The sequence below is a fragment of the Thermus brockianus genome (assembly GCF_021462505.1).
GTDB lineage: Bacteria > Deinococcota > Deinococci > Deinococcales > Thermaceae > Thermus > Thermus hydrothermalis.
Map to the genome: position 1 here is coordinate 1 of NZ_JAKEDV010000007.1, position 53762 is coordinate 53762.

Below are 53762 nucleotides of genomic sequence, written 5' to 3' on the forward strand. Positions count from 1 at the left end.
CCGCCTGGGAAAGGAGGCGTGGAGGGCGCTCCCCACCGCTTCCACCACCCGCCGCCCCACCATGGCCAGGTGGGCACATCGCACCCACTCTTCCCCCTTCGGATCCCCATGGGAATCATCCCCTGGGCTTTCCTGCAGAGGTCCGTGGAGACGGCGCTCGTACCCCTGGTCCAGGTAGCGCTCCGCCCCCTCGGGAGGGTCCAGGGGGAGGAGAAGGAAAGCGGTCAAGCCATGAAGGCTTTCCGGGGTCAGGTTCACCTCGTGGGGGAACTTCCCGTGGTCCACCAGGAGGTAGAGCTTCAGGCCGTGGAAGGGGACCCGCTCCCTGGGGATAAAGATCCGGTGGTCAGGTTTTGGGCGAGGCCCAGGGCTTGGTTGTGCTTGCCTCCCCGTTCCATGGCGGCCAGGGTGGGGTGGCGGATGGAGGCGTCTTGGCTTGGGGGCATCGTCTAGAGTGCAGGAGGCCGGTATGATGCGCGAAGGCATACCGGCTGCTATGGTTTTCAATCCGGGGATAGGTGGCAAATGTGGGTTAATATAGCGGACGGGAGTGGGTAGGGCAAGTATGCGTCTAGTGACCATTGGAATCCCTTTTCGTAATCCAGGTCCGTTCCTTGAGCTGGCAGTACGTTCAGTCTTCGCACAGACTTACGAAAATTGGGAGCTAATCTTGGTAGATGATGGTTCTGACGACGGGAGCTACGAGCGTGCAATGGCAATACGGGACCCGAGGGTAAGGGTATTTAGAGATGGAGTCAACAAAGGTCTGCCTGCTAGGTTGAACCAGATTACTGCGTTGGCGCGAGGGGAATATATTGCACGCATGGATGCCGATGATATTATGCACCCAGAACGTATAGAAAAGCAGGTGCACTACTTGGAGAGCCATCCGGAGGTGGATGGCGTAACGACGGCAGCATACCTAATGGATAGGGATAACCGATTGGTTGCCCTGTTTCCAGGGAATCAACCCTCGGTTCAAGAGGTTCTTTCACGCGGTGGGTACCTGCATGCGTCCTTGATGGCGCGGCGCAGTTGGTTTCTGGCTCACCCTTACTCGTTAGAATTTCCAAGAGCCGAAGATCGGGAGTTGTTTGTGCGAACTTATACTACATCCAAGCTTACGGTGCTGAAGGAACCGCTGTACTTTTACCGGTGGTTTGGGTTACCGCGGAGCCATGCTCTGCGAACGGGCTACCGCAGTGAAAGGAGAATTATGTGGAAGTACGGTCCCAGTTTGGTGGGATGGGGTGCCACTGCTCGGCTAGTCGTTAGATCGTGGGCAAAGGAGGGGATGGTTGTGCTTGCTGAGCTTCTGGGTAAGCAAAAGTTTTTGGAGAGGCGGGCATCTTTTGCGAAGGTTACGCCTGAGGATAGAGTTTATTTTTCCAATCTCATGGCAAGGATTATCGCAACCACTGTTCCAGGATGGGATGGCGGCTAAGCAAGACCTCTTTGGATTAGACTCTTGACGGAAGAGGACAGGGGAAAGTGTTTGGCTGTTGCTGTTGATACCGAGATGAAGCCTTGTGCTCACAAAATTTCTATGTTGGGGGGGCTATAACTAATGGTTGCAACTAGTGGGGTCGTGGTTGAGAGGGGGATGCTTGGTGTGTTTTTCGCTCTGGGGGTTTCTTTGTCTATTGTACGCTGGGAGCCCGCCATTTTTGATTTGGCGTTGCCTTTAGTTGTACTGTTGGGATATAAGTACTTTGTTTGGCGGACTAGCCATGTTGTGCCTTTCGTTTTGCTCGGCTTGTTCGTGCTTAGCCACCTGCCTTCTTTGTTGCTTGCTTTTGGAGGGAAGCATGGGGGACTTGTTCCCGTGGAGCGAGTGGTCTACTATACGCTTGTCACACTTTATCTGGTTTTTACTTCGTTTTTCTTCATGGGGCTAGAAAAGAAGGCTTTCATTTACTTTGGTGCAGGATATTTAGTGGGTTCCTTATCAACTTCTCTTTTGGGCATTCTCGCTTTCATAGGCGTGCCAGGCCTCTAGGGATTGCTCTGGGGAGGATCTAGGTTGGTGGGCTTTTTTAAAGACCCCAATGTGTTTGGAGCTTTTTTGTGTTCGCATATTTGTTGGATGATGGCTTCGCTTCGCGCCTGGGCTTTCAACCCTATGACCAGGATAGGTTTGGTGCTCAAGCGAAGGCGCTTTTAGCTGCTTTGAGCGATCCCTTAGGGAAGGGTCCTGGATCGGCTGAATACCTTTTAGAATACGCTACCCATAATTCTTATGTTCGCTTAGCTTATGAAACCGGGTGGATTGGCCTTTGGCTATGGTTAGCTTTTATAGGCTTCACCATGACTAAAGCGCTTAGGTGTGCGTTGAGGCAAGGTAGTTCGCTGCATGAGATCCTAATTCGCAAGTCTTGCCGACGTTCTTGTAGAGAGCTTCGTCATAGATACGGTCCATTGGCGGCATCAGTGGCTTATGCTTGGTTTAGCATGGTCATGCTATGCGGGTCTTTTATCTGATTACCCGAGCCGAGCCAGGAGGGGCCCAGATGCACCTTCTGGAGCTCCTAAGGGCTTTTCGGGGCAGGGCTGAACTGCACCTGGCCGTGGGGCAGGACCAAGAGGATTTCTTGGTGGAGGCTGCCCGGGAGCTGGGGGTGGAAACCCACCTGCTTGCTCACCTGGTCCAACCGTTAAGGCCCGTATCGGACTGGCGGGGACTTGGGGAAGTAAGGGAGTTAATCCGGAGGGTTCGCCCCCATCTAGTCCATGCCCACTCCTCCAAGGCGGGTTTCCTAGGCCGGCTTGCGGCGAAGAGTCTGGGAATAAAGAGTATCTTTACAGCCCATGGTTGGGCTTTTACTGACGGGGTGAGCCCCGCACGAAGGGCTTTAGCCCTCACCTTGGAGCGCCTGGCGGGCCGGGCTGGAGACCTCGTCCTCGCTGTGTCCGAAAGGGACCGGGAGCTTGCTCTACGTTACCGAGTGGTGCCTCCCGAAAGGATTCGCCTGGTATGGAACGGGGTTCCGGACACCCCTTTGCGGGCGAATCCAAGCCACAATCCCCCCAGGATCGTCATGGTGGGGCGCTTCGCGCCGCAAAAAGACCATGCCCTCTTGCTTAGGGCGCTTGCGGAGCTAAGGGATCTTCCATGGCGCTTAGACCTGGTGGGCCAAGGGCCTCTTTTGCCCGAAGTACAGGCCCTGGCGGAACGCTTAGGCCTGGAGCAGCGGGTCCGTTTTCTTGGGAAGCGGTTGGATGTGGACCGTATCCTGGCCGACGCGCAGGTTTTTGTCCTGGCTTCCAATTGGGAGGGCTTGCCCCTTTCCGTGTTGGAGGCCATGCGGGCAGGGCTTCCCGTGGTGGCGAGCGATGTGGGGGGGGTGCGGGAGGCTGTGCTGGAGGGCAGAACAGGTTTCCTGGTGCCCCGGGGAGATGTGACGCTTTTGCGGGAGCGCCTTGCCCTTTTGCTCCAGGACCCGAGTCTGAGGGTAGCTCTGGGGAGGGAAGGGCGAAAGAGGTATGAAGCCCACTTTACCCTGGAGAGGATGCTTCGCCAGGTTTGGGCCGCCTACGAGGAGCTTTTGGCCGCCCCTTCATCCCCTTTTCAGGGAGTTGTAGGGTAGCATGGAGGGCATGGGCGTGTTGGAGCTAAAGCTGCCCTATCGGCTTATCAAACCAAGGAGTTGGCCCAGTCCCTGGCTTGCCCTGGGTCTGCTCCCTGCGCTCTTAGGGGCCCTTGTCTTCTTTGGTCTGCCCCCTTGGAGGGGGGAGGTGGGCACGCTCGTGTTCCTTACTGTCCTCGCCCATCTCTTGGCTTTTCTCTCCACCGACCGGATGGCCCGCTATCCGGGGAAGGAGGCCTGGGGGCTTGCGGCCTTTAACCTCTTGCTTTTTACCCTCCTTTTGGTGGCGGTTTTGGCTTTGGGGAGGCTTTACTACTCTAGGGGTTATCTCCTGATGGCTACCCTCTTTGCCTTCCCCCTTTTGGTGTTCTACCTGACCCGTATGCCCCCTGTGCGGCTTGCCCTCGTTCCCGGTGGGGTGGCGGATTGGCTTAAGGCGCACTTCAGGGGGGAACTTCCCGTGGTCCGTCTTGATGAGGTGGAGGGGGTGGTGGCGGACCTCCATCACCTGGACCCAAAGGCTTTGCCCTTTCTGGCGGAGGCTTCCCTGAGGGGGATACCCATCCTCCATGCGGCGAGCGTGTACGAAGGGTATACGGGTAGGGTACCCCTAGGCCCCGATTTCAACGAGGGCCTCATGGCCTTGGCGGAGACGGACCGGGGGCTATATCCGTGGTTCAAGCGGGTGTGGGAGGTGGGGCTGGTCCTTGTCCTTTCGCCCTTTCTCCTTGTCTTGGGGCTTCTCGTAGCGCTTTTGGTCTACCTGGACTTAGGCCGGCCTGTGCTTTTTGCTCAGGAGCGTGTGGGCCTGGGTGGGCGCCCTTTTAGGGCCTACAAGTTCCGCACCATGCGGGGCGCTCCGCGGGAAGGGGTGTATGCGGGTGAAGAAGAGGCCAGGATAACCCGCCTTGGCCGCTTCTTGCGGCGCTACCGGTTGGACGAGTTGCCGCAGTTCTGGAATATTTTGAAGGGGGATATGAGCCTTGTAGGCCCGAGACCGGAGCAACGGATCTTGGCGGAGGCTTACGCGAAAGAAATTCCCCTTTATCCCTTGCGCCACAGCGTCCGTCCAGGGCTTACGGGCTGGGCCCAGGTGCAGCAGGGATATGCGGAAGGGGTGGAGGGAACCCTGGTTAAGCTCAGCTACGACCTATACTACATCAAGCATCTCTCCTTTTGGCTTGACCTTCGGATTCTGGTAAAGACCCTTTGGGTTATCGGTACGGGTTTTGGGGCACGTTGAACTTTGGGTATGAACGCAGAAGCAGAGGTGACCTTTTTAGATCTCCTCAAGGCATTGCGACGGAGTTGGTACTGGCTCTTGGGGGGCGGTTTGCTTCTTGGGGTGCTCGTGGGGTGGGGTAGTGTTCTATTGCCACCGCGTTATGTGAGCGAGATGGCGGTGCAAGTAGCCACAAAAAAGCCTCAAGAGGGGGTTTCCTTTTTAGTAGAACCCATGCCTTTGGCGACGGAAGGGGTTTCCTTAGCTCTCCCGCGTCCGAGCCAGCTACCCTGGGGCGATTGGATTGGTGATACTTTAACTGAGGTTTTAAGCGAAAACCAAACGAAAGGGAAGTTTGATGCGGTGTATAGGAGTGGCGTACTGAGCCTGAGGGGTTTTGGTAGTACCCCCGAGGAGGCACAAAGAGAAGCCCACGAGGTCTACGAAGTTATTGAGGGGGAACTGAGGAAACGGGTAGAGGCTTTTTGGCGAAGCTATCTTCGTGGAGAGGAGATGGTGCTTCGTCAGGGGTTAGGGGAGCTAAGGGAAGCGCTTCAAGCGCTTGCGCAGAAAAATCCCGATTCTTCCATCCCCCAGCACTTCCAAGCTACAGCGACCCTTATGGAGGTGCGCATCCGCCAACTTGAAGCCTACCAGGAGGAAACGGCGTTGCATGGGTTGGTGGAGGAAACCTTGGCCTCGAGCCTAAGCCTTCTCCAGGCAGCGCAAATCCCAGAACACCCGCAAGAGCGGTATCCCTGGCGATATGGGGTGCTAGCCACCTTAACCTTTTGGTTATTTGGAAGTCTCTTGGTCTTTACCAGAGAGCTTTTGCGGGCCTGAGGTAGAGGAGGGTGAGATATCCGGGGGGGCTTATTTCTGCCTGGAAGGCTTTTTGGTGCGACACACATGGCCTTGTTTATGGGCAGGATGGGTCGCTTCCGGAAGAGGGGGTTTGACGGCAGGAGGGTTTTGCCCTACAATCCCCCTTGGACGCTGGGGCGTCGTCTAATGGCAGGACAGCGGACTTTGGATCCGCCGGTCGTGGTTCGAGTCCACGCGCCCCAGCCAAATTTTTTTCATAGATTTTTCGCACCTCTCCGGTAAACTGGCCCCGTGGCCACGGAGTACCCGGGACTGCTCCTATTAAGCCGCAACGAGGCGCTGCGCGCCTACGTGGAGCTTGTCCTCTCGGAATCAGGGCTCCCCCTACGTTACTTTGATTCGGCTAAGGAAGGGCTTTTTTGGCTTTTAGACCATACTCCCAAGGCCATCCTTTTAGATGAGGACTTGGACGTGGACCCCTTTGCTGTGGCGGCCCGTATCCGCCACGTTAGACGCCTTAAGGGCGTGCCCTTGGCTGTGCTCATTTCTCCGTCGGATAGGCTTCGTACCACGGCGGAAGTGGTTCGCGTGGCGCCTCTGGAGAAGCCCCTGAGCCGCGAGAAGCTTTTCCAGCTTGTGGGCGGTTCTCCCCAAGAAGGGGAGGTTGGGTAAACTGGTGGGCGTGCGGGTGTTCCGACTTCTTGCCGTGACGTTCTTGGGGCTCTTGGTCGGGGCTGCCCTGGCCTTGGGCTATCTCGCCTATGGGTACACCCGCCATCTGCCCGACCTGTCCCAGTTTGAGCGCCTACGCCTCACCGCCACCTCGGTCCTTTACGCCCGGGATGGCACGCCCATCGCCCAGATCGCCAGCGTGGAGGAGGGACGGGCCATCCACCGGAGCCTGGTGCGCCTCGAGGAAGTTTCCCCGGCGGCGGTGGCGGCCGTCGTTTTTTCCGAGGACCGCCGCTTTTTCCAGCACTACGGGGTGGACTTCGTACGCATGGTGGGCGCCCTTTGGGCCATCCTCCAAGGGGACCTGCAAGGGGGAAGCACCATCACCACCCAGGTCATCAAGAACACCCTCCTCAAGGAGCTGGCCCAGGCCCGTTCCCTGGAGCGCAAGTTCAAGGAGTGGGCCTTGGCCTTGGAGCTGGAGCGGCGCTACACCAAGGAAGAAATCTTGGAAATGTACCTGAACGTGATCCCCTGGGGCGGCAACGCCGTGGGGATCAAGGGGGCGGCGGAGGCCTACTTTGGCAAGGACCCGGCCGCCTTGACCCTGGCGGAGGGGCTTTACCTGGCCTCGCTCATCCCCGCCCCTAACGCCCGCTATGCTGACCTTTCCGGGGTGCGCCAGCGCATGCGCCTTCTCCTGGACCAGATGGTGGCCGAGGGGTGGGTGAGCCCGGAGGTGGCCGAGGCCGCCTGGCGGGAACCCCTGGTGCCCAAGGGGTGGCGGGCCCGGTACGATGGCGAGGGGAACCTGCTGGAGGCCGAGCTCGTGGACCCCGAGGCCCGGCTCGTGCGCCAACTGGACTTCCGCATGGCCCCCCACTTCGTCTTGGAGGTGCGGCGCTTCCTCGAGGCCCGCTTCGGCCGGGAGAAGGTCTATGGGGAAGGGGGGCTTAAGGTCTACACCACCCTGGACCCCGCCATGCAGCGGGCGGCGGAACGGGCGGCTGCGGAGGCCCGCCTGCCCGAGGGGGCGGACCTCGCCATCGTGGGCTTGGACCCGGAAACAGGGGAGGTCCTGGCCCTGGTGGGGGGGGTTAGGCGGGAGGGGGACGAGTACAACCGGGCCACCCGGGCCCTGCGGAACCCGGGAAGCGCCGTCAAGCCCTTCGTCTACGCCACCGCCTTTGAGGAGGGCTTTACCCAGGCCAGCTTGGTGCCCGACCGTCCCCTGGAGTTTCCCGACCCCAGCCAGCCTGGGGGGGTGTGGCGGCCCAAGAACTTCTCGGGGACCTTCCTCAACCGGGAGATCACCGTGCGCTACGCCCTGGACCTCTCCCTCAACCTCCCCGCCATCTACACCGCCAACGCCATCGGCGTGGAGAAGGTGGCGCGGAAGCTTTCCGAGGCGGGGTTTGCCGTGCGCTACCCCACCTTGGCCATCGCCATCGGCGGGGCCTCCATCACCCCCGTGGACCTGGCCGCCGCCTACGCCGCCTTCGCCAACGGGGGCTACCGGGTCACGCCCCTTTACGTCCTGAGGGTGGAGGACGCCCAGGGAAGGCTCCTCTACCAGGCTACCCCTGAGCGCCGGAGGCTCTTTAGCCCTGAGGCCGCCTACCAAGGGTGGGACCTCCTGAAGGGCTACGTGTACGACCTGGGGGAGAAGGGCCTGGCCAAGGGGGCCCGCATCCCGGGCCGGGTGGTGGGGGGTAAGACGGGCACCACCAACGAGGCCCGCGACCTCTGGTTCGCAGGGGTGACCCGGGGGCTTTCCGCCGTGGTCTGGGTGGGCCGGGACGACAACAAGCCCCTGCGCATGGGGGGGCGGGAGCCCTCTAGCTCCGTGGTCAACCCGCCCATCTGGCGGGCCTTCGTGGCGGAGGCCCTAAGGGGCCGCCCGGGGGGCGACTTTCCCCCGCCTTCCGGGCTCGTGGAGGCCCGGGTGGACCTGGTTTCGGGCCTGCCCTCGCCGGAGGGGGTAGCCATGTGGTTTCCCCAGGGCAAGGTGCCCCTTCCCCCGGCAGAACCCCCTTCCGAGACCGCCCCCGTGCTCCCCTCTGAACCCCAGGGCCAGACGCCACCGGAGGCCCCGCCCACCCCACCCTTGGAGGAGTCCCATGGAACCTCGCCCTGACCTGAGCCATATCCGCATCGTCTTGGTGGAGCCGCAGGAGCCCATGAACGTGGGGGCTGTAGCCCGGGCCATGCGCAACTTCGGCCTTTCCCGGCTTTACGTGGTGAACCCCCATCCCCGGGTGGGGCCGCCCTGGGCCCGGGAGGCCTACTGGCTTGCGGTGCACGCCGAGGGGATTTTGGACGGGGCCGTGGTGACGGAAAACCTTTTGGAGGCCCTCGAGGGCACCCACTTCGTGGTGGCCACCACGGGCCGGCCCAGGGAGCTATACCCCGCCCCCGTGGTGCCCGCCTGGGAGGTGCCGCGCCACGCCCTCGCCGTGGAGGGGGAGGTGGCCTTGGTCTTCGGCCGGGAAACCTTCGGCCTCACCAACGAGGAGTTGGACCTGGCCCACCTGATCGGCACCATCCCCACCGCCCCCGAGCAACCCTCCTTGAACCTGGCCCAGGCGGTGGTGGTCTTCGCCTATGAGCTCTACAAGGGGGCGATAGGGTGGGAAGCGGGCGAAAAGGAAACGCTCGCCCCCACGGAGGCCCTGGAGGCCCTCTTCGCCGATCTCGGGCGGTACATCCTGGAGATCGGCTTCACCGACCCCCACCGCCACCCCTACGCCATGCGCCGCCTGCGCCGCATCCTGCATAAGGCCCGGCTTTCCCCGGGGGAGGTGCAGCTCTTAAGGGGGCTACTCCACCAAAGCCGTTACGCCATGGGGAAGAAGGATGGCTAGCCAAAGCCTCTACCGCCTCGTCCGCTTAGCCCAACGCCTCTTGCCGCCCCTCATCGCCTTGGTGGTGGTGGTCTTTGAGCTGGCCCTTTTCCCCTACCGGCACGTGGATGCCCTCCTTTGGCTCCGCCTGGGCTTTTACGGCCTGGTGGGGCCTTTGGTCACCTACGCCGTCTTGGAGTGGATCGCCCAGGAGGTCTTGGAGAAGCTCCGGGCGGAAAGGGCTTTGGAGGAGGCCAACCGCAGGCTTTTGGCGGCGGGGCGGGTCTTCCGGGAGGCCCTGGAGAGCGAGAACCTGGAGGAGGCTGTCCACCGCGTGGCCCGGGCCCTCCAGGAAACCCTGGGCTACCCCCTGGCCCTGGAGGTGGAGGGCGTGCGGGCGGGGGAGGAGTGTGGGGGGGTGAGGGTGGAGCTTCCCGGCCTCAGGGGGTACCTGGAGGCCTGTCCCCCCACCCCGGAGCGGGCCTTCCTGGAGGTGTTGGCCCACGAGGTGGGCGGGGCCTTGCAGGCGGTGGTGGCGCGAAGCCGTGACCTCCTCACCCTCTTTGAGGTGGACCAGGCCCTGAAGGCGGAGGCCAACCTGGACCGGCTTCTGGAGAACCTCTTGGAGCGCATCCAGGACTGGGCGGAGGCGGAGGGGGGCGGGGTGCTTCTTCTGGACGAGGAGGGGTTCTTGCTCCCCCGGGTGGTGCGCAACCTAGCCCTCCCCGCCCATCCCTTCCTCCCCGAGGGGGCTTGGAAGGGGGCCTTGGAGGGTCCGGTGTTCGTGGCCCCCGAGACCCTGGCCCTACCCCTGAAGGCCAGGGAGCCCGTGGGGGTCTTGGTGCTCAAGGGGAAAGGCCTTTCCCGGCGCATCCCCTTCCTTTCCTTCCTGGCCTCCCAGGTGGCCCTGGCGGTGCGGAACGCCCAGGCCTACCTGAGGGCCGAGGAGCTCGCCATCAACGAGGAGCGCACCCGGATCGCCCGGGAGATCCACGACGGCCTGGCGCAAAGCCTGGCCTTCATGGCCCTGAAGCTGGACCTGGCGGAAAGGCTTTTGGACAAGGACCGGGAGGCCGCCCTAAAGGCGCTTTCCGAGGTGAAGGACACCTTGCGGAGCCAGATCCGGGAGGTGCGCCGGAGCATCTTCGCCCTCAGGCCCATTGACCTGGAGCGCTACGGCTTCCTGGAGTCCGTGCGCCGCTACGCCCAGGCCTTCGCCGAGCAGGCGGGGTTCCGGGTAAACCTTTCCTTGCCCGAGGCCGTGGGGCTATCCCAGGCGAGCGAGCTTGTGCTCTTCCGCGTCCTCCAGGAGGCCCTCACCAACGCCGCCAAGCACGCCAGGCCCACCCGGGTGGAGGTGGTCTTGGAGCCCTTGGGGGAAAGGGGGGCGAGGCTTGTCGTGCGGGACAACGGCCAAGGTTTCCAAAACCCCGAGGCCCAGGGCTTGGGAGGCTTTGGCCTCACCCAGATGCGGGAGCGGGTGGAGGCCCGGGGAGGGCGTTTCTGGGTGGCCTCGGCCCCGGGGAAGGGCACGGAGGTGGGGGCGGAGGTGCCCTACTAGGGGCCCTATGATGGAGGGTATGGAGCGCCCCACGCGCGTGCTCTTTGTCTGCTTGGGCAACATCTGCCGAAGCCCATTGGCGGAAGGGGCTTTCCGCAAGCTCCTAAGGGAGCGGGGCCTCGAGGCCCACTTTGAGGTGGACTCCGCCGGCACCGGGGCTTGGCACGCGGGAGAGCCCATGGACCCCAGGGCCCGGCGGGTCTTGGAGGCGGAAGGGGCCTACTTCCCCCACGTGGCCCGGGCCATGACCCGGGAGGACGCCCTCTACTACGACCACATCCTGGTCATGGACCGAGAGAACCTGGCCGAGGTCCTAAGGCGCTTCCCCGAGGCCCGGGGCAAGGTGCGGCTCCTCCTGGACTACCTGGGCGGGGGCGAGGTGAAAGACCCCTACCACGGGGACTACCAGGACTGCCTCGAGGTCTACTGGACGGTGGAGGCCGCCTGTAGGGCCTTCCTGGAGGTCCATGGACCCAAGGGCGCTTCTCCGGCGGGCGGGGCTTGAGGCGGAAGGCCCCCTCCTTCCCCTCCACGGGGGGGATATGGCCCGGGTGTGGCGGGTGGGGCCCTACGTGGTGAAGGTGGCGGAAGACCCCCCGCCGGGCCTTTTCCCCGCCGAGGCCAAAGGACTGGCCGAGCTCGGGAAAAGGGGGGTGAGGGTGCCCCGGGTGCTCCACGTGGCGGAGGAGGGCCTGGTGCTGGCGTACCTGGCCCCGGGGAAGGAGGACTGGGAGGGGCTTGCCGCCATGCTCGCCCGCTTGCACCGGCAGAAGGAGGCGGTGTACTGGGCCGAGCCCGGCTTTCTCGGCACCTTTCCCCTTCCCGGGCGCCGAGGGGGGGAGTGGATGGAGTTCTTCTTCCTGCGGTGCGTGGAGCCCCTTCTAAAGGCCACCTGGGAGCGCCTAGAGGGGCTTGGGCCCAAGGTGGAGGCCCTTTTCCGGGAACCCCTCCCCACGGAGGGCCCGGCTCCCCTCCACGGGGACCTCTGGCACGGGAACGTCCACTTCGCCCAAGGGGGGCCGGCCCTCCTGGACCCCTCCTTCTTCGTGGGGGAGAGGGGGGTGGACCTGGCCATGATGCGGCTTTTCGGGGGCTTCCCTCCCGCCTTCTGGCGGGCCTATGAGGCCCTTTACCCGGTACCCGAGGCGGTGGCCAGAGCCCTGCCCCGGTACCAGGTGTACTACCTCCTCGCCCACGTGCACTTCTTTGGCCGGGGCTACCTGGGGGCACTATGGAAGGCGATTTCCGCCTCTTAGGCCCCATTGACCTCCTGCAACTCCTGGCCCAGGGGGGCAGGACGGGGCTTTTCCAGGTGGAAACCCCGGGCGGGGTGGGGGAGGTCTACCTGGAGCGGGGCCGCCCCGTGCACGCCGCCTTCCTGGGCCGGGTGGGCCGGGAGGCCCTTTTGGAGGTCCTCGCCCTAAAGGAAGGGCGTTTCCGCTTCCACCTGGGGGGCAGGGCCCCCCTCACCACCCTTTCGGGGCCCTTGGAGGCCTACCTCCTCAAGGCCATCCGCACCCTGGACGAAAGGGTGGAGGTGGGTCCCTTTGACCTGGTCCGCCCCTCCACTCGGCTCGGGGCGGTGGGGGCCACCTTGGACCCGGTGGAGCTCGCCCTCCTCGAGGACCTGGGCCAGGGCAAGAGCCCCTTGGACCTCGTGGGGCCCTCTAGGCCCCTGGAGGAGGTGCTGAAGCGCCTCGGCCACCTGGCCCGGCTGCGCCTGGTGGAGGTTTCGCCCCGGGTACCCCGCACCGCCCGGCTCCAGGTAACCCTGGGAAAGCGGGGCGCCCAGGTGGATGCCCTCCTCCTCAAGGCCTGGCGGGCCCACTACGGGGGCTTTACCCGCGTGCGGGTCAAGGGGGCGAAGGAGGCGGTTTTGCCCGTGGAGGGAGCGGAAGGGCTTGGGGTGGAGCTAAGGCTTGCTCCCGAACTCCTCCTCTTCCACGGGCTCAAGGTGGGGGAAGAGGTCCTGGTCTGGCCCGAGGTATAGTGGCCCCATGCGGGAAGCCTTGGTGGCCTTGGAATCTGCCGTTCTCACCCACGGCCTGCCCTATCCCTTGAACCTGGAGGTGGCCTTGGGATTGGAGGAGGCGGTGCGGGAAGAGGGGGCAAGCCCGCGCACCATCGCCCTGCTGGACGGGGCGGTGCGGGTGGGCCTAAGCAGGGATGAGATGGAGCGCCTCGCCCAAGGCGGGGCGGAGAAGGCGAGCCTTTGGAACCTGGCGGCCCTCCTCGCCAAGGGGAAGAGCGCCGGCACCACGGTGGCGGCCACGGTCCACCTGGCCCACCGCCACGGGATAGAGGTCTTCGCCACGGGGGGCATCGGCGGGGTGCACCCCGAGCCCCACGACGAGAGCGCCGACCTCGTGGCCCTGGCCCGCACCCCCATCCTGGTGGTGGCCTCCGGGCCCAAGGCCATCCTGGACCTGAGGGCCACCTTGGAGCGGCTGGAAACCCTGGGGGTGAGCGTGGTGGGCTACCGCACGGACCGCCTGCCCGCCTTCTTCTCGCCCGTTTCCCCCTACCCCGTGCCCGCCCGGGTGGAAAGCCCCCTGGAGGCGGCCCAGGTGTACCGAGAGGCTAAGGAGCTCGGCCTGGGGGCGGTTTTGCTGATGAACCCCGTTTCCGAGGGGATCCCCTATGAGCGGGTGGCGGCGTGGGTGGAGGAGGCGAGCCACCAAGCGGCTAGGGAAGGGGTCTACGGCAAGGCCCTCACCCCCTACCTCCTCCGGCGGCTTTCCGAGCTTTCCCACGGGGAAACGGACCGGGTGAACCGGCGCCTCCTCTTGGAAAACGCCCGCTTGGCGGCCCAGGTGGCCCGGGCCCTTGCGGGGCTAGAATAGGCTTGTGTGCGAGCTGGGGGAAAGGCTTAGGCGGGCGCGGGAGGAGAAGGGCCTAAGCCTAAAGGAGGCGGCCGAGAGGCTTTCCCTAAAGGTGGGGGTGTTGGAGGCCCTCGAGGCCTGCCGCTTTGAGGCGCTTCCCGAACCCGCCTTGGTCCGCGGCTACCTCAGGCGGTACGCCCGGCTTTTGGGCCTGGACCCCGAGCCCCTCCTGGCCCTTTACCCCGTGGTCCCCTCCCCCGAGCCCCCTCCTCCCCGGAAAAGGGGGCGGCCTTGGTCCCTTTGGCTCCTTCTCCTTTTGGTCCTTGGGGCATTGGGCTATGGAGCCTACCTCCTCCTGAGGCCCGCCCCCACCCAGGTGGTGGCCTTACCCGAACCCCCGAAGCCCCCTGAGCCCCTTCGCCACGCCCTCCGGGTGGCGAGCGAGCCCCCCGGGGCCCGGGTGTACCTGGACGGCTTTTACCTGGGCCAGACCCCCCTGGTGACCCCGCCCTTGGAGGAGGGAAGGCGGGTTTTGCGGGTGGAGCTTCCCGGCTACGTCCCGTGGGAGGAGGAGATCCTCCTGGACCGGGACCTTTCCCTGAACCTGCGGCTTTCGCCCCTTCCCCAGGCGCCCGCTCCCGCCCCGGCTCCTTCGGCGCAGGCGGGGAAGCTCGTGCTCAAGCTAGAGGGCAGGAGCTGGCTTCGGGTGACCCAGGGGGAGAAGCGGCTTTACGAGGGCATCCCCGAGGTGGGCACGGAGCTTAGCTTTGACCTCCCCGTGGAGGTGCGGGCGGGGAACCCCGGGGGGGTGCGGGTCTTTTTGGACGGAAAGGACCTGGGGCTTTTGGGGGAGCCGGGAAAGCCCCTGACCCGGAGCTTCCCCTAGGCGGGGGCCTCGGGTTTTCGCTATACTGCAACCTTGTTGGGGCTTGGCCCCAAGGAGCGCTATGGCAAAGATCGGCTTCGTGAGCCTGGGTTGCCCCAAGGCTTTGGTGGATTCCGAGCAGATCCTCTCCCGGCTCAAAGCCTTAGGCTACGAGACGAGCCCAACCTACGAGGAGGCCGAGGTGGTCATCGTGAACACCTGCGGCTTCATCACCCCTGCGGTGGAGGAGAGCCTCGAGGCCATCGGGGAGGCGCTAAAGGAAAACGGTCGGGTCATCGTGACGGGGTGCCTGGGGGCGCGGCCGGAGGTGATCCGCGAGCGCCACCCGGAAGTTTTAGCGGTCACGGGGCCAGGGGAGGTGGAGGAGGTTTTGGAGGCGGTGGAGAAGGTCCTGCCCCCTCCCCGGGACCCCTTCTTGGACCTGGTGCCGCCCCAGGTGAAGCTTACGCCCAAACACTACGCCTACCTGAAGCTTTCCGAGGGGTGCGACCACCGCTGTAGCTTCTGCATCATCCCCAAGCTCCGGGGGAGGCTCCGCTCCCGGGACGCCGCCGAGGTCCTGGCCGAGGCGGCGAGGCTCGTGGCCACGGGCACCAAGGAACTCCTCCTCGTCGCCCAGGACCTTTCCGCCTACGGGGTGGACCTGGGCCACCGGGCGAGCTTCTGGGGTGACCGCCTGGTGCGGGCGGAGCTTAAGGACCTCCTCGCCCACATGGCGGAGCTTGGGGCCTGGATAAGGCTCCACTACGTCTACCCTTACCCCCACGTAAAAGACCTCCTTCCCCTCATGGCCGAGGGAAAGGTCCTCCCTTACTTGGACGTGCCCTTGCAACACGCCTCCGAGCGCATCCTGCGCCGCATGCGCCGGCCAGGGGGGTACCAAAGCCACCTCAAGACCCTTAAGGCCTGGCGGGAGGTGGTGCCGGACCTCGCCCTCCGCTCCACCTTCATCGTGGGCTTTCCCGGGGAGACGGAGGAGGACTTCCAGGTCCTCCTGGACTTCCTGGAGGAGGCGGAGCTGGACCGGGTAGGGGTCTTCACCTACTCCCCGGTGGAGGGGGCGGAGGCCAACGCCCTGGACGGCCACGTGCCCGAGGAGGTAAAGGAGGAGCGGAAGGCGAGGCTTATGGACCTCCAGGCCAAGGTGAGCCTGCGGAAAAACCAGCGCTTCGTGGGGAAGACGCTTGAGGTCCTGGTGGACGAGCTTCCCGAGCCAGGCCTTGCCGTGGGCCGCACCTACCGCGACTCCCCCGGCATTGACGGGGTGATCTACGTGGAAACGGACGGTACGGCGCGGGTGGGGGAGTGGATCCAGGCCAGGGTGACCCGGGCCGACACCTACGACCTTTACGGGGTCCAGGTTTAGCATAGGGGCGGTATGTACATCGTCATCGCTGGGGGCGGGGAGGTGGGCGGGGAGCTTGCCCGTACCCTGGAGAAGGCCCACGAGGTGGTGGTCATTGACCGGAACCCCCAGGCCAAGGAGCGCCTGGCCCACCTGGACGTGAAGGTGGTGGTGGGCGGGGCCACGGACCCCGACACCCTCAGGGAGGCCGGGGTGGACCGGGCGGATCTCTTCATCGCCAGCACGGATTCCGACGAGGTGAACCTCCTCGCCTCCCTCCTAGCCAAGGGCCTTGGGGCCAAGGAAACCCTTTGCTTCGTGGGCAAAGGGGGGTACGTGGAGGTTTTGGCCGATCCCCGCACGGCGGAAATCCTTGGAACCCGCATTGACAAGGTGCTTTGGCCGCAAAGGGCCATGGCCCGGGAGATCGTGGAGGTGATCCTGGTCCCCGGGGCGGTGGACACGGAGTTCCTGGCGGGGGGGAGGCTTCGCTTCGTGGAGTACCGGGTGAAGGAAGGTGGGCCTTACGTCCACCGCCTCCTGACCGAGGAAGCCTGGCCCGAAGGGGTCTTGGTGGTGGGGGTGGTGCGGGACGGGGCCTTCCTTAGCTTCGCTCATCCGGATTTTCCCGAGCTCGTGCTGGAGCCTGGGGACAAGCTCCTCTTCGTCACCACCCTGAGGGCCTTCCCTGAGCTGGAGGCCTGCTTCGCCACGGGCCGGGGCGTGCGTCGGGTCATGATCCTGGGCGGGGGGAACGTGGGGTTTATGGTGGCCCAGGAGCTTTTGCGCAGGCGGCTGGAGGTAGTTATCGTTGAGCCCAACCGGGAGCGGTGCGAGTGGCTTTCCCAAGAGCTTCCCGGGGCGCTCGTCATCCAGGGGGACGGCACGGACCTGGAGCTTTTGGAGGCGGAGGGGATGCAGGAGGCGGACGCCGTGGTGGCGGTTACGGACAACGACGAGAAAAACCTCCTCGCCTCCCTCCTCGCCAAGCAACTAGGGGTGGGCAAGGTCATCACCCGGGTTTCCCGCTCGGAAACCCGCAGGCTCTTTGAACAGGTGGGGATTGACCTCCCCCTCACGCCCCGCCAGGCGGCGGTGCGGGCGGTCTTGGACTTCCTGGGGCCGGAGAACGTGGAGCACGTGTCCACCATGGACGAGAACATAGAGCTACTGGAGGTGGAGCTTCCCGAGGAGTTCCGGCCAAGGCCCCTGAAGGCCCTGGCCGAGCCCCAGGTGGTTCCCGTGGCCTTGGAGCGGGACCACCGGGTGATGCTCTACCGGGAGGACCTTTCGGCCCTCCCCGGGGATCGGCTCTTCTTGGTGGCGGCCCGGGAGGTGGCGGATGAAACCGTGGCTCGCATCGCCCGCTAGGCCGGGCTTCCGCTCAAGCCTTTACCTCCTCGGGCTCACCTACCAGGGGATGGGGGCCCTCCTTTTCCTGTTCGCCCTTCTGGCTTTGCTCTTGGAGGAGGATGCCCGGGGTTTCGCCCTTGGGGCGCTTCTGGGGATGCTTCTGGGTAGAGCCCTTCAGGCCATGGGCCATCCCCAGGCCCAGCCCCGCAGGGCCGAGGTCTTTGCCAGCGTGGCCCTCCTTTGGATCCTGGTGCCCGCCTTGGGGGCTGTGCCTTACTGGGTTTCCGGGGGGCTTGGCTACCTGGACGCCCTCTTTGAGTCGGTTTCCGGCTTCACCACCACCGGGGCCACGGTCCTCGCCGATTTCCGCCAGTTCGGGCAAAGCCTTTTCCTCTGGCGCGCCCTTACCCAGTGGATGGGGGGCATCGGTATCGTGGTGCTTTTCTTGGTGATCTTCCCCCAGCTCCAGGTGGCGGGGCGCCAGGCCTTTTTCGCCGAGAGCACGGGGGTAGAGAAGGACCGCCTGACCCCGAGGCTTCGGCACACGGCCATGGCGGTGCTCAGGGTGTACCTGCTTCTCACGGGGTTTGCCTTCCTCGCCTACCTGGGGGCGGGTATTCCCCTTTACGAGGCCTTGGCCAACGCCCTCACCACCATTCCCGCCGGGGGATTTAGCCCGAACCCCCAAAGCTTCGCCGCCTATACCCCTTTGGCCCAGTGGCTGGGTACCCTTTTCATGTTTTTGGCGGGGGTCAACTTCCTTTTGCAGTACCGGCTTTTCTTTGGCCGGGAAGTGAAGCCTCTTCTTCGGGACGCCGAGTTCCGCGCCTATGTGGGTGTCGTGTTCCTCTTCGGGACCCTTCTCGCCCTATACCTCTACACCCACCACATGTACGGGCTGGAGGCGAGCCTCCGCCACGCTTTTTTCCAGGTGGTATCTATCCTCACCACCACGGGTTTCGCCAGCGTGGACTTCGCTCAGTGGGTGGTTCCCGCCCAGGCTCTCTTGGTCTTCTTGATGTTCATTGGCGGAAGCGCCGGCTCGGGAGCGGGGGGCATCAAGGTGGTGCGCTGGCTCCTCCTTTTTGGGCTTTTGCGCCGGGAGGTTACCCGTACCCTGCACCCAAAAGCGGTCTTGCCCCTCCGCTTGGGCGCGCGGGTAGTGCCGGAGGAGGCCCTTCGGCAGGTGGCCGTTTTCGTTTTCCTCTACACCGTGCTCTTCGGTCTGGGAACCTTGGCTTTGGCCCTTTTGGAAGGCGACTTCGTGGTGGCCTTCACCGCCAGCGCCCAGGCCATCGGCAACATCGGCCCAGGGCTGGGTCCTGTGGGGCCCATGGGTTCGTATGCGGAGCTTTCCCCCTTTTCTAAGCTGGTCCTGGTCTTCCAGATGTGGGCCGGGCGCATAGAGATTTTGCCCGTGGTCCTCCTCTTTAGCCCGGAGCTTTGGCGAAGGCTCCGTTAGTTTGGGTATAATCTCCCCCCGTGAGGACCCTAGGCCATATCACCGCCATGCCCGTGCTCCCGGGGCCCCTACAGGGCTTGCGGGAGCTTGCGTATAACCTTTGGTGGAGCTGGAATCCGGAGGCGGCGGAGCTATTCCAAGAAATAGATCCTTTGCTCTGGAAGCGCTTCCGGGGTAACCCGGTGAAGCTCCTCTTGGAGGTGGACCCGGCCCGCCTCGAGGCCCTCTCCGGCACCAGCTACCCCGCCCGGGTGGAGGCGGTGGTGGGCGCCCTGCGCCGCTACCTGGAGGAAAGGCGGGCCAAACGGGGCCCCAGCGTGGCCTATTTCTCCGCCGAGTACGGCTTCCATAGCTCCTTGCCCATCTACTCCGGGGGGCTTGGGGTCTTGGCCGGGGACCACATCAAGGCGGCCAGCGACCAGGGCCTGGACCTCTTGGGGGTGGGGATCTTCTACCACGAGGGGTACTTTCACCAGCGCCTTTCCCCCGAAGGGGCCCAGGTGGAGGTGTACGAGCCCTTGCACCCCGAAGCCCTTCCCCTCCTTCCCGTGCAGGACCCCGAGGGGCGGCCCCTAAGGGTGGGCCTGGATCTGCCGGGAAGGAGGCTTCTCCTTGGGGCTTACCGGGTCCAGGTGGGGGCGGTGCCCGTCTACCTCCTCACCGCCAACCTGCCGGAAAACGCCCCCGAGGACCGGGCCATCACCGCCAGGCTCTATGCCCCGGGCTTGGAGATGCGCCTTTTGCAGGAGATGGTCCTGGGGATTGGGGGAGTGAGGCTATTGCGCGCCTTGGGCCTTTCGCCCCAGGTCTTCCACATGAACGAGGGCCACTCCGCTTTTCTGGGACTGGAAAGGCTTCGGGAGCTCCTTTCGGAGGGGCATCCTTTCCCCGTGGCCTTGGAGAGGGTCCGGGCCGGGGCCCTTTTCACCACCCATACCCCCGTGCCCGCCGGCCACGACGCCTTTCCCCTGGACCTGGTGGAGCGTTACCTGGGGGGCTTCTTTGCGGGGCTTGGGGTGGGGTGGGAGGCGCTTTTGGCCTTGGGCCTCGAGGAGAAGCCTTGGGGGAAGGTCTTCTCCATGTCCAAGCTGGCCCTTTCCACCAGCGCCCAGGCCAACGGGGTCTCCCGCCTCCATGGGGAGGTTTCCCGCCGGATGTTCCACCACCTCTGGCCCGAGCTCCTGCCCGAGGAGGTGCCCATCGGCCATGTGACCAACGGCGTGCACACCTGGACCTTCCTCCACCCCCGCCTCCGCCGCCACTACGCCGAGGTCTTCGGCCCCGAGTGGCTCAAGCGCCCGGAGGACCCCGCCACCTGGAAGGTGGAGGGGTTGGGGGAGGAGTTTTGGCGCATCCACCAAGAGCTCCGGGGCGACCTGGTGCGGGAGGTGCGTAGGCGGCTTTACGAGCAGCGCCGCCGCAACGGGGAAAGCCCAAGCCGCCTGCGCGAGGCGGAAAGGGCCTTGGACACGGAAGCCCTCACCATTGGCTTCGCCCGCCGCTTCGCCACCTACAAGCGGGCGGTCCTCCTCTTCAAGGACCCAGAAAGGCTTCTTAAGATCGTGCGGGGGCCCTACCCGGTCCAGTTTGTCTTCGCCGGCAAAGCCCACCCCAAGGACGAGCCGGGAAAGGCGTACCTGCAGGAGCTGGTGGCCAAGATCCGGGAGCTCGGCCTCGAGGACCGCATGGTGGTCCTGGAGGACTACGATATGTACCTGGCCCGCGTCCTGGTCCACGGCTCGGACGTCTGGCTCAACACCCCCCGGCGCCCCATGGAGGCCTCCGGGACGAGCGGCATGAAGGCCGCTTTGAACGGGGCCCTTAACCTGAGCGTGCTGGACGGCTGGTGGGCCGAGGCCTATAACGGCAAGAACGGCTTCGCCATCGGGGACGAACGCACCTACGAGAACGAGGAGGCCCAGGACATGGCGGACGCCCAGGCCCTTTACGACGTCCTGGAGTCCGAGGTCCTCCCCCTCTTCTACGCCGTGGGGTCCGAAGGGTACTCCTCTGGCTGGCTTTCCATGGTCCACGAGAGCCTGCGCACCGTGGGACCCCGCTTCAGCGCCGCCCGCATGGTGGCGGAGTACGCAGCGCTTTACCAAACCGGGAAGGCTTGGTCCGAGCGCGCCGCCCTAGAGGCGGAAGCCCTTAAGGCCTTCCACGAAGCCCTCCCCGCCTTCTTCGCCTTGGGCCTCGAGGTGGAGGTGCCGGGGGACCTCACCCTGAACGGCACCCCCATGCGGGTGCGGGCCTGGGTGAAGGGGGAGGTGCCCGAGGCCTTAAGGCCCTTTTTGGGGGTGGAGCTCGTGGTGCGCCGGGGGGATGGGGCCTTCTGGGTGGTGCCCTTGGCGCCGGAGGGGGACGGCTACGGCCTGGCCTACCGTCCTCCCCGTCCCGGGAGCTACGCCTATGGGGTGCGCCTGGCCTTGAGGCACCCCGTCACCGGCCGGGTGGGGTGGGTGCGCTGGGCCTAGGCTTGCTATAATCTTCCGGTGTACGCAAGGAGGTATGCGATGAAGAAGCTTTTTGTGCTTATAGGCCTTTTGGCGCTTTCCCTGGGGTTTGCCCAGGTGCGGAGCTTGGACCAGATCCGGCGCTCGGGGGAGATCCGCATCGGCACGGAAGGGGCTTTCCCCCCGTTCAACTACTTTGACGAGAAGAACCAGCTTACCGGCTTTGAGGTTGAGCTGGGCAACGCCATCGCCAAGAAGCTGGGCCTGAAGCCGGTCTGGATCACCCAGGCCTTTGACAGCCTCCTCATCCAGCTCAACCAGGGCCGCTTTGACTTCGTCATCGCCTCCCACGGCATCACCGAGGAGCGGGCCAAGGCGGTGGACTTCACCAACCCCCACTACTGCACGGGCGGGGTCATCGTGAGCCGGAAGGGAGGCCCTAAGACGGCCAAGGACCTCCAGGGCAAGGTGGTGGGGGTGCAGATCGGCACCACCTACATGGAGGCGGCGCAGAAGATCCCCGGAGTCAAGCAGGTGCGCACCTACCAGAAGGATCCGGACGCCCTCCAAGACCTCCTGGCAGGCCGCTTGGACGCCTGGATTACCGACCGCTTCGTGGCCAAGGAGGCCATCAAGGAGAGGAAGCTGGAGAACACCCTGCAACTGGGGGAGCTGGTTTTCCAGGAGAGGGTGGCCATGGCGGTGGCCAAGGGCAACAAGAGCCTCCTGAACGCCCTCAACAACGCCCTGTCCGAGCTGATGAAGGACGGCACCTACGCGCAGATCTCCAAGAAGTGGTTTGGGGAGGACGTGCGCTGCAAGTAGCCCGTATTTGACCCAAGGGCCGAGCGCCCTTGGGGTTTTCTTCTGCCTATGCCCCTTTGGCTGCGCCTCGTTTTGCTGCTAGCCCTCCTCCTTGGAGGGTACGTCCTCTTCTTCGCCCTTTTGGGGGTAGCCCTGGAGCGCTACTTCCTCCTCACGGGCTTCGGCCCGGAGCGGGCGGCCTCCGCCAGCCAGGCCATGGCCCTGGGGGCGGAGATTACCTTGAAGCTCACCCTGATCTCGGGCCTGGCCGGCCTCGTCATCGGCGTCTTCGCCGGGATGTTCCGGCTTTCCTCCCGGGCTTGGGTGCGGCTTCCCGCCACCTTTTACATCTGGGTCACCCGGGGCACCCCCCTTTTGGTCCAGATCCTCTTCGCCTACAACGCCCTGCCCCTCTTGCTCCAGCCCCTCTGGCCCGAGGCCCAGCAGGCCCTCACCCCTTACTGGGCGGCCTTCATCGCCCTTTCCTTCAACGTGGGGGCCTACAACGCCGAGGTGGTGCGGGCGGGGATCCAGGCCATTCCCAAGGGGCAGTGGGAGGCGGCGTGGTCCTTGGGCCTTTCCCCGGCGGACACCATGCGCTTTGTGGTCCTGCCCCAGGCCTTAAGGATCGTGGTGCCCCCCTTGGTGAACAACGTGGTGGCGCTCCTCAAGGACTCCTCCCTGGCCAGCGCCATCGCCCTAACGGAGCTCGCCCTTTCCGGGCAAAGGATCATCTCCGCCACCTTTCGCCCGGTGGAGGTCTACCTGGCGGTGGCCGCCATCTACCTCCTCCTCACCACGGTGCTCACCGCCTTTACCAACCAGCTGGAGGTGCGCCTAAAGGTGCGCACGCGTTAGGGCTTGCTATGGGGTAGCTACCCCGGGTATACTGCCCTCGGCGCAAAGGAGGTGCATGGATATGCGTATAACGCGTGGGTTGCTTGCGGGAATGGTCCTGCTGGGCCTCGGCCTAGCCCAGGAGTTTATCACCATCGGTTCGGGTTCCACCACGGGGGTTTACTTCCCGGTGGCCACCGGCATGGCCAAGCTGGTGAACGACGCCAACGTGGGGATTAGGGCCAACGCCCGCTCCACCGGGGGAAGCGTGGCCAACATCAACGCTATCGCCGCCGGGGAGTTTGAGATGGCCCTGGCCCAGAACGACATCGCCTACTACGCCTACCAGGGGTGCTGCATCCCTGCCTTTGAGGGCAAGCCGGTGAAGGGGATCCGGGCCCTGGCCGCCCTCTACCCCGAGGTCATCCACATCGTGGCCCGCGCCGATGCCGGGATCCGCACGGTGGCGGACCTCAAGGGCAAGCGGGTGGTGGTGGGGGACGTGGGCTCCGGCACGGAGCAGAACGCCCGGCAGGTCCTCGAGGCCTACGGCCTCCGCTTTGAGGACCTGGGCCAGGCCATCCGGGTGAGCGCCACCCAGGGGATCCAGCTCATGCAGGACAAGCGGGCGGACGCCCTCTTCTACACCGTGGGCCTGGGGGCAAGCGCCATCCAGCAACTCGCCCTCACCACCCCCATCACCCTGGTGGCGGTGGACCTGGCCAAGGTGCAGGCCATCGCCAAGAAGTACCCCTTCTACGTGGGCTTCAACATCCCGGGGGGCACCTACAAGGGCGTGGACGTGACCACCCCCACGGTGGCGGTTCAGGCCATGCTCATCGCCTCGGAGAAGCTTTCCGCCGACACCGTGTACAAGTTCATGAAAGCCGTCTTCGGCAACCAGGAGGCCTTCAAGAAGATCCACCCCAACCTGGAGCGCTTCTTTAGCCTGCAGAAGGCGGTGAGGGGCCTGCCCATTCCCCTGCACCCTGGGGCGGAGCGCTTCTACAAGGAGCTAGGGGTCTTGAAGTAGGCTTAAGGCCGTACCCAGGGGGCCCCGCCCGGGGCCCCCTTTGCCTGGCGGCGAAGGAGGGAGGATGACGGACGCCAACCTTTTGGTGGAGGAAAGCGAGCTTGGGGGAAGGCGCCCTAAGGGGGTGGGCCGCTTTCTCCTCTTGGGCCTAGGGGTGGCCTGGAGCCTTTTCCAGCTTTGGGCCACGGAGGTGGGCACCCTGGACCCCATGCGGCTCAGGGCGGTCCACCTGGCCTTTGCCCTGGCCCTGGCCTTTTTGGCCTACCCGGGAAGGCGGGGGCCCAAGGAGCGCATTCCCCTTCTGGACTGGGCCCTGGCCCTTCTGGGGGTGGCGGGGGCCCTTTACGTGGTGGTGGACTACTACGGCATCACCCAGCTTCGGGGCGGCATCCCGAGCGGAAGGGACGTGGCCTTTGGCACCCTCACCCTCTTGGTCCTCTTCCTCGCCGCCTGGCGGGTGGTGGGGCCCGCCCTGCCCATCATCGCCTCGGTCTTTGTCCTCTACGCCCTCACCGGGCCCAAGGGCCTCCTGCCCTTCACCCTGCCCCCTTGGCTCCAACTCCATGCCGGAAGCCAGTGGGGGCAACTGGTGGGCCAGCTCTACACCACCGCCGAGGGCATCTGGGGGGTGCCCCTAGGGGTTTCCGCCACCTTTGTCTTCCTCTTCGTCCTCTTTGGGGCCCTGCTGGAGAAGGCGGGTGCGGGGCACTTCTTCATCCAGGCGGCCTATGGCCTTTTGGGCCATTTCCGCGGGGGGCCGGCCAAGGCGGCGGTGGTGGCGAGCGCCCTCACGGGGGTGGTTTCCGGAAGCTCGGTGTCCAACGTGGTCACCACCGGGACCTTCACCATTCCCCTCATGAAGCGGGTGGGCTACCCCCCGGAGAAGGCGGGGGCGGTGGAGGTGGCGAGCTCCTCCAACGGCCAGCTCATGCCTCCCGTCATGGGGGCGGCGGCCTTCATCATGGCGGAGTTTTTGAATATTCCCTATAGCCAGCTCATCCTCATCGCCCTCATCCCCGCCCTGCTCGCCTACGCCACCCTGTTCATCACCGTGCACCTCGAGGCCCTCCGCCTCGGCCTCCAGGGGGTGCCCCGCTCCGAGCTTCCCCCCTTGGCCCCCGTGCTCCGCTCGGGGGCGCACTACCTCCTGCCCCTCGCCTACCTCATCTACGCCCTGGTGGGGCTTCGGCTTACCCCGGAGCGGGCCGCCTTGAACACCCTCTTCCTCATGGCCCTCCTCATCCTCCTCCAGGAGGCTTGGCGGGCGTGGCGGGGCGGGGCGGGCCTGGGCTTTGGCCTTGCGCGGGGGGTGAGGCTCCTCGTGGAGGGCCTCGAGGCGGGGGCTCGGGGCATGGTGGGCATCGCCCTGGCCACGGCCAGCGCCGGGGTCATTGTGGGCATCGTCACCATGACCGGGATCGGCTTCGGCCTCACGGACATCGTGGAGAGGCTTTCCGGGGGGAACCTGCTCCTCGTCCTCATCCTGGCGCAGCTCACGAGCCTCCTTTTGGGCATGGGCCTCCCCACCACGGCCAACTACATCGTCATGGCCTCCTTGGTGGTGCCCGTGGTCCTCACCCTGGCGGAAAAGGCGGGCTACCCCGTGCCCCCCGTGGCCGCCCACATGTTCGTCTTCTACTTCGGCATCATGGCCGACTCCACGCCCCCCGTGGCCCTGGCCGCCTACGCGGCGAGCGCCATCGCCAAGAGCGACTTCTGGAAAACGGCGGTCCAGGGCTTCGTGTACGAGCTTCGCACCGCCCTTCTCGCCTACATGTTCTTCTTCAACCCCAAGCTCCTCCTCCTCGGGGTAGAAAGCCCCCTGGAGGGGGCCTGGATCGTCCTCACCGCCCTCCTGGGCATGACCGCCTTTAGCGCAAGCCTCGTGGGCTTCCTGCACAAGAGGACGAACCTCTTGGAGAGGGCCTTGCTCATGGGGGCCGCCTTGACCCTGGTGGTGCCGGGCCTCCTCACGGACCTGGTGGGCTTTGGCCTTTTGGCCTTTACCTATCTCCTCCAGCGGGTGCGAAAATGAGGGCGGTGGCACCCATCATCCGCATTCGGAACCTGCACAAGTGGTTTGGTTCCCTGCACGTGCTCAAGGGGATTGACCTGGAGGTGGCCCCGGGGGAGAAGCTCGTCATCATCGGCCCTTCGGGCTCGGGAAAGAGCACCCTGATCCGCTGCATCAACCGCCTGGAGGACTTCCAGGAGGGGGAGGTGGTGGTGGATGGGCTTAACGTGAAGGACGAGCGCGCCTTAAGGGAGGTGCGGCGGGAGGTGGGGATGGTCTTCCAGCAGTTCAACCTCTTCCCCCACATGACGGTCTTGGAGAACATCACCCTGGCCCCCATCCGGGTGCGGGGCTGGTCCAGGGAGAGGGCGGAGCGGAAGGCCTTGGAGCTCTTGGAGCGGGTGGGGATTCTGGACCAGGCGCGGAAGTATCCGGCGGAGCTTTCCGGGGGGCAGCAGCAACGGGTGGCCATTGCGCGGGCCTTGGCCATGGAGCCCAAGGTGATGCTGTTTGACGAGCCCACGAGCGCCCTGGACCCGGAGATGGTGGGGGAGGTGTTGGACGTGATGCGGGACCTGGCGCGGGGCGGGATGACGATGCTGGTGGTGACGCACGAGATGGGGTTTGCCCGGGAGGTGGCGGACCGGGTGGTGTTCATGGACCGGGGGCAGGTGGTGGAGGAGGGGAGGCCGGAGGAGATCTTCACCAGGCCCAAGGAGGAGAGGACCCGGGCCTTTTTGGATAGGGTCCTGCACCACTAGCCCGTGGAAGCGTGGCTTCGGGCCCTTAAGGCTTTGGCCGACCCCCGGGCCCCTTGGCCCGAGCGCCGGAAGGGGCTATGGCTTTACGCCCTTTCCCTTTTGGCCCTGCAGGGCGCTTTCCTCCTCCTTCTTTCGCCTTTTATGCCTCGGGCGGACCACCCCCTCCTTTGGGGCCTGGCCCTCTTGGGGGGCGGGTGGTTGCTTTGGCTTGGGGAAAGGGCTTGGAAGGACAAGACCCCCCTTTCCCCCCTGGTGGCGGCGGGGTTTGGGGCCTCCTTGGCCTTCTTCCTGGGGGTGATGGGGCTCCTTCTAAGGCCCTTTGGGCTTGGGCTTTGGCTCCTTGGAGGGGTGGGCTTTTACCTCCTCCTTAGGCGGGCCGAGGCGGCCTTGGGGCGAGGAGGTGGGGGAGGTCTTTGAGGCGGGGGCGGGCCAGGGCTTGGATCTCCCGAAGCCTTTCCTGGGCCCGCTGCTTTCCGAGGGTATAGACCAAGGGGAGCTTCTCGTGGTCAAAGGTGTCTATGGGGAAGGGGGGGTCTAGGGAGAGGACGAGGTCCGCCTCCTGGAGGGCCAGCGCCTTAAGCCGCCTGCGGCTCGCTTCCCCGGCCAGGAGGGCGGCCTCGAGGGCCGTCCGGGGGGGCGTTTGGGGCGGCGGGTTGGACACGTCCACCGCCACCACCTTCGGGAAGAGGGCCTTGGCCGCCCGCACGGGCACCTTCTCCGCCACGTCCCCGTCCACGAGGAGCTTTCCCTTCCACTCCACCGGGGGAAAGAGCCCGGGGATGGCGGCGCTGGCCAGGACCGCCTTCCACACCGGGCCTTCCCGCAGGACCACCGCCTCCCCCGTGAGGAGGTCCGCCGTTTGGATGGCGAGGGGGATGGGGCTGTCCTCGAGGCGGGCGTCCCCGAAGAGGCGCTTTAGGCCCTCCGCTACCCGGGAGGTGTCCGTGAGGGCTTGCCGCCTTAGGGCGGAGAAGAGGCGGGCCAGGAGGCGGAGGTTTCCCGCACGCCGCAAATCCGCTATGTTCTCGTCAAAGACCGCCTGGTGCACCTTCCAGGGGTCCTTGTGGCCAAAGGCCCAGGCGCAAGCGGCCAAGGCGCCGGCGGAGCTTCCCGCCAGGCCCCGGATGGGGATGCCCGCCTCCTCCAAGACCGCAAGCACCCCCAGGTGGGCGTACCCCCGCACGCCCCCACCGCCCAAGGCCAAGGCCACGCCCTTCATTCTGTATAGCCAAGGCCCAGTTCCTGCCCCTCGCGGATGAGCTCGTTTAGCAGCTCTTGGCCTTTCTTCCTGGACGCCTCCAGGTAGGCCAAGAGATCCTTGGCCAGGACCCGCCGATGGGTCCCCACCTTGCGGTAGGGGATTTCCCCTTCTTCTAGAAGGCGAACGAGATAGGGCCGGGAAACCCCAAGGAGTTCCGCCGCCTGGCTGGTGGTGAGCTCGGCCTCCAAGGGAACGATCCGCACGGGTTCATTTCGGAGGAGGGCCTCTAAGAGGTCTTTCAGAAGCTGGGCGAGCTCGGGGGTAAGGACCAGGGAAACCTCTTCCAAGTGCAAGACCTTTCCGGGGGTTAACCGCTCCCGGAACCGGCGAAGGTCTTCGTGGGAAGTTTGGGTTGCAAAGAGCACACCGCTCATGGTGTACGCAGCGTACCATATAAACGAAATAAACGCAATAGCGCTAAAGCTCGGAAGCAAACGCGCGCAGGAGCCCAGCGAACTCCGTCAATCCCGCCTTTCTCAGGCTTTCCAGGAACGCAGGCGCATCTAACGGAGGGTTCCGCAGTTGACCTCTCTGATTGCGTAGAATTTTGAGGATTGCCCCTGGTATGGCGTTTTCCCGAATCAAAGCTTCGGCCAGTTCTACCAAGAATGCGTCAGGGTGGAGGGCTACGAGGTCAAAGCGGGCTAAATCTTCTTCTGGAAAGTCATGGAGATTAAAGGTGAGGATGGCTTCTGCCCCTCCCCAATGGGCGGCGGCCACCACGTGGCGGTCGTTCTCGTCGGGAAGGCGCACTTGGGGCACCAGGTGTTCATAGCCCTCCACGAGGGGTTCATAGGGTTTCAATAGCGACTCCATTATGGTCGGTGTGGCCTTAACCCGCTCCACCTGTCCGGGTCCTAAACCGGGCCGCTTTTGTAGGAAGTTTCGGATCCACTCCTCGTGTACCCGTCGGCTCCACTTGAGCCGCACCAGGCCTTCTAGGGCTAGCCCCATGAAGAGATCCCGCGTTTGGGTGGGGTATAGGACGCAAGCGTCTAGGAAAACGATGCGGGGTAGCATGGCCCAATTCTAAAGCTGCTGTACACTATTCCCATGCGGCCTGACCTTTCCCGGGTGCCGGGGGTGCTGGGGGAGATTGCCCGGAAGCGGGCTAAGGAGGTGGCCCCGTACCCCCTGCCCGTTCCTCCGCCCGCACCCTCCTTTAGGGAGGCCCTCCTCCTTCCTGGCCTTTCCCTCATCGCCGAGGTGAAGAAGGAAAGCCCCTCCGAAGGGGCCATCCGGCAGGTGGACCCCGTGGAGGCGGCTAGGGCCTACGCCCGAGGGGGTGCCCGGGCCATCAGCGTCCTCACCGAGCCCCACCATTTTGGGGGGAGCCTTTTGGACCTGGAGCGGGTGCGCCAGGGGGTGGCCCTTCCCCTCCTGCGCAAGGACTTCGTGGTGGACCCCTTCATGCTGGAGGAGGCCCGGGCCTTTGGGGCGAGCGCCGTCCTCCTCATCGTGGCGGTGCTGGGGGAGCTCACGGGGGCTTACCTGGAGCGGGCGAGGGCCTTGGGGCTGGACGCTCTGGTGGAGGTGCACACGGAAAGGGAGCTGGAGGTGGCCCTCGAGGCCGGGGCGGAGATCCTCGGCATCAACAACCGCGACCTCGCCACCTTGCGCATAGACCTGGCCACCGCCCCCCGTCTGGGCCGGCTGGCCCGGGAGCGGGGGTTTGGGGGTGTCCTGGTGGCGGAGTCGGGCTATGGCCGGCGGGAGGAGCTCAAGGCCTTGGAAGGGCTTTTTGATGCGGTCCTCATCGGCACGAGCCTCATGCGCAAACCCGACCTGGAGGGGGCGGTGCGGGAGCTTGTAGGATAGCCCCATGCTGGTCATCCCCGCGGTGGACCTCAAGGGGGGCCGGGCGGTGCGGCTTTACGAGGGCCGCCCGGAGGCGGAAACCGCCTACGGCGACCCGGTGGCGGCGGCCCTTCGTTGGCAGGAAGAGGGGGCGAGGCTTTTGCACCTCGTAGACCTGGACCGGGCCTTGGGCACGGGGGATAACCGCGAGGCCCTTTCCCAAATCGCCCAGGCCCTTGCCGTGCCCTTCCAGGTGGGCGGAGGGATCCGCTCCTTAGAGGCCTTGGAGGAGGTGCTCTCCTTGGGAGCAAGCCGGGCGGTGGTGGGTACCGTGGCGGTGAAAAACCCCCCCCTCCTGGAAAGGATGCTTTCCCTAGCGGGCCCGGAGCGGCTGGCCCTGGCCTTGGATGCCCGGGGGCTTGAGGTGGTGGTTTCGGGCTGGCAGGAGGCCACGCTCCTTTCCGCCCTAGACCTCCTCAGGGACTGGGCGGCCATGGGGGTGCGGACCGTCATCTACACGGACGTGCGCCGGGACGGGACGCTTAGGGGCCTGGACCTCGAGGTGGTGGCCCGGGTGCGGGAGGCCTGGCCCCATGCCCTCATCGCCGGGGGCGGGATTGCGGGGCCCGAGGACCTTTGGGGCCTAAAGCGCCTAGGGGTAGAAGGGGCCTTGGTGGGGAAGGCGCTTTACGAGGGGAGGGTCCGGCTCAGGGACTTCGCCGTATCCTGAGGGGAGTATGAAGCTCGTCCACTGGACCTTTCTCCTGGTAAGCCTCGGCGTGGCCGGGGCGGGGCTTTACCTGTACCTCACCTACCCCTTCCTGGTAGTGCCCACCCCGTGGGGGCCTAGGCCCCTTTACCTCGTCCTCCCCACCGCCTACGCCCTGGGCTTCGTGGTGGGGGGGCTCTACGCCCTGGCCCTCTGGCTTTCCGGCCTGGGGGCCCGGCGGGTCCTCCTGCGGGAGGTGCGGCGGCTCCAGGGGGAGGTGAACGCCCTAAAGCGGGAGCGGATTGAGGAGATCCCCCGCATCCCCGACCGGGAAGAGCCATGAGGGAAAGGGTCCGCTGGCGCCTCCTTCCCCTGCCCCCCGTCCCCGAGTGGCTTGGCCTCATGGAGGCCTTCGGGGTGGGGCCCGAGGCCGCCTTGGCCTACTGGCACCGGGGGGTGAGGCGGCGGGAGGACCTCGTGCCTTCCCTTACCCGGCTTCCCCTCAAGGGCCTCGAGGAGGCGGCCGAGCTTTTAGCGCAGGCGCTAAAGGAAGGCAAGCGCATCCGCATCCACGGGGACTACGACGCCGATGGCCTCACGGGAACGGCCATCCTGGTGCGGGGGCTTCGGGCCCTAGGGGCCAAGGTCCACCCCTTTATCCCCCACCGCCTGGAGGAGGGCTACGGCGTCCTCATGGACCGCATCCCCGAGCACCTGGAGGCGGCGGACGTTTTCGTCACCGTGGATTGCGGCATCGCCAACCACGCCGAGCTCCGGGAGCTTGTGGAAAACGGGGTGGAGGTCCTGGTCACCGACCACCATACCCCCAAGGAAACCCCGCCCCCGGGCCTGGTGGTCCACCCCGCCTACACCCCGGGGCTAGGGGAGCACCCCACGGGGGCGGGGGTGGCCTTTTCCCTCCTCTGGGCGCTCCACGAGCGCCTGGGGCTACCGCCCCCTTTGGCCTACGCCGATTTGGCGGCGGTGGGCACCATCGCCGACGTGGCCCCCCTCTGGGGGTGGAACCGGGCCCTGGTGCGGGAGGGATTAGCCCGGCTTTCCACCTCCAGGTGGGTGGGCTTACGCCTCCTCGCCCAGGCGGTGGGCTACACGGGGAAGGCGGTGGAGGTGGCCTTCCGCATCGGCCCCCGCATCAACGCCGCAAGCCGCCTGGGAGAGGCGGAGAAAGCGCTCAACCTCCTCCTTACGGATAGCGAGGCGGAGGCCCAGGCTTTGGTGGAGGAGCTCAACCGCCTCAACGCCCGCCGCCAGGCCATAGAGGAGGAGATGCTAAAGCGCCTTCTCCCCAAGGCCGACCCTGAGGCCAAGGCCATCGTCCTAAGGGACCCGGAAGGCCACCCCGGGGTGATGGGCATCGTGGCGAGCCGGATCCTCGAGGCCACCTGGCGCCCCGTCTTCTTGGTGGCGCAGGGCAAGGGCACGGTGCGAAGCCTCCCGCCCATCAGCGCCGTGGGGGCCCTTAAGGAGGCGGAAGACCTCCTCGTCCGTTTTGGCGGCCACAGGGAGGCGGCGGGCTTCGCCCTGGACGAGGCCCGCTTCCCCGAGTTCCAAAGGCGGATAGAAGCCTACGCCGCCCGCTTCCCCGACCCCGTGCAGGAGGTGCCCTTGCTTGGGCCTTTGCCCCCGCTTTCCCAGTTGCCCTCCCTTTACCGGGCCCTTTCCGCCCTGGAGCCCTTCGGGGCCGGGAACCCTGAGCCCCTTTTCCTGCTTGCGGGAAGCCCCGAGGAGGTGAGGACCATGGGGGAGGGCAAGCACCTTTCCTTCCGGCTCCAAGGGGTGCGGGTGGTGGCCTGGCGCATGGGGGAGAAGGGGGTGCCGAGCCCCGTGGAGGCGGCGGTGCTCCTCACGGAAAACCGCTTCAATGGCACCGTGAGCTACGAGGCCCAGGCCCAGGACTTCCGGGTGCCGGGGGAGCTTCTTGGCGAGGCCGAGCCCTTCGCCTTCCCCCTTTCCCTGGAGGAGGCCCTGGCCCGGGCCCGGATGGGGGAGGGGGTGTACGTGCCCGAGGAGAACCTGGAGGGGCTGGCCTACGCCAGGCGGCAGGGCTTCCGCCTTCTCCCTCCGGAGGAGGCCTCCCTTTGGCTCGGCCTTCCCCCTTACCCAGTGGCCCAGAAGCGGGTGGAGGTGGCCTTGGGGAGCGAAACCAAGAGGCGGCTGGAAAGGCCCCCCGTTTTGGAAACCCCCGGAGAGGCCCTTAGGGCGCACGTGGCCAAGAGGCTCCTCTTCGCCTACGAGAGGCGGCACCCGGGCCTTTTCAGCGAGGCCCTTTGGGCGTACTGGGAGGTGAGCCGTGTACAAGCAACCGCGGGAAGCCCATGAGGCCTGGATCTATACCCAGGCCTACCGGGTCTACGGGATGATCTACCTGGTGCCGGGCTCGGGCACCGCCGATCTCTTGAACCAGGAAAGGGTCTACCTGCCGGTGACGGGGGCCCTCATCTATACCCCGGGGTACCTCCACCCTCCCGAGGCCAAGGACCTGAAGGCCAGCACGGGCTTTTTGGCCTTGAGAAAGGAGCGGATCCAGTGGGCGGTGGGAGGAAGACTGGCGGAGCCCCGCACGAGCCCCGCCCTTTTGGAGAGGCGGTCTTTGGCCTTCCTTTTTGGGGACTACCTCTTGGCGGGGGAGCTTCTTGTGCCCCGGGGGGTTAGGCTTTCCGACCACCTTTCCCAGGCCAAGCCCTTTCAGACCCTCCTCGAGGCCCGCCTCTACCTCCTCCGCCCCGACCGTCCCATCGTGGACCTGGAGCCGGTGGAACGCTTCCCCTTCGTCACGCTAAACCTGCGCCTGGCCGAGGCGGTGGCCGAGGCGCCCGGGGAGGCCCACGACCCCCGCCTCACCCTATTTGGCTGAGGGCTTCCCGGATCCTTTCCGCCTGCTCCAGGTTTTCCTTAAGCCTAGCCTCCTCCGCCGCCACCACCTCCTTGGGGGCTTTCTCCCGGAACCCGGGGGCGGAGAGCTTCTTTCGGCTCCTTTCCGCCAGCTCTAGGAGTTCTTTGAGCCGCTTCTCCTGCCGGCGCTTCCACTCCTCCACGTCCAGGAGGCCCTCCAGGGGCATCCGGGCCGTGACCTTGGGTAGGGCCTTGACCAAGGCCCTTTCCGGCTTCGCCGTAAGGAGCTCGGCCCGGGCCAGGAAGCGGAAGACCTCCAGGTTTTCCCCCACGGGCGCCGTTTCCCCTTCCAGGTAGACCCCCACCTCCTGCCCCGGGGGAAGCCCCGCCTCGGCCCTTAGGGCCCGCACCGCCGTCACCGCTTGCTTTAGGGCCTCAAAGGCCCTCTCGGCCTCCTCGTCCCTCTCTCCAGGCTCGGGCCAGGCCTCGAGGGCGAGCTCCTCCTTGCCCGTGAGGGCCAGGTAGAGCTCGCTGGTGAGGAAGGGCATCATGGGGTGGAGGAGCTTGAGGAGGGTGGCGAGGGCCTCCTCCAGGGTCTTTAGGGTGTGGGCGTTCCCCCGCTTGAGGGCGGGCTTGCTGGCCTCCAGGTACCAGTCGCAGAACTCGCTCCAGACGAGCTCGTAGACCTCCCGGGCCGCCTGGGCCAGGTCCAGGGCCTCGTAGAGGGCGGTGATCTCCTCCACGCCCCGGCTTAGGCGGCTTCGCATGAAGCGGTCCGCCAGGGTGGGGGCGTCCTCCTTGGCCTGGAAGCCTTCCCGGGAGAGGAGGACAAAGCGGGCGGCGTTATAGAGCTTGTTGGCGAAGTTGCGGGCCATCTCCAGCCAGCGGGGGTCTAGCCTTATGTCCTGTCCCCCCGTGGCCAAATAGAGGAGGGCGAAGCGAAGGGCGTCGGCCCCGTAGCGCGCCACCAGCTCCAGGGGGTCTATCGTGTTCCCCTTGGACTTGGACATCTTCTGGCCCTTTTCGTCCAGGAAAAGGCCGTGGAGGAGCACGGTCTTGAAGGGCCTTTCCCCCATGAAGTGGTAGCCGGAGACCTCCATGCGGGAGACCCAGAGGAAGAGGATGTCGTACCCCGTGACCAGGACGTCCCCGGGGTAGAAGGCCTTGAGGTCCTCCGTTTCCTCGGGCCAGCCCAAAGTGGAGAGGGGCCAAAGGGCCGAGGAGAACCAGGTGTCAAACACGTCCTCGTCCCGCTTGAGCCTGGGGCTTCCGCAGGCCTCGCAGGCCGTGGGGTCTTCCAGGTAGCGCTCGGGGCGGGGGACGTGGATGGCCCCGCATTCCTCGCAGTACCAGGCGGGGATCTGGTGGCCCCACCAAAGCTGGCGGGAGATGTTCCAGTCCTTTACGTTCCTAAGCCAGTCTAGGTTGACCTTTTTCCAGCGCTCGGGCACGAAGGCGATATCCCCCCGCTCCAGGCCCTGGATGACCTTCTCCGCCAGGGGCTTCATGGAAAGCCACCACTGGGGGAAGATGGCGTACTCAATGGGGGTGCCGCAGCGGGAGCAGGTGGCGAGGGCGATGGTGTAGTCCTCCTCCTTCACCAGGTGCCCCGCCTCCCGGAAAAGCTCCACCGCCTTCCTGCGGGCCTCAAAGCGGTCCAGGCCCCTGAGGGCCTCGGGTACCCGCTCGCCTTCCATCTTCCCTTCCAGGTTGATGACGGAAACGGGCTCTAGGCCGTGCCGCTCCCCGATCTCGTAGTCCAGGGGGTCGTGGGCCGGGGTGACCTTGAGGGCCCCGGTGCCGAACTCCTTCTCCACGGCGGGGTCGGCGAGGATGGGGATCCAGATCTCCGTGAGGGGGATCCGGGCCCTTTTGCCGATGAGGTGCCGGTAGCGCTCGTCCTCGGGGTGGACGGCGATGGCCTGGTCGGCGAAGACGGTTTCGGGACGGACGGTGGCGATCTCAATGAAGCCACCCCCCTCCACCTCGTAGCGCAGGGTGTAGAGCTTGCCCGGGGTGGGCTCGGTTTCCACCTCGAGGTCGGAAAGCGTGGTCTCGCACCGGGGGCACCAGTTCACGAGGCGGGGCGCCCGGTAGGCCAGGCCCTCGTGGTAGTAGCGGGAAAAGGCGTAGCGCACCGCCTTGGAGCGCTTCTCGTCCATGGTGAAGGCCTCCCGGCTCCAGTCGGCGCTGGCCCCAAGGCGCTTCAGTTGCTTCAGGATGGTCCCCCCCGACGCCTCCTTCCACTCCCAAACCCGCTTTAGGAAGGCCTCCCGGCCCAGGTCGTGCCGGGTTTTGCCCTCCTTGAGGAGGAGGCGCTCCACCACCACCTGGGTGGCGATCCCGGCGTGGTCGGTGCCGGGGAGCCAGACCGCCTCGTAGCCCCGCATGCGCTTGTAACGGATGAGGGCGTCCTGGAGGGAGTTGTCCAGGGCGTGGCCCATGTGCAGGGAGCCCGTGACGTTGGGGGGCGGCATGAAGATGACGAAGGGGGGTTTGCCGCTTTTGGGGTTGGCCACGAAGGGGTTATTCGCCCACTTCTCCGCCCACTTGGGTTCCACCGCTTTGGGATCGTAGGCCTTGGGTAGGTCCATGCTACCCATCACTTTACCCGGACGGGCTTGGGAAAGGCCACCCGAGGGGGTTAGGGGAGGGCGTAAAGGTAGTAGCGCCCATTTCCCAGGTGGAAAAAGGCCTCCTCAAAGGCCAAGCCCTCAATGGGGGTGTCCTTGGGGATGGCAAGGGTGAACGCCCCCACCCGGATCCCCTCGGGGAGGAGTTCCAGGGTCCCCGTGGCGAGTTCCTGGCTTTCCGCCTCCGGGTCGTTTAGGGGCGTGTAGAGGAGGCGCACGGGTAGGCCCTTAAGGCTAAAGAGCACGTTGCTGGGGTCGTGGAAGGGGGCCCGGTGGAGGAGGCGCTCCTCCACCTCCACCACCTCGCCCAGGAGGGCGTAGCGGTCCAGGGGCAAAAGGGCCTTGCCGCTTTCTAGAAGTACCAGGAACCGGGTGCGGTCCTCCTCGGAGAGGAGCACGGGGGCCTTGTGGGGGCCCACCTTGGGGTCTTGGTCCAGGCGCCCCTTGAGGAGCTCTTTGGCGGCCTTTAGGGCCTCTTCCCGCGTGGGGTAGAGGCTATAGGGGTTCACCTTGAAGAGGAGCTCGTAGCCCTTGGGGCCCTGGATGAGCCAGGCCAGGTGGAGCTCAAAGAAAAGGCGCTTTTGCCAGGCGGGGTGCATAGGGAGGAGTATACGCTTTGTGCCTTCACCCCTTGCCCAAAGCTATCGCCGGGTATACTCTAGGCCCGGTATGGCGCTATCGGAAGAGCGGGTCCTCGAGGCCCTGCGCACGGTGATGGACCCCGAGCTCGGGAAGGACCTGGTGTCCTTGGGCATGGTGGGGGAGGTGCGGCTGGAGGGCAAGCGGCTGGAAGTCCTCGTGAACCTCACCACCCCCGCCTGTCCCCTGAAGGGGCAGATTGAGGCGGACATCCGGAAGGCCCTTCTCCCCCTGGGCCTGGAGGAGGTGCAGGTCCGCTTCGGCGGCGGGGTGAAGGCCCCGGAGCAGTACCCCATCCCCGGGGTGAAGCACGTGGTGGCGGTGGCCTCGGGTAAGGGCGGGGTGGGGAAGAGCACCGTGGCCGCCAACCTGGCCCTGGCCCTAAGCCGGGAAGGGGCGGCGGTGGGCCTGCTGGACGCTGACCTCTACGGGCCGAGCCAGGCCAAGATGTTCGGCCTGGAGGGGCAGAAGCTTAAAGTGGACCAAAACCGAAAAATCCTCCCCTTGGAGGCCTATGGCATCAAGGTCCTCTCCATGGCCAACCTCGTTCCTCCGGGCCAGGCCATGATCTGGCGTGGGCCCATCCTCCACGGCACCCTGAAGCAGTTTTTGGAGGAGGTGAACTGGGGGGAGCTGGACTACCTGGTGGTGGACCTTCCCCCAGGCACCGGGGACGTGCAGCTAAGCCTGACCCAGCTCACCAAGGTTTCGGGGGGAGTAATCGTCACCACCCCTCAGGAGGTGGCCCTCATAGACGCCGAGCGGGCGGCGGACATGTTTAAAAAGGTGCAGGTCCCCATCCTGGGCGTGCTGGAGAACATGAGCGCCTTCCTCTGCCCCCACTGCGGCAAGCCCACCCCCATCTTCGGGGAGGGGGGCGGTAGGCGGCTTGCCGAGAAGCTCAAGGCCCGCTTCCTGGGCGAGATCCCCCTCACCCTTTCCCTGCGGGAAAGCGGGGACCAGGGGGTGCCCGTGGTGGCCAAGGACCCCGAGGGCCTCGAGGCCCAGGCCTTCCGCAAGGCGGCCCAGGAGCTCGCCGCCGCCTTGAGCGTCCAGACCTTCATCGCCCTGCCCATGGCCTGACATGGCCCTTCTCCTGGAAGGCACCAAGGAACGGGTTTTGGACCTCCTAAGGGTCAGGCCCCGCACCGCCAAGGAGGTGGCGGAGGCTTTGGGCATCAGCCAGGTGGCGGCCCGGAAGCACCTGGAGGACCTGGAGGCCCGGGGCCTGGTGCGCTCGGAGGTGCGGCGTTGCCCTGGCCGGGGCCGGCCCTACCGGCTCTACCAAGCCCAGGACGAGGGGGCACCCTACGCCGCCCTTTGCGGGGACGTACTAAAGGGCCTCGAGGGGGCCCTGGGGAAAGAGGGGGTGGTGCGGCTCCTTTTGGAAAGGAACCGGAAGCTCTTCGCCCCCCTAAACCTCCAGGGGCTTCCCCTCAAGGAAAAGCTAGAGCGCCTCGCCGCCTTCCTCCGCACCCAGGGCTACGAGGCGGAGGTGGTGGAGGAGGAGGGGAGGCTCTACCTCTGCCAGCACCGATGTCCCAAGCTCGCCCTTTCCCGCGAGCACGAGGCCCTTTGCCAAAGCGAGCTCCTCGCCTACCAGGAGCTTTTGGGCCTGCCCCTCTTGCGGGAAGAGCGCCTGGCCGAGGGGGGAAGCTGCTGCCGCTACCGCGTAGAATAGCGGGGTGTGGGTATACCGCCTAAAGGGGACGCCTTGGGAACTGGACCCCATCCTCCCCGAGCTCTTTGACCGGGGGGCGAGGGGCTTGGAGGAACGGGAAGGGGAGGTCCTCGCCTACTTCCCTGCCCCCCTGGACCTGCCCTACGGGGGGGTCTGGGAGGAGGTGCCGGACGAGGACTGGCTTTCCGCCTGGCGGCGCGACCTAAAGCCCGCCTTGGCCCCGCCCTTCGTGGTCCTGGCCCCTTGGCACACCTGGGAGGGGCCGGAGATCCCCTTGGTCATTGAGCCCGGCATGGCCTTCGGCACCGGGCACCACGAGACCACCCGCCTGGCCCTCATGGCCCTCGCCCGCCACCTCCGCCCCCGCGAAAAGGTGCTGGACCTGGGCACGGGAAGCGGCATCCTGGCCATCGCCGCCGCCAAGCTCGGGGGAGAGGCCTTGGGGGTGGACATAGACCCTTCCGTCCTCCCCCAGGCGGAGGCCAACGCCCGGCAAAACCGCGTGGCGGTGCGCTTCCTGGAAGGGAGCCTCACGGAGGCCCTGCCCTTTGGGCCCTTTGACCTTGTGGTGGCGAACCTCTTCGCCGAGCTCCACCAGGCCTTTGCCCCCCAGTACCGGGCGGCCCTGGCCCCCGGGGGGCGGCTTCTCGCAACCGGCATCCTCAGGGAAAAGGCCCCCATGGTCCGGGAGGCCCTGGTGGGTGCAGGCTTCGCCCCGTTGGAGGAGGTGGGGGAGGGGGAGTGGGTCCTCCTCGCCTACCGGAGGTAGCCCATGCGCCCCCACCGCGCCTACAGCCCAGGCCTTACCGGGGTGCTTTCCCTAAGGGAAAGCCGCCACCTCCTGGAGGTGCTCAGGGCCCGGGTGGGGGACCGGTTCACCGTGTTTGACGCCGAGCGGGAGGCCTTAGCGGAGGTGGTGGACCTGGGGCCCCCGGTGCGCTACCGCATCCTCGAGGAGCGCCGCCCCGAGCGGGAGGTGGGGGTGGAGGTGGTCCTCTACGTGGCCCTCCTCAAAGGGGACAAGCTGAGCGAGGTGGTCCGGGGGGCCACGGAGCTCGGGGCCACCCGCATCCAGCCCCTCGTCACGCAGCATAGCGTGCCCAAGGAGATGGGGGAGGGGAAGCTTAAGCGCCTCCAGGCCATCGCCGTGGAGGCGGCGAAGCAGTCGGGGAGGCTAAGGGTTCCCGAAATCCTTCCCCCCATTCCCCTCAAGGCGGTCCCCCAGGTGCCCCAGGGCCTCGTGGCCCACGTGGGGGCGGGCCGCCTGGTGCGGGAGGCCTTGGACCCGGAGAAGCCCCTGGCGCTCGCCGTGGGGCCCGAAGGGGGCTTCGCCGAGGAGGAGGTGGAGCTTTTGCAGGAGAGGGGCTTCACCCCCGTCACCTTGGGGCGGAGGATCCTGAGGGCGGAAACCGCCGCCCTCGCCCTCCTCGCCCTTTGCACCAGCGGGGAGGGAAGGTGAGGGCGTTTTTCCTTTTGCTCCTCCTCCTTTCCGCTTGCCGCTACACCTTTTTGCCCCTGGACCCGGGCAAGCCCTCTCCTCCGGAAAGGCCTTTCCTGGTGGCCCGGCTCATCCCGGAGGCGCAGGAGGCGAGGCTTGTCCTAAGGGTGGAGCGCCTGCTCCGTCCCGGCTACCTCCACCTCCTTTGGTACCGGGAGGAAACCCTCCTCCTGGAGAAGGCGCTTTTCCTGGAGAGTCCTGGGGAGTACCAGGTCCGGTTTCCCCTACAAGAGGGGTACCACCGCTTGGTGGGGCTTTTTGAAGGGGTGGCGCTTTTCCAGTTGGACCTGGGCACGCCGGGCCTACCGGACCCCGATGAACCAAAGGACCAGGGGGATGGTGAGGAAGGCCAAGAAGGTGGAAACCACCACGCTTCGCGCCACCCGTAGGGCGTCCCCGCCAAACTCCCGCGTCATGAGGAAGGCGTTCACCGCCACGGGGGTGGCGGACTGGAGGACCAGGACCTGGTGTTCCAGCCTGGGAAGCCCCAGAAGAAGCCCCGCCCCGTAGGCGAGGAGGGGGGCTAGGAGGAGCCTCAAGGCGCTGGCCGTGGCCTCAAAGGGGCCCACCTGGAAGCGGGTCTGGCCCATCTGCATTCCCAGGGTTAGGAGGAGGACGGGGATGGCCGCCTGGCCCATGAGCCGCACCCCCTCGTCCAGGCGGAAGGGGAGGGAGACCCCTAAGGCCTTTAGGAGAAGGCCCAGGAGGAGGGCGTAGAAGAGGGGCAGGCGCAGGGTGAGGCGAAGCCCTTCCCATAGCCCCCCGCCCCGGATGAAGGCCGGCCCCAGGCCGAACATGACCACGCTGGAGAGGACGAAGTAGACCACGGCCCGCCGAAGCCCTTCCTCGCCCAAGGCGAAGTAGGTGAGGGAAAGGCCCATGTTGCCGGAGTTGGGGAAGAGGCTACAGACCACGAGGCCTTTAAGCCCTTCCGGGGAGAGCCCAAGAAGCCTCCCCGTCCCTTGGATGAGGAGGAAGAGGAGGGCGTAGGTGAGGGCGAAGCCAAAGAAGAGCCCCCAAAGCCCTTCCCGGGTGTACTCCGCCCGGTACATGGCGTCAAAGATCAGGGCGGGCACCAGGAGGTAGAGGGTGAGGCGGCTTAGGGTGGTGAGGTCCATGGGCATGCGCCGGCCCAGGAGGTAGCCGGAGAGGACCACCAGGGCCACGGGGACCACGGTGTTGAGGAGGGCCTGCATGTGGGGCATTCTAGGGCTATGCCGAGCTATCGGGAACTGGCGGAGGCCATCCGCAAGGTCCTCCTGGAGGGGGCCGTGGCCCCGAGGAGGCAGGTTTTGTCCCTTCCTTGGGGGCAGTTTTTGGCCATGCCGGCGGCGGACGGGGAGGTGGCGGTGTGCAAGCTGGTGACGGTGGCGCCGGGGAAGGCCCCCATGGTCCAGGCGGAGGTGTGGGCCAAGCGCCTGGCCACGGGGGAGGTCTTCCACCTTCCGGGGGAGGAGCTCACCCAAAGGCGCACCGCCGCCCTTTCCCTCCTTGCCGCCAGCCTCCTTGCGCCTAGGCGGGAAGGGGCCCTCCTGGTGGTGGGGCCGGGGGCCCAAGGGGAGGCCCACCTCGAGGCCTTCGCCGAGGGCTTCCCCCTCACCCGGGTCCTGGTGCGGGGGAGGGGGCGGGAAAGGGTGTTGGCCTTTTTAGCCAAGGCCCAAGAACTGGGGCTAGAGGCTTCCGAGTGGCGGGAGGAGGAGGTCCCCGAGGACGTGGCCTTTATCGTCACCGCCACCCCAAGTCCCACCCCCGTCCTGCCCCCCAGGGTGCCGGATGGGGTCTTCCTGGCGGCGGTGGGGAGCTATCGCCCGGAGATGCGGGAGGTGCCGGAGGCCTTGGTGGCCCAGGCCGCCCTCTACTGCGACACGGAGGACGCCCTTGTGGAGGCGGGGGAGCTTCAGGGGCTAGACCGCCCCGCAATCCCCTTGCGGGAGGCCCTTTTGGGCAGGCGCGCGGAGGGGCGGTTCGTCCTCTTCAAGAGCGTGGGCCACGCCCTCTTTGACCTGGCGGCGGTGCGGGCCTATTTGCGCCTATAGCCGGACCACGATTTTGCCCGTGTGCCCGCGGTCCAAGAGGGCCTGGAAGGCGGCTTCCGCTTCCGCAAAGGGGAAAACCCTGCCCACCACGGGTTTGAGCTCCTTCCCAAGCCGGGGGAGGAGAAAGCCCAAGGCCTCCTCCACGAGGGCCCTTTCCCCCATGAGGGGCGCAAGCCAAAAGCCCAGGACGGCGAGGTTTTTCCGCATGAGCCGCAAGGGGGGGATGGGCACCACCTCCCCCTCCGCCGCCCCGATGTAGACCAAGCGGCCTTGGGGCTTGAGGAGGGCGAGGCTTTCCTCTATGGCCTTGCCCCGCACTTCCAGGACGAGGTCCACCCCGCCCAAGGCCTTCACCCTTTCGGGTAGCTCCTCGTAGGTGGCGGCAAGGTCCGCCCCGAGGCGCTCAGGGAGGGCGAGCTTTTCCGGCCTCGAGGCCGCCGCTACCACCTTTAGGCCCAAGGCCCTTGCCACCTGCACCGCCGCCGTGCCCAAGGCCCCCGCCGCCGCCTGGACCAGGACGCTTTCCCCGGGCTCCACCCCCGCCCGCTTTAGGGCCAGGTAGGCGGTGAGGAAGGAGACGGGGTAGGCTGCGGCCTCCTCTGGGGAAAGCCCATCGGGCACGGGCAAAAGGGCCGCCTCCGGCACCGCCACCCGCTCCGCCAGGCCCCCTTGGCCCACCAAGGCGGCGTAGCGCCCCTTCCCCACCCGCCCCACCACCTCCATCCCCGGGATGAAGGGTGGGTGGAGCCGGGTGAGGTAGGCTCCAAGCCGCAAGAGGTGGTCGGCGAAGTTCAGGCCCACCGCCTCCACCTGGAGGACCACCTCCCCGGGCCCCGGCTTGGGGTCTTCCACCTCCTTAAGGACCAAAGGGGCCCCTAGTTTCTCCTGCACCCAGGCTTGCATGGGGGTAGTTTAACCTGGCTTGGTATTCTTTAGCTGGATGACGGAGAAGAACCTCGCCCGCTTTTACCAAATCGCCCAAGAGATCTGGAGCCAGCTCCCGCCCTCGGCCCGTTTCCGGCCCCTGGAGGACGGGAAGATCCTTTCCCGAAATGCCTCCCTCATGGAGGGCTGGACGGAGGACCTGGTCCAAGGCTTTTACGACACCCTCTTCGGCCACCCCGCCACCCGGAGGGTCTTCCGCGAAGGGGAGAGGCCCGCCCGGGAGAAGACCCTAAGGGACTGGTACCTGCGCACCCTCAGGGGTCCCTTTAATGGCCAGTACTTCGCCTGGCAGGCCTTGGTGGGGCTTGTTCACGTGCGCCGGGGTGTGACCAACGCCATGATGGCCGCCATGTGGAACTGGCTGGTGGAGGAAGTGGGGCGAAGGGCCCGGGAGCACCTCCCCCTGGAGGAGGCCCGGGCCTTGGAGGACGCCTGGCGCCGCTTGGCCTTCACCGTCATGGCCCTCATCGCCGAGGAGTACCTGGAGGCCTACCTCGAGGCCCTGGCCCTCGCCAAGGGCCAAGACCCCCGGGCCTTTATAGAAGAGGCCCAGGAGGCCGCGGCCCGGCTTTTGGAAAGGCTTAAGCCCGCCTAGCCCTTCACCGACCCGGCCAAAAGCCCCCGCAGGAAGTACCGGCCCAGGAAGATGTAGACGAGCAGCGTGGGCAAGGCGGCCAGGATGGCCCCGGCCATGGGCAGGTTCCACTTCACCGCCTCCCCCCCGGCGAGCTGCGCCAGGGCCACGGTGATGGGTTGGCTTTCCGGCCGGGTCAGGGTCACGGCGAAGAGGAACTCGTTCCAGATCTGGGTGAACTGCCAGATGGCCACCACCACGAAGGCAGGGGCGGAAAGGGGCAGGATCACGTGGCGGAACACGCCGAAGAAGCCCGCCCCGTCTATCCGGGCGGCCTCCACCAGCTCATCGGGGATTTCGCTGTAGTAGTTTTTGAAAATCAGGGTGACGATGGGGATGCCGTAAATCACGTGCACCAGGATGAGGCCGAGGAGGGAGCCGTAGAGCCCAATGGCCTTCACGAACTGGAAAAGGGGGATGAGGATGCTCTGGTAGGGGATGAACATGCCGAAGAGCATGAGGGCGAAGAGGAGGTTGGAACCGGGAAAGGGCCACTTGGCGAGCACGTAGCCGTTCAGGGCCCCTACCATGGCGGAAAGCAGGGTGGCGGAGAGGGCCAGGACCAGGGAGTTTTGGAACTTGGGCCGGAAGGCTTCCCAAGCGATGCGGAAGCTCTCCCAGTACACGGGGTCAGGCCACTGCCAGACCGTGTCCAGGGTGATTTTGGCGGGCTCCTTGAGGGCCGTGAGAACCACCAGGTAGACGGGAAGGAGGAAAAACCCCGCCATGAGGAGGAGAAAGGCGTAGAGGAAGATCCGGCCCATCAGCGCCGCACCTCCTTTCTGAGTTGGCTTGCCAGGTAGGGGATGACCACCACGGCCACGAGAAGGAGGAGGAGGATGCCGATGGCCGCCCCTTTGGCGAACTGGTTGCCCCGGAAGGCCAAGAGGTACATGTAGATGGCGGGCACGTCCGTGGGGGCGTAGTCCAGGCCGGCCATGGCGAAGATGAGGTCAAAGATCTTCAAGGCGATGTGGCCCAGGACGATCATGGCGGAAAGGGTGATGGGGGCAAGCAGGGGGAGGATCACGTACCGGTAGGTCTGCCAGGGGCTAGCCCCGTCCACCTTGGCGGCCTCGAGGATCTCCACCGGGATGCCCCGAAGCCCCGCCAGGTAAAGGGCCATGGTGTACCCCGACATCTGCCACACCGCCGCCAAAATCACCCCCACCAAGGCCAGGCTAAAGCCGTGGGGTTCGGGGTAGGGGAGGAGGTGCACCCCCCGTCCCAAGGTGAAGGCCCAAAGGAGGAGCACCCCGCCCGAAAGGAGGGCAAAAAAGCGCCGCTTCCTCTCCCCTTCCCGGTGGGCCCGGTAGGCCACGTAGAGGAGCATGAGCCCCACCGCAAGGGCGGTGTAGAAGGGGAGTTGGTTCCAGTCAAAGACCAGGACCTGCTCCCGGGTGGTGAGCCAGGGGAAGGACAAAGGGGGTAGGCCAAAGAGGGTGGGCAGGACGTTCACCCCGCCTTGGGGTTGGAGGAGCCAGCGCCAGATGGTCCCCGTGACCACGAAGGAGAGGGCCATGGGGAAAAGAAAGACCGTGCGGAAAAAGCCTTCCCCCTTGGGGCTTTGGTCCAGCGCCACCGCCAGGAGAAACCCGAGGCCCAGGCTGCCCGCCATGAAGAAGAGGTTGAAGAAGATGAGGTTCACCACGCTTTGGCGGAAGCGCACGTCCACAAAGCCGGTGAAGAGCTCCTGGTAGTTGGCGAGGCCCACGAAGTGAAGCTCGGGCCTTTGGGCCAAGGCCTGGGCGGGGTTCTTGCCCCAATCGCTCAGGGAGACGTAGAGGTTTTGCCCGATGAAGCCGTAGACGAAGATGCCCACCGCCACCAAGGAGGGAAGGAGGACCAGGAAAGCCGTGATGCGGTCGCGCATGTTTCCTCGGGGAAAACCCCGTGGGGGACCAAGCCCCCACGGGGAGAAGGGCCCTTAGCGGCCCAGGCCCACCTGGTCGGCGATGGCCTGGGCGGCGTTGGCCGCCGCCTGCGGGCTCTTGGTCTGGAGGAAGATCTCCATCACCGTGCCGAACTGGCTCATGAAGCTCTCGGGCGCCACGGCCCCGTGGACCAAGGAGCCCACGATGCGGTTGGACTTCCAGTCCCGCATGGCCGCCTGGCCGTAGGCGTTGTACTTGGCGGGGTCGGAGTCCAGGCGGGCGGCGATGGAGCCCTTGAGGGGGTTGAAGGTGTCCTGCCCCTCCTTGGAGCCCACGAGCCTAAGCCAGTTGAGGGCGTTTTGGCGGTTCTTGGCCCCCTTGGGCAGGCCGAAGGAGTCGGAGAGCATCATGAAGACCCCCTGGGTGCCAGGGGAGGGCGCCCAGGCGAAGTCGGTGCCGGGGCGGAGCTTCAGGGTGGTGGCCATGTAGCCCGCCGCCCAGTCGCCCATGATGTTGAAGGCGGCCTGGCCCTGGACCACCCGGTCCACCGCCTGTTGCCAGGAGAGGCCAGCGGCGTCCTTGTTGGCGCAGTCCAGCACCTTGCCGAAGGTTTCCCAGACCGCCACCGCCTTGGGGTCGGTGAACTTCAGCTTGCCGTTCCAGAGGCTATTCCAGCCGTCCGCCCCCAGCATGGCCAGGGCCACGCTTTCCCACAGGTGCTGCTGCGTCCAGTTCTCGCCCAGGGCCAAGGGGGCTTGGAGGCCTTTGCGCTTAAGGGTTTCGCAGGTGGCGAGGAACTCGGCCCAGGTCCTGGGCGGGTTCACCCCCCACTCCCTTAGCTTCGCCGGGATGTACCACATGACGTTGGAGCGGTGGATGTTCACCGGCACGCTCCAGATGCCCCCCTTGTAGGAGATGAGGTCAATGAGCCCCTTGGGGAAGGCCTGGAGCCAGCCCTCCTGGCGGAAGAGGGAGGTGAGGTCCTCCATGCGGTTCGCCACCACCCAGGTGCCGATGAGCTCCATGCCGGCGTGGACCTGGAAGGTGTCCGGAGGGTCGCCCCCCAGCATCCGGGTCTTCAGAACCGCCTTGGCGTTGACCCCGGCCCCCCCGGTGACCGTGGCGTTGATGACCTCCACGCCCGGGTACTTCTGCTTGTAGAGCCGGATGAGGGCCTCGAGGGCCGGCCCCTCGTCCCCCGCCCACCAAGAGAAGATCTCCAGCTTGCCCGTCTGGGCCAGGGCGCTAAGCCCCAAAGCCATGCCGAGTACCCAAAGCCACTTCCTCATACCTACCTCCATTGCGACGTGGGCTTTCCGCCCACAGGCCGCCCAACTCAAAGAAGCGCGCCAAGAAGAGGCTCGCCCCGCCCACCGCTGCCGCCAGGTGCCCGTAGGAGGAGGGTTGGACGGAAAGGGCGCGGTGGGTTTCCAAGAAGGCGTGTTCCGCCAGCGCGCGGCGCATGGGGGCTTCCAGGAAGGGGAATAGCTCCGCTGCCTTCCCCCCCACCACCACCCGGGAGGGGTCGTAGGCCACGGCCAGGTTGGCGAGGAAGCGCCCCAAAGCCTCTCCCAGGTGGGCTAGGGAACGGAGGGCTAGGGTTTCGCCCCTCTTGGCCTCCGCCAAGAGGGCCTCGAGATCCTCCGCCTCCCCACCCAAGGCCTGGTAATGCCTCAAGAGGGCCCCAAGGCCGAGCTCGGTTTCCAGGCACCCCTTGCGCCCGCAGGCGCAGGGGGCCTCCCCAGGGCCAAGCCAGTGGCCCACCTCCCCCGCAGCCCCGTTGGCCCCTCGGAGGAGGCGGCCTTCCGAAACCACCCCTACCCCGAGGCCGGTGCTAAGGACGAGGTAGGCCAGGTTGGCTTCCCCGTGGAAGAAGACCTCGGAGAGGGCAGAAGCCTTGGCGTCGTTCTCCGCTAGGGCGGGAAGGGGAAAGGAGGCCAGGTAAGGGGTTAGGTCCAGGTCCCGCCAGCCTAGGTTTGGGGCGTAGAGGAGCCTGTTCCCCACCACCACCCCGGGCAGGGTGAAGCCGAGGCCCAAGGCCCCTTCGGCTCGGGGGAAGACCTCTTCCCGAAGCCGGCGGAAGCGTTCCTCGGGCCCCGCCTCCTTGGGCTGGGCCCACTCCTTCGCCCAAAGCACCTCGCCCCGCCAGTCCAAAGCGAGGAGGACCGTGCCCTCCACCCCGATTTCGGCGCCCAGGGCGAAACGCGCCCCCGGGCGGAGGTGCAGGAGGGTGCCCGGGCGGCCCAAGGGGGGGGAGGTGAACGCCCCTTCTTGCAAAAGCCCTTCCTTGAGGAGCTCGTCCACGAGCCGGCTCACGGCGCTTTTGGCCAAACCCGTGAGCCGGGAAAGGTCAGCCCGGGTGAGGGGGCCCCGCCGCAGGTGGCCCAGGATGGCGCGGCGGTTGAGCCTGCGGATTTCCTGCGTGTCCCCTTTGCGCACCCTCACCCCCTTTAGTTCGTTCTCAGGACTAAGTAAACCACCCTCCCCGTTCTTCGTCAAGCCCTTGTCAGCAGGGGCAAAGCGCCATAGCCTAAGGGCATGGCCCGCTAGGGCCTCAAAGCCAGGTCCGTTGCCCTGGTGCCTGGGCGCGTAGTCCAGGCTTAAAGTGGGGAAGTCCGGTGCAAGTCCGGCGCTGTCCCGCAACGGTAACCGGCCAAGCTACGGGGCTTTCTTCGCAGGCCGGAAGCCCGAATACCTGCCAGGGCCGTCCGCCTTTCCCCATGGCGGGCACCTCACGCGGATGGGGGGTTGGGGGCTTCCTGAGCTTTTCCCGCCCCTGCCGCTTTCGGCAGGGGCGTTGCCCTACCTCCCCCGGGCCCGGTGCGCCTGGCCCTAGCGGTCTAAAGGGAGGTGGGTATGAGGAAGCTTGTGGCGTTCTTCTCGGTCCTATTGGCCTTGGCCTTCGCCTTTCCCGTCACCCTCACGGACGACCTGGGCCGCCAGGTCACGCTCAAAGCCCCACCCAAGCGCATCGTTTCCATGTTGCCCTCGGTGACGGAAACGGTGTGCGCCCTCGGGGCTTGCGACCGCCTGGTGGCCACGGACGACTACTCCGACTGGCCGGAGAGCGTGAAGCGCCTGCCCAAGGCTGGGGGGCTTTACAACCCAAACCCCGAGCTCATCGTTTCCCTTAAGCCGGACCTGGTCCTGGTTTCCCGCTACGGGAGGCTTTACGAAACCTTAGAGCGGGCGGGGCTTACCGTGTTCGTGGTGCGGACGGAAACCTACGAGGACATCTTCAAGACCGTGCGCACCCTGGCCCAGCTCTTGGGGCTTCCCTCCCAGGGGGAGAGGCTGGTGGCCCAGATCCAGCGGGAGGTTTATGGGGAGGAGGTCCGGGCGGCCAAGGCCAAGGCCAGGCCCCGGGTTTACTACGAGATTGACCCCACCCCCTACACCGTGGGACCCGAGAGCTTCATCGGGGTCCTCATCCAGAAGGCCCGGGGGGTGAACATCGTCCCCAAGGAGCTTGGGCTTTTCCCCAAGATCGCCCCCGAATTCGTGGTGGAGAAGAACCCCGAGGTCATCGTGGCCACCTACCCGGGTGCCCGGGAAACCATCCAGAGCCGGCCCGGCTGGAACCGGGTGAGGGCGGTCCAGACGGGGAGGATCTGCGTCTTTACCGGGGGCGAGGATAGCCTCCTTTCCCGCCCTGGTCCCCGGGTGGCCCAGGGCCTGAAGCTACTCGTGGACTGCTTCCACGGGCGTTAGGCCATGACCCTCTCCTTGCCCCTTGCCCTCCGGCGAAGCCTCGTCTTCGCCTGGCTCCTCGCCCTTTTGGCCTTGGCCTTGGTCCTGGGGCTCGCCTTGGGGGCGGTGGCGGTGCCCCCAGGGGAGGTGGTGCGGGCCCTTTTGGGCCTCGAGGCCAACCCCATCGTCACCGAGCTCCGCCTTCCCCGGGTCCTCGGGGGGATGCTGGTGGGGGCGGCCTTGGGGGTGGCGGGGGCTGCCTTCCAGGGGCTTTTCCGCAACCCTTTGGCCGACCCCTACCTCATGGGGGCCGCCTCGGGGGCGGCCTTTGGCGTGACCCTCTTGGCCGTCCTCCTTGGGGGGCTTTCCCCCGCCTTCGCCCAGCACGTCGTCTTCCAGGGCCTCCCCCTTTCCGCCACCCTCTTTGGCTTCCTCGGGGCCCTCTTCGCCACCCTCCTCACCCTGGTCCTCGCCGGCGGGGTGGCGAGGACAGGGGAGTTGGTCCTGGCGGGGGTGGTGGTGGGGAGCGTGCTCACGGGGCTTACCACCTACCTCATGCTCCAGGACGCCGACCGGGTGCGGGCAGTCTTCGCCTATACCCTGGGGAACCTGGCCTTCCTGGGGTGGCCCTCGGTGAAGGCGCTGGCCCTTTTCCTCCTCCTTGCCCTGCCCCCCCTTCTCCTCCTGGGCCGGGTGCTGAATGCCTTGCAACTGGGGGAGGAGGTGGCGCAAAGCCTGGGGCTTCCCCTAAGCACCCTAAAGCTCCTCCTCCTCGCCGCAGCGAGCCTCCTCACCGCCGCCAGCGTGGCCCAGGCGGGGATCATCGGCTTCGTGGGGCTTGTCACCCCGCACGCCCTGAGGCGCCTTTTGGGGGAGGACTACCGGGTCCTCCTCCCGGCGAGCGCCCTGGGCGGAGCTGCCCTTCTGGCCCTGGCCGACCTCCTCGCCCGCACCCTCACGCGGCCCGCCGAGCTACCCGTGGGCGTGGTCACCACCCTTTTAGGAGGGCCCTTCTTCCTCTACCTCCTTTGGAGGCGCCGTGGACGGGCTTGAGGCTAGGGGCATCGTGGGGCCTTTTGCCCTGAAGGGGGTGGACCTCCTTTTGCGCCCGGGGGAGTGGGTGGCCCTCCTCGGGCCCAACGGCTCCGGCAAGAGCACCCTGCTTAGGGTAATGGCGGGGCTTCTTAGGCCCAAGCGGGGAGCGGTGTACCTGGAGGGAAAGCCCCTTAGGGCCTACGGGAGCTACGCCCGGGGCCAACGCCTCGCCTACCTGCCCCAAGGGGGGCCATACCCGGAGGGGCTCTTGGTGGAGGAAGTGGTGCGCCTCGGGAGGCTTCCCCACCTTGGATTATGGGGTAGGGAAGGAGAGGAGGACCGGGAGGCGGTGGCCTGGGCCCTGGAGGTGGCGGGGGCGGCCCACCTAAAGGGGCGGCTTCTCGGGACCCTTTCCGGGGGCGAGCGGCAGCGGGTCCTCCTGGCCCGCGCCCTGGCGGCGAGGCCCCGGTACCTCCTCCTGGACGAGCCCACCACCTACCTGGACCTGGCCCACCAGGCCGAGGTGGTGGCCCTCCTTAGGGGCCTGGCGGAGCGGGGGGTGGGGGTGCTCTCGGTCCTACACGACCCCAACCAGGCGGCCTTGGCCCACCGGGTGGCGGTCTTGCGGGATGGGCGCCTCCTTGCGGAGGGGCCGCCCGGGGCCGTGTTGGCAGAACCCCTTCTCCGGGGGCTTTACGGGCCCCGGGTGCGGGTGGCCCTTTTGGAGGGAAGGCCCCATGTCTATCTGGACGGATAGGGCCAGGCTGTACGTGCGGGGCGGGGTCCTCCTCCTAGACCTGGGAAGGGAAGCCCTTTTCTACACGGAAAGCGGCCCCCGATGGGCCCGCTACCTCCTGGTGGGGCGGCTTTACCCGCGGGATTGGCTTCGGCTTTCCCTTCCCCGGCAGGGGGTGCTCCACTACCCCCTTCCCGTGGATCCCTTGGCCTTTGAGTGGGAGGGCGATACCCTCGTCCTGCCGGGCCTCCGGGTCTACCTGGGAGGACCGCCCCCCTTCGTGGAAACCCCCTACTACGCCTGGTGCTTGACGGAGGGGGCGGAAAAGGGGTAGGGTGGCCTTACCGACCGTTCGGTCGTGGGGAGGTGTGCCGTGCGGCTCAAGGACAAGGTGGTTCTCATCACCGGGGCGGCCCACGGGATCGGCCGGGCTACCCTGGAGCTCTTCGCCCGGGAAGGGGCGAGGCTGGTGGCGGCGGACATAGAGGAAGGCCCCCTGGAGGAGGCGGCCTCCGCCACGGGGGCCATGCCCCTCGTCATGGACGTGGCCGACCCCGCCTCCGTGGAGCGGGGCTTCGGGGAGGCCCTGGCCCGGTTTGGCCGCCTGGACGGGGTGGTGCACTACGCCGGCATCACCCGGGACAACTTCCACTGGAAGATGCCCCTGGAGGACTGGGAGCTGGTGCTTAGGGTGAACCTCACGGGGAGCTTCCTGGTGGCCAAAGCGGCCTCGGAGGCCATGCGGGAGCGGAACCCGGGGAGCATCGTGCTCACGGCGAGCCGGGTGTACCTGGGGAACCTGGGGCAGGCGAACTATGCGGCCTCCAAGGCGGGGGTGGTGGGGCTCACGCGCACCTTGGCCCTGGAGCTTGGCCGGTACGGGATCCGGGTGAACGCCTTGGCCCCGGGGTTTATCGAAACGCGGATGACGGCCAAGGTGCCGGAGAAGGTGCGGGAGAAGGCCATCCAGGCCACGCCCTTGGGGCGGGCGGGGAGCCCCATGGAGGTGGCCTATGCGGCGCTTTTCCTGGTTTCCGACGAGTCTAGCTTCATCACCGGCCAGGTGCTCTTCGTGGACGGGGGAAGGACCATCGGGGCGGCGCCCGCCTAGCCTAGGGGTAAGCTTGGGGCATGCGGGCTTTGGGTTGGCTTTTGCTCCTGGTGGGCTTGGTGTTGGCTTGGCTTTTCCTTGGCCCCTTGGTGGCCTTCCTCCTTGCCTTCTTGTTCGTTCCCTTAGCGCTTTTGCTTGTCGCCTTGGCCTTGCCCTTGGCCCTTTTGGCCTTGGGGTTGGGGGTGGCGCTAAGCCTTATGGGGGTTTTCTTCAAGTGGCTTCTGCCCGTGGGCTTTCTCCTCCTAGGCCTTTGGCTGCTTCTAAGTCCCAAAAGGCCCATTCCCGAGGGGTGGTGAGGCATGGATTTTAGCGGACTGGATGGGCTTTTCCGCCGTATGACGGAGGAGGGCTTCCTGCCCGGGGCGGTGGTCCTGGTGGCCCGGGAGGGGGAGGTGGTCTTCCAGGGGACCTACGGCTTTCTGGACCCGGAGAGGGGCCTGCCCATGCGGGAAGACGCCCTTTTCAGGGTCTACTCCATGACCAAGCCCTGGGTTTCCGCCCTGGCCCTCTCCCTGGTGGAGGAGGGCGCTCTAAGCCTTCTGGACCCCGTGGAGAAGTACCTGCCTGGGTTTGGGGCCTTGCGGGTGGGGCGGGAGGTGGGCGGCGAGGTGCGGGAGGAGCCCCTGCGGGCCCCCGTCACCGTCTACGAGCTTTTGCGCCATACCGCCGGCTTCACCTACGGGGTCTTCTTCGCCTCCCCCGTGAAAAGGCTTTACCTCGAGGCCGGCGTGGACCGGTTTGACCTAAGCCGGGAGGCCTTTTTGGAGCGGCTTGCCGCTTTGCCCCTCCGCTTCCAACCGGGGGAGGCTTTTGAGTACGGGCTTTCCACGGACGTGCTGGGCCACCTCCTCGAGGCCGCCACGGGGAAAAGCCTGGCGGACCTGCTTGAGGAGAGGGTCTTTGCGCCTTTGGGCATGCGGGATTCGGGCTTCCAGGCCAAGGACCCCGTTCGCCTCGCCAAGCCCTTCCCCAAGGACCCGGAGACGGGCCGGCGCATCGCCCTCATCCCCGTGGAGGCCCCGCCCCCCCGCTACGCCGGGGGGATGGGCGGGGTGAGCACCGCTTCCGATTACCTGCGCTTCCTGGAGGCCTTGCGCACGGGGAAAGGCCTCCTCCACCCGCGCCTGGCCCGGCTCATGGCCGAGGACCACCTGGGCCCCCTCTACCCCGAGGGCCTGAAGCGGGGCCCCGAGTACCTCCCGGGCCCCGGGTACGGGTTTGGGCTGGGGGTGGCGGTCCGCCTGGGGGCGGGCCTTTCCCCGGGAAGCCCGGGGGAGTTCAACTGGGCGGGGTTTGGCGGCACCTACTTCTTCGTGGACCCCTCCTTGGGCCTAAGCGCCCTCTACATGAGCCAGGCCCCCAACCTGCTTTCCGTTTTGGAGCCCTCGAGGGCCCTCCATTCCCGCCTGGGGGCCAGGCTCCAGCACGCCTTCCGCACCCAGGTCTACCGGGCCCTTTAGGGTGTTGCTCCGCAGGTCAATCATCCCCGCCCGCCTCCACCCCCACGGCGGCGGCGAGGTCGGGGGGTAGGAGAAAGACCTTGTTCCCCAGGGCCACCCGCACGCCGTTTTGGCGCTCCAGGACCCGGAGGCGGGCCCCGGGGGTAAGCCCGAGCCGGGCCAGGAGGTGGAGCGTCCCCGGGTCTTGGACCAGGGCCCGCACCACCCGCGCCTCCCCGAGCGGGGCCTCGGTCAAGGGTGTGGCGGGCGCTTCCGGCAAGGCGAGGTCCTGGGTGGGGATGGGGTCCCCGTGGGGGTCAAAGGGGGGGTGGCCCAAGAGCTCGGCGATGCGGGCCTCAAAGGCCTCGCTGATCACGTGCTCTAGCCGCTCCGCTTCCTCGTGAACCTCCTCCCAGCCGTAGCCCAGGGCCTGGTGGAGGTAGGCCTCGAGGAGCCGGTGGTGGCGCAGGACCTCGAGGGCTACTCTCCGCCCAGCAAGGGTCAGGCTTGCTCCTTGGTAAGGCTGGTGTTCTACCAGACCTAGAAGGGCGAGCTTCTTGAGCATTTCGGTAGCCGATGGGGGGCGAACCCCCATCCGGCTTGCCAAGGCTTGGGTGGAAACCGGGGCTTGGCCTTCGAGCTCCAAGAGAAGGAGGTTCTTTAGGTAATCTTCCTGGGCTTCGGTAAGGGGGGGGCGCTGCATAGGAA

The 53762-nt window shown here is 66.3% G+C and carries 56 protein-coding genes, 1 tRNA gene, 1 pseudogene and 1 riboswitch; of the genes and pseudogenes, 44 read left to right on the top strand and 14 right to left on the bottom strand.

Annotation, left to right across the window (positions count from 1 at the left end; translation table 11 throughout):
- A pseudogene (locus LXN00_RS09195) lies at positions 1-372 on the bottom strand (IS982 family transposase); the annotation flags it as partial.
- A complete protein-coding gene (locus LXN00_RS09200) occupies positions 300-446 on the bottom strand; it encodes a hypothetical protein (protein WP_234507551.1) in 147 nt (48 codons plus the stop codon). The gene LXN00_RS09200 and the pseudogene LXN00_RS09195, both read right to left, overlap by 73 nt.
- A gap of 119 nt (positions 447-565) precedes the next feature.
- Here LXN00_RS09200 and LXN00_RS09205 point away from each other — a divergent pair, with 119 nt between their 5' ends.
- From LXN00_RS09205 to LXN00_RS09325, 25 genes are all read left to right on the top strand, one after another.
- Positions 566-1444, top strand: a complete 879-nt coding sequence (locus tag LXN00_RS09205) for a glycosyltransferase family 2 protein (RefSeq protein ID WP_234507552.1) — start codon at positions 566-568, stop codon at positions 1442-1444.
- 159 nt (positions 1445-1603) lie between these two features.
- Positions 1604-1999, top strand: coding sequence for a hypothetical protein (locus tag LXN00_RS09210; RefSeq protein ID WP_234507553.1), 396 nt, complete (start codon positions 1604-1606; stop codon positions 1997-1999).
- 463 nt (positions 2000-2462) lie between these two features.
- Positions 2463-3587: a glycosyltransferase family 4 protein gene (locus LXN00_RS09215; RefSeq protein WP_326491135.1), complete on the top strand. Its 1125-nt coding sequence runs from the start codon at positions 2463-2465 to the stop codon at positions 3585-3587.
- Positions 3588-3735: 148 nt separating this feature from the next.
- Positions 3736-4830, top strand: coding sequence for a sugar transferase (locus LXN00_RS09220; protein WP_234507557.1), 1095 nt, complete (start codon positions 3736-3738; stop codon positions 4828-4830).
- A gap of 9 nt (positions 4831-4839) precedes the next feature.
- Positions 4840-5652: a hypothetical protein gene (locus tag LXN00_RS09225; protein WP_234507559.1), complete on the top strand. Its 813-nt coding sequence runs from the start codon at positions 4840-4842 to the stop codon at positions 5650-5652.
- Positions 5653-5806: 154 nt separating this feature from the next.
- Positions 5807-5880, top strand: a tRNA-Gln gene (locus LXN00_RS09230).
- Positions 5881-5925: 45 nt separating this feature from the next.
- Entirely contained in the window at positions 5926-6306 is a 381-nt protein-coding gene (locus LXN00_RS09235) for a response regulator (protein ID WP_234507561.1), read from the top strand.
- Positions 6307-6310: 4 nt separating this feature from the next.
- Positions 6311-8443: a transglycosylase domain-containing protein gene (locus LXN00_RS09240; RefSeq protein WP_234507793.1), complete on the top strand. Its 2133-nt coding sequence runs from the start codon at positions 6311-6313 to the stop codon at positions 8441-8443.
- Entirely contained in the window at positions 8427-9170 is a 744-nt protein-coding gene (locus LXN00_RS09245; protein ID WP_234507563.1) for an RNA methyltransferase, read from the top strand. The genes LXN00_RS09240 and LXN00_RS09245 overlap by 17 nt, the downstream gene beginning before the upstream one ends.
- Positions 9163-10710, top strand: coding sequence for a sensor histidine kinase (locus tag LXN00_RS09250; RefSeq protein ID WP_234507565.1), 1548 nt, complete (start codon positions 9163-9165; stop codon positions 10708-10710). Before LXN00_RS09245 ends, LXN00_RS09250 begins: the two co-directional genes overlap by 8 nt.
- Before the next feature lie 19 nt (positions 10711-10729).
- Entirely contained in the window at positions 10730-11215 is a 486-nt protein-coding gene (locus LXN00_RS09255; protein WP_418952991.1) for a low molecular weight protein-tyrosine-phosphatase, read from the top strand.
- On the top strand, positions 11178-11966 hold the full coding sequence (locus tag LXN00_RS09260; RefSeq protein ID WP_234507567.1) for a fructosamine kinase family protein: 789 nt from the start codon (positions 11178-11180) through the stop codon (positions 11964-11966). Before LXN00_RS09255 ends, LXN00_RS09260 begins: the two co-directional genes overlap by 38 nt.
- The gene (locus tag LXN00_RS09265; protein WP_234507569.1) at positions 11942-12700 is read left to right on the top strand and encodes a DUF4388 domain-containing protein; all 759 of its coding nucleotides are present in this window, start codon (positions 11942-11944) and stop codon (positions 12698-12700) included. The genes LXN00_RS09260 and LXN00_RS09265 overlap by 25 nt, the downstream gene beginning before the upstream one ends.
- Positions 12701-12707: 7 nt before the next feature.
- A complete protein-coding gene (locus LXN00_RS09270; RefSeq protein ID WP_234507571.1) occupies positions 12708-13553 on the top strand; it encodes a pseudouridine-5'-phosphate glycosidase in 846 nt (281 codons plus the stop codon).
- Positions 13554-13557: 4 nt separating this feature from the next.
- Positions 13558-14418, top strand: a complete 861-nt coding sequence (locus LXN00_RS09275; RefSeq protein WP_234507573.1) for a RodZ domain-containing protein — start codon at positions 13558-13560, stop codon at positions 14416-14418.
- 61 nt (positions 14419-14479) lie between these two features.
- Positions 14480-15784, top strand: a complete 1305-nt coding sequence (gene rimO / locus LXN00_RS09280) for a 30S ribosomal protein S12 methylthiotransferase RimO (protein WP_234507575.1) — start codon at positions 14480-14482, stop codon at positions 15782-15784.
- Between the two features lie 12 nt (positions 15785-15796).
- On the top strand, positions 15797-17134 hold the full coding sequence (trkA, locus tag LXN00_RS09285; protein WP_234507577.1) for a Trk system potassium transporter TrkA: 1338 nt from the start codon (positions 15797-15799) through the stop codon (positions 17132-17134).
- The gene (locus LXN00_RS09290) at positions 17106-18578 is read left to right on the top strand and encodes a TrkH family potassium uptake protein (RefSeq protein ID WP_234507578.1); all 1473 of its coding nucleotides are present in this window, start codon (positions 17106-17108) and stop codon (positions 18576-18578) included. The genes trkA and LXN00_RS09290 overlap by 29 nt, the downstream gene beginning before the upstream one ends.
- A 20-nt stretch (positions 18579-18598) precedes the next feature.
- The gene (gene glgP / locus LXN00_RS09295; protein ID WP_234507580.1) at positions 18599-21055 is read left to right on the top strand and encodes an alpha-glucan family phosphorylase; all 2457 of its coding nucleotides are present in this window, start codon (positions 18599-18601) and stop codon (positions 21053-21055) included.
- A gap of 39 nt (positions 21056-21094) precedes the next feature.
- Entirely contained in the window at positions 21095-21859 is a 765-nt protein-coding gene (locus tag LXN00_RS09300) for an ABC transporter substrate-binding protein (RefSeq protein ID WP_234507582.1), read from the top strand.
- Between the two features lie 48 nt (positions 21860-21907).
- Complete coding sequence (locus LXN00_RS09305) at positions 21908-22696, top strand: amino acid ABC transporter permease (protein ID WP_234507584.1); 789 nt, start codon at positions 21908-21910, stop codon at positions 22694-22696.
- A 61-nt stretch (positions 22697-22757) separates the two neighbouring features.
- Positions 22758-23708 (top strand): TAXI family TRAP transporter solute-binding subunit, encoded by a 951-nt coding sequence (locus LXN00_RS09310; RefSeq protein ID WP_234507586.1) that lies wholly within the window; start codon positions 22758-22760, stop codon positions 23706-23708.
- Between the two features lie 64 nt (positions 23709-23772).
- Positions 23773-25743 carry a TRAP transporter permease gene (locus tag LXN00_RS09315; protein ID WP_234507588.1) on the top strand — a complete coding sequence of 657 codons (1971 nt, stop codon included), beginning with the start codon at positions 23773-23775 and terminating at the stop codon, positions 25741-25743.
- Positions 25740-26483, top strand: a complete 744-nt coding sequence (locus LXN00_RS09320) for an amino acid ABC transporter ATP-binding protein (protein ID WP_267962774.1) — start codon at positions 25740-25742, stop codon at positions 26481-26483. Before LXN00_RS09315 ends, LXN00_RS09320 begins: the two co-directional genes overlap by 4 nt.
- A gap of 3 nt (positions 26484-26486) precedes the next feature.
- Entirely contained in the window at positions 26487-26900 is a 414-nt protein-coding gene (locus LXN00_RS09325; RefSeq protein ID WP_234507591.1) for a hypothetical protein, read from the top strand.
- On the opposite strand, the gene LXN00_RS09330 is transcribed toward LXN00_RS09325, so the two are convergent.
- From LXN00_RS09330 to LXN00_RS09340, 3 genes are all read right to left on the bottom strand, one after another.
- Positions 26851-27702 (bottom strand): patatin-like phospholipase family protein, encoded by an 852-nt coding sequence (locus tag LXN00_RS09330; RefSeq protein WP_234507593.1) that lies wholly within the window; start codon positions 27700-27702, stop codon positions 26851-26853. The two genes, LXN00_RS09325 and LXN00_RS09330, sit on opposite strands and share 50 nt — an antisense overlap.
- Positions 27699-28031: a helix-turn-helix domain-containing protein gene (locus LXN00_RS09335; protein ID WP_234507595.1), complete on the bottom strand. Its 333-nt coding sequence runs from the start codon at positions 28029-28031 to the stop codon at positions 27699-27701. The genes LXN00_RS09330 and LXN00_RS09335 overlap by 4 nt, the downstream gene beginning before the upstream one ends.
- Before the next feature lie 130 nt (positions 28032-28161).
- A complete protein-coding gene (locus LXN00_RS09340; RefSeq protein WP_234507597.1) occupies positions 28162-28764 on the bottom strand; it encodes a PIN domain-containing protein in 603 nt (200 codons plus the stop codon).
- Between the two features lie 33 nt (positions 28765-28797).
- On the opposite strand from LXN00_RS09340, the gene trpC reads away from it, so the two are divergent.
- Genes trpC through LXN00_RS09365 form a run of 5 tightly spaced genes read left to right on the top strand, consistent with a single transcriptional unit; the run spans position 28798 to position 33125 of the window.
- Complete coding sequence (gene trpC, locus LXN00_RS09345) at positions 28798-29562, top strand: indole-3-glycerol phosphate synthase TrpC (protein ID WP_234507600.1); 765 nt, start codon at positions 28798-28800, stop codon at positions 29560-29562.
- Between the two features lie 4 nt (positions 29563-29566).
- The gene (gene hisA, locus LXN00_RS09350) at positions 29567-30271 is read left to right on the top strand and encodes a 1-(5-phosphoribosyl)-5-[(5-phosphoribosylamino)methylideneamino]imidazole-4-carboxamide isomerase (RefSeq protein ID WP_234507601.1); all 705 of its coding nucleotides are present in this window, start codon (positions 29567-29569) and stop codon (positions 30269-30271) included.
- Positions 30272-30278: 7 nt separating this feature from the next.
- Positions 30279-30593: a hypothetical protein gene (locus tag LXN00_RS09355; protein ID WP_234507603.1), complete on the top strand. Its 315-nt coding sequence runs from the start codon at positions 30279-30281 to the stop codon at positions 30591-30593.
- Positions 30590-32590 carry a single-stranded-DNA-specific exonuclease RecJ gene (locus LXN00_RS09360; protein ID WP_234507605.1) on the top strand — a complete coding sequence of 667 codons (2001 nt, stop codon included), beginning with the start codon at positions 30590-30592 and terminating at the stop codon, positions 32588-32590. Before LXN00_RS09355 ends, LXN00_RS09360 begins: the two co-directional genes overlap by 4 nt.
- Entirely contained in the window at positions 32562-33125 is a 564-nt protein-coding gene (locus LXN00_RS09365) for a hypothetical protein (protein ID WP_234507606.1), read from the top strand. The genes LXN00_RS09360 and LXN00_RS09365 overlap by 29 nt, the downstream gene beginning before the upstream one ends.
- Here the strand turns inward: LXN00_RS09365 and LXN00_RS09370 are convergent.
- Both LXN00_RS09370 and LXN00_RS09375 read right to left on the bottom strand, forming a co-directional pair.
- On the bottom strand, positions 33109-35697 hold the full coding sequence (locus LXN00_RS09370; protein WP_234507608.1) for a valine--tRNA ligase: 2589 nt from the start codon (positions 35695-35697) through the stop codon (positions 33109-33111). The genes LXN00_RS09365 and LXN00_RS09370 overlap by 17 nt on opposite strands.
- A gap of 50 nt (positions 35698-35747) precedes the next feature.
- Positions 35748-36335, bottom strand: a complete 588-nt coding sequence (locus tag LXN00_RS09375; protein ID WP_234507610.1) for a hypothetical protein — start codon at positions 36333-36335, stop codon at positions 35748-35750.
- 70 nt (positions 36336-36405) lie between these two features.
- On the opposite strand from LXN00_RS09375, the gene LXN00_RS09380 reads away from it, so the two are divergent.
- Genes LXN00_RS09380 through LXN00_RS09400 form a run of 5 tightly spaced genes read left to right on the top strand, consistent with a single transcriptional unit; the run spans position 36406 to position 39943 of the window.
- Positions 36406-37458, top strand: coding sequence for an Mrp/NBP35 family ATP-binding protein (locus tag LXN00_RS09380; protein WP_234507611.1), 1053 nt, complete (start codon positions 36406-36408; stop codon positions 37456-37458).
- 1 nt (position 37459) lies between these two features.
- Positions 37460-38056, top strand: coding sequence for a helix-turn-helix transcriptional regulator (locus tag LXN00_RS09385; RefSeq protein ID WP_234507613.1), 597 nt, complete (start codon positions 37460-37462; stop codon positions 38054-38056).
- A gap of 4 nt (positions 38057-38060) precedes the next feature.
- On the top strand, positions 38061-38825 hold the full coding sequence (locus LXN00_RS09390; RefSeq protein ID WP_234507615.1) for a 50S ribosomal protein L11 methyltransferase: 765 nt from the start codon (positions 38061-38063) through the stop codon (positions 38823-38825).
- 3 nt (positions 38826-38828) lie between these two features.
- Positions 38829-39515 (top strand): 16S rRNA (uracil(1498)-N(3))-methyltransferase, encoded by a 687-nt coding sequence (locus LXN00_RS09395; RefSeq protein ID WP_234507617.1) that lies wholly within the window; start codon positions 38829-38831, stop codon positions 39513-39515.
- Positions 39512-39943: a hypothetical protein gene (locus LXN00_RS09400; protein WP_234507620.1), complete on the top strand. Its 432-nt coding sequence runs from the start codon at positions 39512-39514 to the stop codon at positions 39941-39943. Before LXN00_RS09395 ends, LXN00_RS09400 begins: the two co-directional genes overlap by 4 nt.
- On the opposite strand, the gene LXN00_RS09405 is transcribed toward LXN00_RS09400, so the two are convergent.
- Complete coding sequence (locus LXN00_RS09405; protein ID WP_234507622.1) at positions 39857-40759, bottom strand: AEC family transporter; 903 nt, start codon at positions 40757-40759, stop codon at positions 39857-39859. The genes LXN00_RS09400 and LXN00_RS09405 overlap by 87 nt on opposite strands.
- A gap of 9 nt (positions 40760-40768) precedes the next feature.
- On the opposite strand from LXN00_RS09405, the gene LXN00_RS09410 reads away from it, so the two are divergent.
- Positions 40769-41590 carry an ornithine cyclodeaminase gene (locus LXN00_RS09410; RefSeq protein ID WP_234507623.1) on the top strand — a complete coding sequence of 274 codons (822 nt, stop codon included), beginning with the start codon at positions 40769-40771 and terminating at the stop codon, positions 41588-41590.
- Here the strand turns inward: LXN00_RS09410 and LXN00_RS09415 are convergent.
- Positions 41585-42493, bottom strand: a complete 909-nt coding sequence (locus tag LXN00_RS09415) for a zinc-binding dehydrogenase (RefSeq protein WP_234507625.1) — start codon at positions 42491-42493, stop codon at positions 41585-41587. The genes LXN00_RS09410 and LXN00_RS09415 overlap by 6 nt on opposite strands.
- A gap of 37 nt (positions 42494-42530) precedes the next feature.
- Here LXN00_RS09415 and LXN00_RS09420 point away from each other — a divergent pair, with 37 nt between their 5' ends.
- Positions 42531-43130, top strand: a complete 600-nt coding sequence (locus LXN00_RS09420) for a protoglobin domain-containing protein (RefSeq protein ID WP_234507628.1) — start codon at positions 42531-42533, stop codon at positions 43128-43130.
- Here the strand turns inward: LXN00_RS09420 and LXN00_RS09425 are convergent.
- From LXN00_RS09425 to LXN00_RS09440, 4 genes are read right to left on the bottom strand one after another with little or no spacing between them, the layout of a single operon-like run.
- A complete protein-coding gene (locus LXN00_RS09425) occupies positions 43127-43933 on the bottom strand; it encodes a carbohydrate ABC transporter permease (protein ID WP_234507630.1) in 807 nt (268 codons plus the stop codon). The two genes, LXN00_RS09420 and LXN00_RS09425, sit on opposite strands and share 4 nt — an antisense overlap.
- The gene (locus tag LXN00_RS09430) at positions 43933-45042 is read right to left on the bottom strand and encodes a carbohydrate ABC transporter permease (protein WP_234507632.1); all 1110 of its coding nucleotides are present in this window, start codon (positions 45040-45042) and stop codon (positions 43933-43935) included. The genes LXN00_RS09425 and LXN00_RS09430 overlap by 1 nt, the downstream gene beginning before the upstream one ends.
- A 54-nt stretch (positions 45043-45096) precedes the next feature.
- Positions 45097-46332, bottom strand: coding sequence for an ABC transporter substrate-binding protein (locus LXN00_RS09435; RefSeq protein WP_234507634.1), 1236 nt, complete (start codon positions 46330-46332; stop codon positions 45097-45099).
- A complete protein-coding gene (locus LXN00_RS09440; RefSeq protein WP_234507636.1) occupies positions 46289-47482 on the bottom strand; it encodes an ROK family transcriptional regulator in 1194 nt (397 codons plus the stop codon). Before LXN00_RS09440 ends, LXN00_RS09435 begins: the two co-directional genes overlap by 44 nt.
- A gap of 119 nt (positions 47483-47601) precedes the next feature.
- Positions 47602-47761: riboswitch (cobalamin riboswitch) on the top strand.
- A gap of 138 nt (positions 47762-47899) precedes the next feature.
- On the opposite strand from LXN00_RS09440, the gene LXN00_RS09445 reads away from it, so the two are divergent.
- From LXN00_RS09445 to LXN00_RS09475, 7 genes are read left to right on the top strand one after another with little or no spacing between them, the layout of a single operon-like run.
- Positions 47900-48754, top strand: coding sequence for an ABC transporter substrate-binding protein (locus tag LXN00_RS09445; RefSeq protein ID WP_234507638.1), 855 nt, complete (start codon positions 47900-47902; stop codon positions 48752-48754).
- A gap of 3 nt (positions 48755-48757) precedes the next feature.
- Positions 48758-49786, top strand: a complete 1029-nt coding sequence (locus LXN00_RS09450) for a FecCD family ABC transporter permease (RefSeq protein ID WP_234507640.1) — start codon at positions 48758-48760, stop codon at positions 49784-49786.
- Positions 49773-50525, top strand: a complete 753-nt coding sequence (locus tag LXN00_RS09455) for an ABC transporter ATP-binding protein (protein ID WP_234507642.1) — start codon at positions 49773-49775, stop codon at positions 50523-50525. The genes LXN00_RS09450 and LXN00_RS09455 overlap by 14 nt, the downstream gene beginning before the upstream one ends.
- On the top strand, positions 50506-50838 hold the full coding sequence (locus tag LXN00_RS09460; protein ID WP_234507644.1) for a hypothetical protein: 333 nt from the start codon (positions 50506-50508) through the stop codon (positions 50836-50838). Before LXN00_RS09455 ends, LXN00_RS09460 begins: the two co-directional genes overlap by 20 nt.
- Before the next feature lie 39 nt (positions 50839-50877).
- Entirely contained in the window at positions 50878-51615 is a 738-nt protein-coding gene (locus tag LXN00_RS09465) for an SDR family oxidoreductase (RefSeq protein ID WP_234507646.1), read from the top strand.
- 20 nt (positions 51616-51635) lie between these two features.
- Complete coding sequence (locus LXN00_RS09470; RefSeq protein WP_234507648.1) at positions 51636-51911, top strand: hypothetical protein; 276 nt, start codon at positions 51636-51638, stop codon at positions 51909-51911.
- A gap of 3 nt (positions 51912-51914) precedes the next feature.
- Positions 51915-53075, top strand: a complete 1161-nt coding sequence (locus tag LXN00_RS09475; protein ID WP_234507650.1) for a serine hydrolase domain-containing protein — start codon at positions 51915-51917, stop codon at positions 53073-53075.
- Between the two features lie 16 nt (positions 53076-53091).
- On the opposite strand, the gene mntR is transcribed toward LXN00_RS09475, so the two are convergent.
- Entirely contained in the window at positions 53092-53757 is a 666-nt protein-coding gene (mntR, locus tag LXN00_RS09480; protein WP_234507652.1) for a manganese-dependent transcriptional regulator MntR, read from the bottom strand.
- Positions 53758-53762: the final 5 nt, after the last annotated feature.

What these genes read in the sequence shown, in the direction of transcription:
- LXN00_RS09245 (WP_234507563.1), top strand. Translation starts at nt 8,427, where the DNA reads ATGGAACCTCGCCCTGACCTGAGCCATATCCGCATCGTCTTGGTGGAG.
- LXN00_RS09225 (WP_234507559.1), top strand. Translation starts at nt 4,840, where the DNA reads ATGAACGCAGAAGCAGAGGTGACCTTTTTAGATCTCCTCAAGGCATTG.
- LXN00_RS09340 (WP_234507597.1), bottom strand. Translation starts at nt 28,764, where the DNA reads ATGCTACCCCGCATCGTTTTCCTAGACGCTTGCGTCCTATACCCCACC.
- LXN00_RS09405 (WP_234507622.1), bottom strand. Translation starts at nt 40,759, where the DNA reads ATGCCCCACATGCAGGCCCTCCTCAACACCGTGGTCCCCGTGGCCCTG.
- LXN00_RS09260 (WP_234507567.1), top strand. Translation starts at nt 11,178, where the DNA reads ATGGACCCAAGGGCGCTTCTCCGGCGGGCGGGGCTTGAGGCGGAAGGC.
- LXN00_RS09375 (WP_234507610.1), bottom strand. Translation starts at nt 36,335, where the DNA reads ATGCACCCCGCCTGGCAAAAGCGCCTTTTCTTTGAGCTCCACCTGGCC.
- LXN00_RS09385 (WP_234507613.1), top strand. Translation starts at nt 37,460, where the DNA reads ATGGCCCTTCTCCTGGAAGGCACCAAGGAACGGGTTTTGGACCTCCTA.
- LXN00_RS09200 (WP_234507551.1), bottom strand. Translation starts at nt 446, where the DNA reads ATGCCCCCAAGCCAAGACGCCTCCATCCGCCACCCCACCCTGGCCGCC.
- mntR (WP_234507652.1), bottom strand. Translation starts at nt 53,757, where the DNA reads ATGCAGCGCCCCCCCCTTACCGAAGCCCAGGAAGATTACCTAAAGAAC.
- LXN00_RS09470 (WP_234507648.1), top strand. Translation starts at nt 51,636, where the DNA reads ATGCGGGCTTTGGGTTGGCTTTTGCTCCTGGTGGGCTTGGTGTTGGCT.
- LXN00_RS09290 (WP_234507578.1), top strand. Translation starts at nt 17,106, where the DNA reads ATGAAACCGTGGCTCGCATCGCCCGCTAGGCCGGGCTTCCGCTCAAGC.
- LXN00_RS09305 (WP_234507584.1), top strand. Translation starts at nt 21,908, where the DNA reads ATGCCCCTTTGGCTGCGCCTCGTTTTGCTGCTAGCCCTCCTCCTTGGA.
- LXN00_RS09370 (WP_234507608.1), bottom strand. Translation starts at nt 35,697, where the DNA reads ATGGACCTACCCAAGGCCTACGATCCCAAAGCGGTGGAACCCAAGTGG.
- LXN00_RS09360 (WP_234507605.1), top strand. Translation starts at nt 30,590, where the DNA reads ATGAGGGAAAGGGTCCGCTGGCGCCTCCTTCCCCTGCCCCCCGTCCCC.
- hisA (WP_234507601.1), top strand. Translation starts at nt 29,567, where the DNA reads ATGCTGGTCATCCCCGCGGTGGACCTCAAGGGGGGCCGGGCGGTGCGG.
- trpC (WP_234507600.1), top strand. Translation starts at nt 28,798, where the DNA reads ATGCGGCCTGACCTTTCCCGGGTGCCGGGGGTGCTGGGGGAGATTGCC.
- LXN00_RS09205 (WP_234507552.1), top strand. Translation starts at nt 566, where the DNA reads ATGCGTCTAGTGACCATTGGAATCCCTTTTCGTAATCCAGGTCCGTTC.
- LXN00_RS09315 (WP_234507588.1), top strand. Translation starts at nt 23,773, where the DNA reads ATGACGGACGCCAACCTTTTGGTGGAGGAAAGCGAGCTTGGGGGAAGG.
- LXN00_RS09430 (WP_234507632.1), bottom strand. Translation starts at nt 45,042, where the DNA reads ATGCGCGACCGCATCACGGCTTTCCTGGTCCTCCTTCCCTCCTTGGTG.
- LXN00_RS09415 (WP_234507625.1), bottom strand. Translation starts at nt 42,493, where the DNA reads ATGCAAGCCTGGGTGCAGGAGAAACTAGGGGCCCCTTTGGTCCTTAAG.
- LXN00_RS09265 (WP_234507569.1), top strand. Translation starts at nt 11,942, where the DNA reads ATGGAAGGCGATTTCCGCCTCTTAGGCCCCATTGACCTCCTGCAACTC.
- LXN00_RS09425 (WP_234507630.1), bottom strand. Translation starts at nt 43,933, where the DNA reads ATGGGCCGGATCTTCCTCTACGCCTTTCTCCTCCTCATGGCGGGGTTT.
- LXN00_RS09255 (WP_418952991.1), top strand. Translation starts at nt 10,730, where the DNA reads ATGGAGCGCCCCACGCGCGTGCTCTTTGTCTGCTTGGGCAACATCTGC.
- LXN00_RS09310 (WP_234507586.1), top strand. Translation starts at nt 22,758, where the DNA reads ATGCGTATAACGCGTGGGTTGCTTGCGGGAATGGTCCTGCTGGGCCTC.
- LXN00_RS09475 (WP_234507650.1), top strand. Translation starts at nt 51,915, where the DNA reads ATGGATTTTAGCGGACTGGATGGGCTTTTCCGCCGTATGACGGAGGAG.
- LXN00_RS09460 (WP_234507644.1), top strand. Translation starts at nt 50,506, where the DNA reads ATGTCTATCTGGACGGATAGGGCCAGGCTGTACGTGCGGGGCGGGGTC.
- LXN00_RS09215 (WP_326491135.1), top strand. Translation starts at nt 2,463, where the DNA reads ATGCGGGTCTTTTATCTGATTACCCGAGCCGAGCCAGGAGGGGCCCAG.
- LXN00_RS09435 (WP_234507634.1), bottom strand. Translation starts at nt 46,332, where the DNA reads ATGAGGAAGTGGCTTTGGGTACTCGGCATGGCTTTGGGGCTTAGCGCC.
- LXN00_RS09210 (WP_234507553.1), top strand. Translation starts at nt 1,604, where the DNA reads ATGCTTGGTGTGTTTTTCGCTCTGGGGGTTTCTTTGTCTATTGTACGC.
- LXN00_RS09380 (WP_234507611.1), top strand. Translation starts at nt 36,406, where the DNA reads ATGGCGCTATCGGAAGAGCGGGTCCTCGAGGCCCTGCGCACGGTGATG.
- LXN00_RS09320 (WP_267962774.1), top strand. Translation starts at nt 25,740, where the DNA reads ATGAGGGCGGTGGCACCCATCATCCGCATTCGGAACCTGCACAAGTGG.
- LXN00_RS09445 (WP_234507638.1), top strand. Translation starts at nt 47,900, where the DNA reads ATGAGGAAGCTTGTGGCGTTCTTCTCGGTCCTATTGGCCTTGGCCTTC.
- rimO (WP_234507575.1), top strand. Translation starts at nt 14,480, where the DNA reads ATGGCAAAGATCGGCTTCGTGAGCCTGGGTTGCCCCAAGGCTTTGGTG.
- LXN00_RS09395 (WP_234507617.1), top strand. Translation starts at nt 38,829, where the DNA reads ATGCGCCCCCACCGCGCCTACAGCCCAGGCCTTACCGGGGTGCTTTCC.
- LXN00_RS09250 (WP_234507565.1), top strand. Translation starts at nt 9,163, where the DNA reads ATGGCTAGCCAAAGCCTCTACCGCCTCGTCCGCTTAGCCCAACGCCTC.
- LXN00_RS09300 (WP_234507582.1), top strand. Translation starts at nt 21,095, where the DNA reads ATGAAGAAGCTTTTTGTGCTTATAGGCCTTTTGGCGCTTTCCCTGGGG.
- LXN00_RS09330 (WP_234507593.1), bottom strand. Translation starts at nt 27,702, where the DNA reads ATGAAGGGCGTGGCCTTGGCCTTGGGCGGTGGGGGCGTGCGGGGGTAC.
- trkA (WP_234507577.1), top strand. Translation starts at nt 15,797, where the DNA reads ATGTACATCGTCATCGCTGGGGGCGGGGAGGTGGGCGGGGAGCTTGCC.
- LXN00_RS09420 (WP_234507628.1), top strand. Translation starts at nt 42,531, where the DNA reads ATGACGGAGAAGAACCTCGCCCGCTTTTACCAAATCGCCCAAGAGATC.
- LXN00_RS09410 (WP_234507623.1), top strand. Translation starts at nt 40,769, where the DNA reads ATGCCGAGCTATCGGGAACTGGCGGAGGCCATCCGCAAGGTCCTCCTG.
- LXN00_RS09450 (WP_234507640.1), top strand. Translation starts at nt 48,758, where the DNA reads ATGACCCTCTCCTTGCCCCTTGCCCTCCGGCGAAGCCTCGTCTTCGCC.
- LXN00_RS09355 (WP_234507603.1), top strand. Translation starts at nt 30,279, where the DNA reads ATGAAGCTCGTCCACTGGACCTTTCTCCTGGTAAGCCTCGGCGTGGCC.
- LXN00_RS09270 (WP_234507571.1), top strand. Translation starts at nt 12,708, where the DNA reads ATGCGGGAAGCCTTGGTGGCCTTGGAATCTGCCGTTCTCACCCACGGC.